The organism is Virgibacillus salexigens, assembly GCF_014905415.1.
Lineage (GTDB): Bacteria > Bacillota > Bacilli > Bacillales > Amphibacillaceae > Virgibacillus > Virgibacillus salexigens.
Genome location: NZ_BNEO01000011.1, coordinates 1 through 43,522, shown reverse-complemented (window position 1 = coordinate 43,522; position 43,522 = coordinate 1). Strand labels below are relative to the sequence as shown.

Sequence of the window (43,522 nt, the reverse complement as noted above, 5' to 3'; positions counted from 1 at the left end):
ACCCATACAAATAATTACACAACTTACAAAAAATTCAATTATAAATATTGAAGCTTCTTTGTGATGCACATTTTTATTATACCATCTTTAATCTAGTATGATTACTTAAAAAGTATTGACTTATATTAGCTGGTATTTCTGGAAGATCATCTATTGAAGTAAACCATCCTTATGTAACTAATACAACTTACTCCGATAAAACTTCAACGGTAAATCCACCTGGAGCTTGAACATAGAAGGTATATCCATGAGATTCAATAGGAGGATCTACAGCATAACCATCATTTCTCAGTCGCTTGTTAGTTCGATCAACTTTATCTCTACTTTCTTGCGGGAAGCCAATATGAAAGGTCTTAGGATACCAAACCTCCTTCCCTTTCATCAATGTTAAAACAAATTGATCGTCATCAAACATAGCAGCAAAACCATTACCACGGCTATTAACACACTTCATACCGAAATAAGTCTCTAAGAAATCTCTAGAAGCAGCTACATCATTCACTGTTAAATTTAAATGATTAAGTTTCATTCTTTCACCTCTTTTAATAATCTTTATTATTAATACAGATGATAAGGTCGTATGGCTTTTAATATTACATACAGACAAATAAGGTATTATAAAGATTTGGTTTTGTAAACGCAAGTATTTTTCAAAATTTCCGTTCTTCCACTATATGGCCCTTTTGTTCGGTAATGGCGCAATCGCTTATTAAACAAATGCGCTCTTTTACGGAATACTACACACTAGATTACTCTGGTAAGTTTAACTGCCAAGATATGCCGAATTGATCATTCAGCCATCCGAACTTTTTGCTAAACCCATAGTTATCTATAGGCATAAGTGCTGTGCCATTTTCCATCATTTTATTATAAAGGTTGTCGATTTCCTCTTCGGTATCACACGTAAGAAAAATAGAAAATGACGGGGTAAACGTAAACTCATGATTAACATGACTGTCAATACACATGAATTCCTGCTCCTTTAACGAGAATACAGCTTGCATAACTGTACCCTCTTCACCGGGGCCTTCAGCTCCGTATCGTATTATGCTTTTAATTTCTGAGTCATCAATAAGTGATGTGTAATAATTCATCGCATCTTCCGCCTTGCCACCTTGAAACATTAAAAACGGTGTAACCTTTTCCATTATAAATCAATCCTTTCGCATGTTTTCCTAAGTTTATCACATATGAAAGCTTAGTTCTCCATTTCGATTGCCCTCTTCTTATACAATATAGTTGTCCTATGAAGCAACAATGGTGATAATTTTTATTAGAGATTCGCACCCGTTTCTGGAACTACACTTATCCTTTCAACTCTGCTAACTCATGACATTCCCGAACGGATCTTTAAACGCTGTGTCTCACCTGCTGGGAAATATTGATTTTCTCCAAAAACCAATTCGACATTGTTTGATTTAAGTTCCTGAATGACTTTCCTCAGATCATTAACCTCAAAAGTGGCTAGGGAATTATTTATCTCTGAAATATTTCTTAACTCCATCTGAAATGGCTTCAGAAATACTATTCTGATATCCTTCTGTTTGAATTATTGATAGGTCATTTGGATTTGTAATAAATCCTAACTCTATTAATGCACTAGGGACTTCACTTTCACGTAAAACAAAATAATTACTTTCTTTAACTCCACGGCTTTCTAGTGACGTATATTGCTCTAATTTAGATTGAAGAGAGCTTGCTAATGCATAGTTTTCTCCTCCTGAATAATAATGAGTTTCTAAACCTTGTATCCCAATCAATGGATGAGCATTATAATGTAAACTAAGAAAAGCGTGTGTGTTATATGAGTTACTTATGTACACCCGATCTTGTAAAGATATAAAATGATCACTATTTCTTGTCATAATAACATTTGCGCCGGATTTACGTAGTCGATCTACTACACTATCAACTATACTCATAATTGTTTCCTTTTCTAAAACGCCATTAATACCAATTGCACCAGAATCTCTCCCCCCATGACCTGGGTCTATTACAATATTGTACCCTTTTAATGAACCATTTTTAGTTGCTTGACCTTTATTATTATCAAAGTTGTTTCTACTGATAGTTTCTGTTTTTTTATTTTGTTCTTTCTTAATACTTTTCTGGGTTGAACTTGCTACTTGTGCTATAGCCTTTGTTTTAGAATCTGGTTGAAATAAGTACTGCGAGGCAACCCATGCCTTTTTACCGCCATAATAAGTTTGTACCCAACCAAAAGATTTTTGAAAAACTCTAACCTGATCACCAATTTGTAGTTTCCCTATTATCGGTGCATCGTGAGAGGGAGAAGACCTTACATTTAAATTGGAAGTCCCAGCTTCGTATATTTTGACTTTTTCTGCGAAAACAGAAGGGGCAAAAGGGGTAAAAAGGAATAACGAAATGATTGCAATAGTTGCACTGGAAAATAAAACTCGCATTGTTGTTACCTCCCTTTTCTAGGTTATTCATTTAGAGAATCTATGAAATAGCTTTGATAAGGAAATATGTTCTTTATTTTTTCGTTCAAACGCTTCTTTTAACTTTACTTTTACTTCCCTTAATTCTAAATTTACTTGCTGCAGCTCTGTTTCTCTCCTTTCTATAGTTGATGTTAAATAACGATTCTCTTCTAACAACTGCTGATTCTTTATTTTTAAAAATATCTCATTAGGATGAGTTAACTTTAAAAAGAAATTATGGTCTGATACCTCACAAAAATTCTTTTTAAAAAAATGCCTTAATCGAATATTATAGGCAGGAGGATCAGATTGTATTTTCCCAAAAATCTCCTCAAATTGATTATAGATTGATAATTTAATTAATGCACGAAAGGCAACTGTTCCATACCCTCTATTCAGATTTCCTTCACTAAGGATATTCTGAACACAAACTCTTTTGCTTCCCTGAACAATAAATTTTAGAATACAAATATTTTCAGCATGAACAATTGGTTCATGTTTCAAATAAATAGTTCCCAAATTATAATCATCATCCCAAAAGGGATAAAGGTATTTACCTTCTTTTCCTACTTCTCGTTCCAATTGATTAATAGTACTCCTCCCCCTTAATTGCTGAAATTTAAAAAGTATTTATCCAAATGATTAAATAAGTACATTTTATATTACTTTTCTTTTCTTATCTACATAAAATGACTGTTTTTTAAACAGATTTTACTATCTTTCATTTTATTTTTAGGTATATAAATAAAAAAGCACTATTCGAGAACTTCGAAAAGTGTTAAAAGTAGTTAAAAATTAAAGTCGTTTAAACTATTCAGTTCCTCCACAATAGCGCCCGTTTGCGACAAACCAGAATAAAGTATCTAGCATTCACAGTCCACACCACTACCCCCGTTGGAAGTTGAGGCCACTTCTGATAATCCTAACGTCGGGAAGTCGAGTGTTTCCCAAGCTGCAAATCCTCCATAGAGCTCCTTTGCATCAAAGCCATTTTCAAGCAACAAGACAGCAGCTTTTGAAGCGAGGGACCAAGTGTCTCAACAATAAAGTACAATGTTTTTTCCTTAGAAAGTTCCGACATTCTGTCTTATAATTCGTTTAAAGGAATAACCGTCGCACCTTCTAATTTCTCTTTCCTGACTGTAACTGGTCCTACTCTGACATCTACCAGCACATAATTCTCAGGATGCTTTTTTTAGCCTTGCGGTATTCCATCGGACTCATATTTGCTTCTAATCTTGCTTTAAAATAATCAAGTCGATTCACCTTTTTCTCCCTTCTGTATGGTTGCCCACACTTTTAATAAAATTGACTTTAAATCTTTCTGCTCCTTATCTGTAAGACTTGAAAGGACATCCAATTCGATTTTTTCAAGATAGTTGCATCCAACTTTTAACTTTTCTCGACCTTGCTCTGTTGTTGTTAATCCAAAGGATCTCCTGTCCTCTGGATTCCTAAATCGTTGAACACATTGAATGTCTTCCAGATAATCAATGTGTGCCACCATGATTGTTCGATCAATTTGTAGCACATTTCCTACCTGTTTCTGTGATGAATTAGGATATTCCTCAAGGTACTGAAGAATCCCAAATTGTCTGGCACTCAGTTTTAAAGGGGAAAGTTTCTCTTTAATTCGTGATTCCATTTCTCTTACTATCTTGAATTACTTGTTCCGTCATGTTTTTGTCACTCCTCAACATTTCACCTACCGTAATACCAAATAAATCACTCAATCCAATGATAATTTCGATACTTGGATAGTTCTTACTAGTTTCCCACTTTGAAACTGATTGACGACTAACATGGATTTTTTCAGCAAGATCACTTTGTGACCAATCTCTTTTTTCTTGTTCCTTTTAGTCGCTCACTAAAAATCATGTTAGTCATCACCTTTCCTTATTTCCAATAGAGGGGGGTGTGTAGATAAAGTAAAGATAGTTATAGGTGCATTAAGATGCAACCTCATGTTGCTCCCTATTTTTTATTGCTATTTGCGATCTGGATCGTTTGCGTATAACCTTATATTACTTTTAGCATAAGAAGCCCCTTTAGACATCCAGAGGGGTAAAATAGTGCAACTTTTTTATAAACAGTACATCTTCTTTTCAAATAGTACGACTTTATTTTAAGCATACAACAAACGGGAACTTACAAATTGTTGGTCTACGGATAACTACACGGTTTTCCGTAGTTGACCATGATCTATACATATTTGAATAAGAAATCTATATCAACAAATCCTATCTAAAAACACATCTTGAGGGAGTGAGAAATTATAAATCCTTGGCTCTTTGTATCAAATGATGTACTAGTAAATATTTATCGGAAATCTATCGGACAAAAGGGAGATAAAGACTTAATTGATTTAGTATTCCAAGAAATCAAAAATAGAAATTTGAGGGTTGATAAACCAAGACACATTAAACGGATAAAATAAAAACCTGCACTTTGGCCGTTTGTCTTCAAACGTTAAGTACTGTTCTAGGTTGTTTATAGGTTTTTTTACTAAAAAGTGTACTAATAAAAAAGCTAATCAATTTAGATTAGCTTTTTATATCAAACGATCCGTAAACCAAGAAAGAAAAGGAAGGAAATATGAAGTTTTTATTACTACTTCATAGCACGTGGCAGCTTCCTTCTTATCCATAATATGATTATAATGGATATTTGCAACTGGCAGGTATCGTTAATGAAGCTGAATATCTAATGATCAACCTTTTTCTTTATTCTTGGTTAACTTTTCACGATCCTTGGTTCCCGGCGGCTGTTCTAGCCAATGGTGTTTAATCATGATATCGGCTCCACTTTTAGCGAGTCGCATTACTTCAACAGATAACCGTTCATAATTCACCATTAAATCACTTCGTTGGCTCGTAGACGCAGCAGTGGAATAGTTCCCGATTCCTGAAGCAATGATCAAATTCATATGAAACATCACTAATTTATCGGAAAAGGTTTGGGTGGTCGAATTACTTACACCTACATCTGGTACATGCGGCGCTTGAACATCACCTTCCAAAAGGGTATCAACAAAGATTTTAATATGTTTTTGTGAAATTTCTTTTCCACGCAACATATAATCTTGAACCTCTTTCGTTGGGGATGATTGAGCAAAAGCGAGGCACAAGTTGACACCCATGGAATTGGTTACGATATTCATATAAAGATTGGAAATTTCAACGGCATTTAATGGCCGCTTATCGTTAAAAGGATTTAAACCCCTTAGATACTTTTTGCTATCTATATAATCGGTTGCTTTTGGAGGTTCAATGTAAGGATGTCTTGCGTTTATCCCTTTAAGAAGAGCAATTTTGAGCGATTGTTTGTAAAGATTATTGGTTTCACTTAATCCTAGTGAAAAGTAATTACAAACATCTTCCCGGTAACTCGCAGAAACAAAACCACTGTATTCTAACATCCCAACCTTAGCCATATGATTCACATAGGTTAAACAAAACTCGTCCGTAAAAAGCCATGGCGCATTCATGTTTACATCTTGTTCCGTAAATCCATTCGGAAGAGCAAACTGTTCCTTTTCAAATAAAGCAGTTAATTGCTCCATGTGATTCGAGGAAATATCATAAGCATATTGAATAACTGGTTTGACCTCCGGGTCTTCAATATGTTGCAGCATAAAACTTAAGATACATTTTGACATACTATCATTCATATACCCCGTCCAAAGCGAAGCAATTTCTCCAGATGTTAAATGCACTTTCTTTTCATTCATTCCAATACCCTCCAAAATCCTTGTATAAAGATAGGGTTATTGTTTACCAAATGTTGTATTTTATGAATACTAGTATCCAGATTATTCTTTGTTTCCGATGATTTTGAAGTAGGTATGATAAAACATAAGCTCATCTTCTTTATGAAAGGGAAATAACCCCGTCTCTTTACCACCAGACAATTCATTCTTTAAATCTTCCACGATTCTTGAACTAGTTTCATCATCAGTTCTCGTTAATGTCAACCAATCCTTAACACTTTTTTCTACCTGTAAAGCTTCACACGCAAGAATTTTTATACCGAATGTTTTATACATATTTATTAATTCTTCCCTAGTAAATGCCTTAACGTGGGAAGGATCTCTGAGAATTTCATATTCATTATAGGATTGGTTTAATTTCTCGTAATCATGTTGCGTAAACCTCATGGTTAATCTTTCTGTTTTTCCTGCCTGTTTTTTCTTGCTAAAGATACCCTGTCCAAGTCACCCATATAATACGTATTGTTTAAGGTGCTCCGTCACTTTCCTGGATTGTAGTCCTTTAATACATAGAACTTCTACAACATCTTTTACTGGCCCTTGTGACATATGATAACCGATAGATGCAGCTCTTTAATTCAACAGAAATTGTCGGTTTAACATCTCTTTTTTTGTCACTTCTAGTTTTTCGTTTTGTTGTCTCATTTTTCTCTCCCCTATTCATTAGATCCCCTCATTTTTTAGAAATTACCCTAGGACAGTGTCAACGTGTCCTAGATTTAATATTATTTATATGGAAGAGAGGTATGTATAATTTTTTCTTTTATTATTCCAACCTTTTGAAAAAGCGTAAAAGGGAGAGATTTCCGTGAAAATGTCAAAAGAAGAGGCTAAAAAAGTAGCAAAAGAAACCATTGAAAATAGTAAGAAATACGGTATCCCATTGAAGAAGAAATAAAACAACCACAGGTATGCTTACAAAATAATCAAGTTAAAAGAGTCCTAGAGTTTGTTCCGTTTTACCCTTTTGGATATGATTTTTCCAAAGGGATTTTATTTTTGGGAAATTTATATGCAATTCATGGTGGGGAGAGTGTATTTGCGATTGTTAAAGCTAGTTCTAAAAAAAATGCCTTTGATGTTTATGCGAGTAATCAAATGGAAGATGATAAGCATATATGGGAATACATCTCTGAATTTAAAATTAATGATTGTCTCTTAGAGGAATATAAGAAGACAGTGAGAATCAATCAATGAGGTCTTTCCATTTCGCTCATGAGCAACCATGAACTAACCACCAAAACAATAATGATTAAATATAACAGAACAGTTTTCAATTTAGGCATGGTCCCACTTTTCAAAACTTGAATTCCTAGTGGAAGAAAAGCCATGCAAAGCCCAGATAAGGAGATTATCGTCGTCATATTTGTTCCTTTTAAAATACCTATAGCTAGTACAAACATCATTCCTAGAGCGATCGAACGGAACAACCCAAAAACGTTAGAAAGATAAGCACCTATAGCTAGTACAATCCAGCCAAATAGAATGGAGAAATTTAGTATATTAACAATATGAAACATACCATAGAAGTCACCGACAAGCTGCGTGGCAACTTCAACATTTGTACTTCTTACAACTTGAAAAGCGAAATGATCTGCCCCAGAGTGGAACGCTCTGGCAAACAAACCAAGGATTACTAATAGGCCTCCCCATAACCCCAATCGCGGCTTCTCCACGCTAATTAACTGAACAAGTGTTAGAACAGCTGGGAATAATAAAATCATACCGATTAAAAAAAAGCTAAAGGACGTTAGCATTAGGTTTGGATTTGTGTCATAGGCTGCTAACTGGTCAGAGAAAAAGAAATTAAATTGTATTCGAAGCATAGAAGATATAACCAACAGAATAGGAGATATAATTAACGAAAGACCACCTAACCATCTACCCGGGAAATTCCCTAAGTTATCTTTTAATGCACTTCTTTCTTGAATCACTATTATCTCTCCTCATTGTATGATGCTTTAATTATAACTTTAAAATATTAAGTAGTAATTTTTCTCAACCGAAGGAGCGAATTACCAAAAAATATATGCGATACATCATGAATTTTTGCATCAATTTTATTGTGATCCAGATATAATTTTTATTTCACTTTTAAGAACCCTCGATTTTTTTGTTACTATAATCATAATATCAAACTCTATTTGTTTATATAGAAATAGCAGTTTACTAGGGTTCTAAATAAACACAAAAGTTCTGAAGTAGAGTACAAATCCTTATTCTAAAGTCGCCTAACAAAATAAGTAAATGAATTAAAATAGCAAGTATGAATTTTTCTGACATTTCGTAAGCCAATTAGGAATATATGGATTAGTCAACGTCCGTCCGTTTTTCCAAGTACTGTAGTGAAGATAAAAAAGCATCGAAAGAATGCTGCTATCGGCCTCCCACCGATTTTCAGGTAATAACAAAGGAATGTATTCCAACACTAACCAATATTCTTCGTTATTAGTATATGCGTCATATAATACCGGATGATTCACTCCAGGCTGTCTAAGAGTATGGGAATTTTCTTTATATAAAAACCATTCCCTTGATTCTCTAGTTTTCTTGACGATCACTAATTGATTTTGAAATGTAACTCGGAAACAACCTTCGTCATGAACAACGCCTCCTATTTTTCTAACTGATAACGACTCTCCAAATGATTTATGTAAGAAACGTTTTACAGTAGAAGGCCACATATCCGGAAAGATAACCTCTCCATACTTACCCTCCTAAAAATTGGTGTGTCAAAAGCTGTTACATCAGATTTTGGGGATTATTTATACTGGTTTTTTAGTTATAATTGTTTCATTTTGTTTATTACTACGAAGTAAATTCCACTCTGTTATATGAGAACATATTAAAATTCATATTTGAATTGCTCCCGATGATTGAATAATTGTTCATATCACAAAGGCTTCTAATGTCTGCATTAAATCTTACTTGAATAAACCTTATGTAGAATATTTGAAGGACATTTTGTGACCCGTTTCGTCTTATTTGTCTCTTAGCTTATTGGATTCTCGGTGCTTATTTACATGAAAGCGGTTGGAGCACCGTTTACTACAGAAACGTTGGAGCCCATTTTTTGAATGATCCACAAATATTTCCTCACAGGGTGCCGAGACGCATACTTTGAGGCGATCTCTCCCGTATTCAACTAACTCCCTTCCTAATGTAAACGAGCATATTGCCAAGATGCTGTTTTTCAAAGTACTGTCTTTCCTGTTCGATTCCTCATAGAAAAAATCAAAATTGCCGTTTTCTTTTATATACAGTTTTGATTTTATAGGAGAATGTGATTCACACTCGGTTAGGAAATCTACTAAATTCGTATCACTTCCTCTGATGATTAGGTTACGTAAGTTGTCACGATAGGTTCGAATAGCCCTTACATCCTTTAGAGTTGGTAATTCATCGAAGAACAATCCATGTTTTTCTGTCAGGTCGCGTAATTGCACCGTACTATTAAGTCGTTCTGGTTCCTTGTAGTAAGGATCGTAAGTGTTTATCACAGCAAGCGTGAATGATAACCACGATTCATTGTAATACTTCATTTTCGTTTGACCCCTTACATATTATGATATATAGTAATACGTAAAGTTTATTTTAAAGATCACGAATAATCAAGTCGAAGTGGCTGTTCACTAGTCTGAAAGGAGTTGTGTTTCATGAAAAAAAGGATTCAGATCATTCATGCCCCAATCAATCTTGGACTTAGTAAATACCCAGATGGTAGAGAGCGAGGATGCGATAAGTTACCAGATGCTCTTGAGAAGCTAGGCTTTCATTCATCGATTGGGGCAGAAATTACAAGGCTTTCTCGACCTGTAAACCCTAAGAAGGCAATTTATGATGATGGGGCTTTGAACGGAAACCAAATAGCATCTTTTTCAACCGAATTGGCAGATGCAGTGGGAGGGGTATTGAACAACTCCGCATTCCCCATAGTTTTAGGTGGTGACTGCAGTGTGTTGGTTGGGAGCTCATTAGCTTTAGCGCGCAGGGGAAAATATGGACTGATTCATATTGATGCCCATCCAGATTATTACCACAAAGGGAACAGAGATCGAGCAGTTGTAGCTGGCATGGATTTGGCCATTGTTACAGGAAAAGGGACTGATATTCTAACAAATCTGGAAAACCGAAAACCCTATATTCGTAGTGACCATTCCCTTACTTTTGGTTTCCGTGAATCCGACCCGGAGCAGGAGATCATTGAAGAATTAAACCGTGATGGCATTACTAGTTTGAGCTCGGATTATTTGATTCGTGAAGGCAAGAAAAAAACAGCTGCGGCAATAGATGACTTTATTAATCGAAATGAGGTCGATGGCTTTTGGTTACATTTGGATGCCGATGTACTCGATGCAGCTATAATGCCTAGTGTGGACTGTTCGGAAACTAATGGTTTACAGTGGAATGAACTTATTTATATCCTCAAAACTTTATTCATGTCTCACAAATTGGCAGGTATGAATGTGACAATACTGGACCCTGATTTAGATCCTTCCCAAAATGTAACAAAATCCTTCGCAGATATGATGATTGAAGTATTACGTCCAGACAAAGGTGATTCCGTCTAGAATTTTAAATGGGGACGCATATTAGGATAGCGTTAGGAAAATACGTATATACAACTTAAAAACCCTTCAATCCTACAAGCCCAATTTCTCAGTATTATACCAGAAATTGGGCTTAATTCTTTACAATCGAACTCCGTTTGTTTAAGATCGTTCAACCAATCCTTTGTTTTTATAATAACCTCTTATTAAGAGGTATCAAAATTCAATGCAATTCACCACCACATCTATTTTTCACTCGAAATACTACCAAAAATCGCAACAAATGCTTATTTAAAAGCTTATTTCTATTACTTCAGGATGTCATTGTTTCCTTATTTAATTTGTGGTATTTTACAGATTTCCCCACCACTGCGATCCATATAAGAAAGAAAAGTAAAACAACCGGTAGCACCACATTAACAATCTGCCCATTGATAATCGTTGACGTGATAGCTCCGATCATAATCAACGCCAATAAAAATGCTGCGTAACGGGAGGTATGCCGTATCGGTAACGCAAACGCACCGACAATTTCCAGGACGCCTATTGCGATACGAAACCACGCAGGATAACCCAACCTGTCGAATATCTCTACCATTACTTGAACACCCATTAGTTTCAGGGCCCCAGCCAGAATAAATATTAACGCCATCAAAATAAGGCCGACCCAACCGGCGTATTTCCGCCACTTATTCATTTTGTACTTCCTCCTTTGAATTTAGTTTTGTATTAAACCAACGATATGCCGAATCAGTGATCCCCCATACTGCCGACTTCAGACTCTACTTTTTCTTCATCCGGATCCGATATTTGTTTTGGTCTTTGAATAAATAAGGCTAACACAGTTCCTACAATAGCCAGCGACATAATAACTAAAAACGTATTTCCAAAAGCTGAAGACCATGCTTTAAGTTCCCTGTCAACTGAAGCTAAATGGTTTGTTAAATTGCTCATTAATATCGTCGCTGAACCGGCTACAGCAAAAGACGTCATCACCTGTTGCATAGCCCCTGTTAGTGCGGAGACCCTACCTGACAAATGCTTTGGAGCACTTTGCAGCAAATGTGTGTTAATCGGCATCATCGATAAACCTACGCCGGCGCCTAGCATAATCAACGCTATTAAAATCATCCATAGTCCGTCTTCAGAAGTTGTCTGCGAAAAAATCAAAGCAGACACAGCCACCGAGCCCATTCCAGCGATTGCAAGAGGCCGCGCCCCGAATTTATCGAAAAATCGGCTGGCAATCGGAATGACCAATGCGGACGTCAACGCTTCTGCCGACATGGTAAGCCCCGTCTCAAAAGCCGTGTATCCCTTGGCATGCTGTAAAAACTGAGGAATGAGAAAAGAGCTGCCATATAAAGCAAGAAAAGCGACCCATTGAACAAGGATACCTCGCGTAAAATTCATAGATCGGAATACCCGAAGTTCAAGCAGTGGATGTTGACGTCGTAATTGGGAAATCACAAACAGTAACAAAGCAAATCCCCCGACAGACAAGCCTATTAATGTTGTGGGTGACCCCCAATCGCTCCCCCCTTCACTAATGCCATAGCAAAGCGCGGAGAAAACAAGCGGGGCAAGAATAATTCCTAACATATCTAGATTACCAACAGATTGGCGTCCCATCTTGGGTAGCTTTCGAATACCGACCAGTATTGTGACGGCGCCTATCGGAATGTTAATGAGAAATACCCAGTGCCATGTAATGTAATCGACCATCCAACCAGACAACACAGGTCCAAGAGCTGGGGCTAGTAACATGGGTGCGGTGACGATTCCCATAACGGCGCCCGTTTTACCTGGAGGAGCTATCCGATATGTAAAGGCAAATGCAATCGGCAATACCATCCCTCCACCGAGTCCTTGGAGAATTCGGAACAGGATCAATTGCTTGATTGAAGTCGATAACGCACATAATAATGATCCGACTGCGAAGATCCCAATACAAATAAGATAAATGCGCTTTGTACCAAATCGCTCGGTCATCCATCCCGCGATCGGAACAACCGCTGCCTGTGCAAGTGTATAAGCCGTTACAGTCCATTGAACTGTATTGTATGAACTATTAAAATCCGAATTTAAACTCGGAAGCATAACATTCAAGGCCGTTGCGTCCAAAACAACCATGAACATCCCAAAAATAATGACCATTAATAGCCCCATAATCGACTTGATGGGATCATTCTCTGACTCCTTGCCGATTCTAGTCATATTGGACATGATCCTTTCTCTCTTTATAATTGAGGCCGATGCCCCTATTGCTATTATAATGAGAAGGGTGTAGTCTTTAAAGAAGGCAATTTATTTATATATTGTTTCACAATATAAATCTGCTTTATATTTTAAAGTATGGGGGTAATGATATGAAAACATCAGCTGAAGAAAAGAATTGCTGGTTTGCGGTTGGTGATGTATTGCAAATTTTAGGGGGTAAATGGGCGTTTCTCGTACTGGCTGAGTTGTATAAAGGTTCACAGCGTTTCAATCAGTTGCGAAGAAACTTAGATGACATCAATACCAAATCGTTAACAGATACGTTGCGTCATTTGGAAAAGAATGAAATCATCCAACGTCAAGTGTTCCCTACAGTTCCTGTTACAGTGGAATACTCATTAACAGAAAAGGGAGAAGACTTTCAAAGCGTATTGATCGAAATGCGCAATTGGAGACAGAAATGGGAAATAACGCACGATGCGAATCAAGCCAGCCATTCCCCTGAATAGGCTCAAAACCAGATAAGGCCGGTTAACCCGCAAAATTGCTGGCTTACGTAAAATGGAAAATTGCTTACCTCTAACAATGAGAGCCACATTCTTCTATTGGGAATGTGGCTCTTTCTTAACAATCGTGCCCTTATATACAGTATGTTTTTTGACCGTATTTAACGTAAATAACGAAACAAAAACAGCTAATTTCTAACTTTGTTTCCCATGAATAAGTGGTTATCTATTGCTTAAATATCTATAAAACGTTGCTCTACTAATTCCAGTTGCATCCAGGATTTCTTTAATACTGTAGTCCTTACTATCGTACATCTTAAAAGCCATATCCAACTTTGACTGATCCTTTCGTGGTCTTCCTCCTTTTCGCCCCCGAGCCCGAGCGCTTTCTAAGCCCGATCTTGTCCGTTCTGATATAATGTCTCGTTCAAATTGAGCAAGTCCACTAAAGATCGTAAAGACTAACTTTCCCATTGCTGTAGTGGTATCAATATTTTCATTAATAGACAAAAAGTTAATACCCTTATCTTGAAAATCATTAATCAGGTCAACTAAATGTTTTGTACTTCGCCCTATTCGATCCAATTTGTAGACTACAACGGTATCTCCTTCTCGGAGATATTTTAACATCTCTGTAAAGTTTGGTCGGTCTTTTTTTGTACCAGTTATTTTTTCTGAGAATATATTTTCTTCCTTAACACCATAATTTTTCAAAGCATCAAATTGCATATGTAAATTTTGATCTTTTGTACTGCCCTCGCATAACCAAATAACATAAAATGTCATCTCCCATTTTAAAATTTCTCACTCTATGTTATCAAAAACGATAGTCTAGGTACATATTGTTATTTTGATTTTGATACGTCTTTTGAAGTTGAGTTATTGACCAAAATCTAGGATTTTTAAAACTTTAAAACGGTAGAAATTCGTTATCAAAAAACGGTCGTTTTAGGTACTTAATTTAGTACTAGGCTCTAAAATTAATTATAAAGATTAAACCTCCAAACTTGATTGAATAATACAAAAATATTGAAAGAATAGTATGATATGTTTTTTTTAAGAAAAAATCTTTATGCTTATATCTTAGCATTATCCTTCTTATTGTTGGGAATTCTGGGTCCTTTGCTTATGTAAAGATAAATATTCTTACTCTTCTTATTCTCGACGATTGAGAATTATTAAAAAAGATGTAGCTAATTGTATATGGTTGACTACATCTTTTTCTGATTAGCTTATCAATCAATCGGAAGAAAATAAACAAAATTTTAATATCCATATCAAGATTAGGTTTAACCTTTAATTTTGGGTTCTATGTTATAAAAATGGGAGAATAAATTTGCTCCTTTTCCCTTGTTGATTTATTTGACAAAATTACACACCAACTAGTTTAAAAAAGTTCGTTTGCTAAAATTAATAGCAAGGATTGTTTTGTTTGAAAGGGAAATCTTTATGGTAACCAAAATACACTTATTCACTGTCATTTGCTTTATCTTTACGTACCGAACCAACAGATTCAACTTCCGCATTTGTAGATACATTTATGATACTTTGTGAAAAGGAATTTCCCCCTCTGAGCCAATCATCTTTTATCTCATTCCAAAAGTCGTAGTGCCTTTGATAAAGAATGTTATTAATCCCCAATATATCTACTTTTAAATCCTTTTGGGCTTTTTCAATTGTCTTTTCAGCTACTTCTTTAACCCTTTTTTCAGTAGCTTTTTCTACTTTTTGCAAATAAGTTGAATTCAACACGTTTTCTGCCTCCCCAAATCGTTCACCAACCTTCCCTTCCACATTAATTGTTACTTCAATCCTAATATTTTCTTTATTTTTTTCCTTAACTTGGATAGATTGATTAATATTTGATATTTCAATGGTTAGCTTTTGACCATCTACTTCTATTTCAATTACCCCCCCTGCACCCTTTTCCGTTATAAACTCTAGTCCTACTGTTTCTTCTTCTGTAAGAGAATCAATCATTTCATTACTAATCCCCCGAAATACTGCTGCCCCCTTATACTGAAGAAATTTATTATCAGAAATGTGTAGTTCTGGAATAACATAACTTCTTTCACTTAATAAAAACTCCTGAATATCCCCTATGTGGATAGGTTTTAATGACCCGAAGTTTTTATAATTGTTATCCATCAATGATTCCAAATATAAAGAGGGTATTTTTTCGTTTTCAGGTTTTATATTAAAGGCTTGTCTTGCTTCTCCTTCTACGATTACCATTCTCATACTTCGACGCATTTCATGATCACGAAGATGGACGTCCATGATGTCCGCAAATAAACGTGGTTCTTTTACAACATCTTCTGAGACAATAAGCACCTTCATGTGCTGAAAAAATAGGGATTGGCTTGTTAATGAAGACATTTCTCGAGTAATATCAAACAGGCTACCTCCAGTAGCTGAGATATTCATATAAGCTTTTTGATCCCCTTTACTTTCCATTGGTGTTCCTATCCCAGAAGGAACAACTACTTGGTTAGTGAGCATAAGTTCATATGTCCCATCTGATTTCTTATCTACTAAATCTATGGCAGAGCCAACAACAAAGCCTCGATCTTCAATTTCTACACGATCCCAGCATCCTGTTAAGAATAGAAATATAATAAAGATAAAAAGAAGTTCAAAGTAGTGGTATTTCCTCATTTTCTTTAGCTAACTCCTCAGTGATAATTACTATAGCATCTTATATACCAGAAATATACAAGTTACTATCTCACCTTAGAGATTCCCAAAAATGGAAGAAATATAATTATTTAAGCGAAGGAGATGAAAACCGGAAACCGTTATAAAGAATAAATGACTTAAATAGGGTTACGGTTATCGAGTGTGAATCCTTTTTGTACCATTCCTCGGATTTGAAAAGCTATAATCTTCTTTCTATTAGATGGCAAAGCTGCAGATAAGTGGAAAAAGAGGAAGAAGAAAGAGAAAATCGGATATCAATCCATAATTAATTATTGGTAGAATTGGTATCGTCAGAACGATATTCTTATGACCTGAGATTTCAGTTAAGATAATAAGAAGTTTTCTTGTACAAAGAGGAGAATGCATTAATTTTAGTGGTCAAAGCGTACTGACAGTATAGTTTTTGGTTCTTACATTTAGAAGTGCAGTTCTATTTTTTACAAACTGCAATACCAAGTGGGTAAGATTTGTCTGACTTAAAGCTTCCGGGTACGATTAATGCTCCCTTTTGGAAAAAGTAATCAACGGATTTATACTTGAATGCATTGAAAAGATCTCTAAATTCATCAACATTAGTTGATGAACATGAAATGGGACCCACACGGTTTATCTCTTCCCTTGCCAAAAGGAGTAGATAGAACCAATGTTCCCCCTTGGTTTAACAATCTATAAACATTTGATAGAAATTCTTTCTCTTTATGTACATGCTCGATTGTTTCAAAACTAAGAATACAGTCAAATGTACCTAACTAACCTCTCAGGTAAAGAATCATCTGTTACATCTCCTATTACATAACTAGAAAGTGGATGATAATATGTTTTTTTGCATACTCTATAACTTGTTTGTCATTGTCTAAACCAACTATTTTATTTATCTGATTCTTACATAGCTTGGCAATAATGTGACTTCCATAACCACTGCCACAAGCAAAATCAAGCACATTACCATTAGCATGATTGGATGCAAAATGATATCTTGCAATATGCTCGATTAGTAGACCATTTGTAATTTTCATTCTCTCTGGTATTACTCTATTGCCTAAATCATTTATAAAAATTCTTCACCGCTTATTATAATTTTATATAATAATTATACCATTTAATGTTTATATTAACTAAATTATATATGGTTATAATAAATTATGAACTATTAAGAAGTAAAAAAGATATGGAATTAATTCCATATCTTTATTTAACTATAAGAACCGGACATTCCACACGTTTTGCAACCTTATGACTTACACTCCCCAATATAAAGGACTGTAAATCATTCAACCCTCGGCTTCCGATTACTACACAGTCATAAGATCTTTCATTTGCAAACTCAACTATTACTGGCCCTGGATCACCATGAAGGACATTTGTTTTGTAATCCATTGTTGATTTATCTAATAAGTCTATTATTGGTTTTAGTTTTTCTTCTCTTTTCTGTTCGATTTCTAATTTATTTGTTGAATGTAAAACATCTTCCTTTGCAGTTTTTCCATCAACCACATATATGACGTCGATTGCTCCTTCAAATTGTCTAGTAAGCCCTATTGCATATTTAGCGGATCGTATAGAGTGCTCCGACCCATCTACAGCTAATAATATTCGCTTAAACAAACACTTTCACTCCTTATCGTTATAATATACTTAATGGCCAGCAGCATTAGAAATGCTCCCGATGCGGCTTTTCAATTGCTTACTTTCCTCATTCAAACCGATATAATTTAGTTTAATATTATTCTGAGCAAACTTTGCTTCAATTTTATCCAATGCCCCAATGGCGGAGTCGTCCCAAAGGTGGGCTTTTGTTAAGTCTATTTCCACTTCTGTTATAGGTTCCCCAAAATTGAATTTGCCTGGGAGATCACTTACAGATGCAAAGAACAATTGTCCTTCAACACGATAGATCTTTTTCTGCCCATGTAATACTAATTCTTCGCTTACCTTAACTTTAGAAATCTTTGCTGCAAAGAAAATTGCACTTAATAATACTCCAGCTAATACTCCAAGAGCTAGATTGTGTGTTGCTAACACAATTATTACGGTAGTTAGCATTACAGCTGAATCTGTCTTTGGAAGTTTGACAAGATTTTTAATAGAAGACCAATCAAAAGTACTAATAGAAACCATAATCATAACTCCGGCTAAGGCAGCCATTGGAATTTGAACGACAACTTTTCCAAGTATAATGATCATAGACATTAAAACTAAACCTGCTACAAGTGAAGATAACCTACTATTTCCTCCAGATTTCACATTTATAACTGATTGACCGATCATTGCACATCCGGCCATTCCACCGAAGAAACCTGTAACTATGTTGGCAATACCTTGTCCACGACTTTCTTTATTTTTATTACTTTCTGTATCGGTCATATCATCAACTATATTAGTTGTTAATAATGATTCTACTAAGCCAACTATTGCTAGTGAAAAAGAATATGGAAGAATGATCATTAGTGTTTCCAATGTTAACGGAATATCCGGAATTAAAAATACCGGTAGTTGTTGTGTTATTGTTCCCATATCACCTACTGTCCCAACATTTATATTTCCCATAATGACAATCGCCGTAACAACAACAATCGCTACTAAAGTAGATGGAATAGCTTTTGTAAATCGAGGTAATAAATAAATAAATAATGGCCAATGTTAATGCAACAAGTGCATACATCACCCAAGTCTCACCAACAAAATGCTGTAACTGTGAGGTGAAAATCATAATAGCTAATGCATTTACAAATCCTATCATTACAGATCGTGGTACGAATTTCATCATTTTAGCCAATTTAAATACACCAAATAATATTTGAATAATCCCTGTTAGTATAGTCGCAGCTAACAAATACTGTAATCCATGTTCTGCAACTAAATTAACCATGAGTAGTGCCATTGCTCCTGTAGCTCCTGATATCATCCCGGGCCTTCCGCCAACAAAAGCGATTACTACTGCTATAGAGAAGGATGCGTATAAGCCAACCATAGGATCGACACCAGCAATAATAGAAAAAGCAATTGCCTCAGGAATTAAAGCTAAAGCGACAACAATTCCAGATAAAATATCTCCTTTTATATTTCCAAACCAACCTTGCTGTATTTTTAAAGTATTCATCTTTCAGCTCCTCTTTGTTGTTTTATATAATTTATATTAATAGAGTTATAGTTCTTCTTTGCTTACATAACAGAACGAATCATATCACATATAATCTAAACGTCAAAACGCGAGGAAAGCGCGTCCATTTCAGCAATCCTTTAAATTTCTTCGATTTCCTTTAGATAACATAGTGGGTTTTAAAAGATATAAATGAGATATATTTAATATAACTAAATATAATTATATATAATTATATATAATTATTTAAGTCGTTTTTAAAAAGAGGAACTGAATATGGTATGATAGGTTATATGCAAAAAGTTTGGAGGCATTGTAATGACTCATGAAATTATGACCGTTGCACAAGTTGCAGAATATCTTCAATTAAGTGAGATGACAACATATAAATTAGTTCAAGAAGGAAAGATCCCCGGCTTTAAAATCGGGAGACATTGGAGAGTAAAAAAGGAAGACTTGAATGAGTTTATCGAAAGATTGAAAAATGGGGAACGACTTTAATATACAAAGGACCCTAAAGACCTTAATTGATCTTTAGGGGCTTTTATTTTTCATTCAACCTTCATATGCAGATGTTTATTTCTAATAAAGATCAAGATATTTATTTAATAAGTAAATAAAGTATATTTCAAATGAGTGATTAGGATACTAATACTTCTATTCATCTAGCATCTGTATATAATAGGTTAGGTTGTGCATTCAGATATTAGCTAATTGAGATTTCTCTGGTTTTTTGGCAATTAAAGCACAGAATACCCCAAGGGGAATAGTAAGGTAGCTAACAATACAGGGGTGTAGCTATGGAAGATATCAAAGCCTACGCCAAAAGGTAAAGGTCCAAAGGCAGAACCCAATACCCCCATTGTTACACCTATCCCATTGATACTACCAATATATTTACGTCCAAAGTAATTTGGCCAAATGACATTTAATCCAATTCTTTCTAATCCATTGGCTATGCCCCATAAGATACCAAATGCAAAAGCCATATAGATATTCGTCGTTATTAACAACATCAACAGCAATATAAATTCAATTAAAAAGATAACTAATAATAAATAATTGGTTTTTACTTTTTCTGTTACATATCCAGAAATAAGGGACATAGGTATACCAACGACTGCCATTAAACTTAACACGATTGCTGCAGCTTCTGCAGATAAGTTATTGGTATCAAATATGGAAATAATATGAAAGGTAATACCAGTATTAACCATTGCTGGAATCCCAACACAAATGAGAATTGCCCAAAAAGCTTTTGTTTTCATTGCTTCTTTTAATGTCCAATCTTCCGTAGCTTCCATAATTGGTGTGCCCATTACTTGTTGTGCTTGGTTTCCGACGTCTCCGTTTATTCCATCTGGTAATAGCCCGACTTCCTCCGGTTTATTACGAACTCCAATAAGAGCAATGGGAACAAAAATGAATAGAAGTAGTACACCCCAAAATCTCCAAGCAAATTGCCAGTTCCATGTATCAATTAGCCATGTATTAACAATCGGGAAAATCATAGCACTTGCAAAGCTACCTAATGTCATAATACTAAATGCAATTCCCCTCTTTTTAATAAACCATTGCGCAACTAACGTATTAGGAATTAGCGACATACTCCCTTGGCCCAATAACCGAATAAGAAAAAAACCAATTGCGAGCATCCATACTAGAAACAATACTGTTAAAAAAGCAAGCGATACTAAATAGCGTGCCAACGGTAACCATCATCGCCCGTTGCCCAAACTTATCTATAAATCTTCCTATTACCATCATTGCCAAGCCTGCTATTAAGGTAGCTATTGAATATAAGCCAGACACCTGTGACCTTGACCATCCAAAATCATTGATGTATTCATCAATAAATGCAGAATTGGAATACGTCTGTCCAGGACCTGAAAAAAATACTCCCAATCCAGCAATAAAGACAATTACCCAACCATAAAAAAATGTTTGAAAAAATCTTGATTTCTTCATATACATGCACCACCTAGTTGATTTTTTATCTTATGTTATAAGTGAGTTCACCTTATGACGTTTAAATAAGAGTGGGGTTATATTTAAAATGTATGCATACAAAAATGTATCACTAATTTTGAAATTAGCAAATTATATATGATTGAATAAGATCATTTATAATGATATAAAATTATAATCAGTGATATTCAGTTATAATCATTTCTTTCTTCATTTATGTTAAAATTGTACATACAAGACGAAAGAGTGGAATCGAGGGTACATAATGAAGGAAGTTTATAATAAAAAAAACATAGCTATTTTTGCTTTAGGTGGATTAGATGAAATCGGAAAAAATATGTATGTTATACAATATCAGGATGAACTGATTATCATCGATGCAGGCATTAAGTTCCCTGGCGATGATCTGTTTGGAATAGATTATGTTATTCCAGATTTCACCTACCTTATTGATAATAAAGAGAAAATAAGGGGACTATTCATTACACACGGTCATGAAGATCATATTGGTGGGATCCCTTATTTATTAAAGGAATTAAGCATTCCGATTTATGCTGGAAGGCTTGCAACAGCATTCATTAAGGAAAAACTTAAGGAACACAATATAGTAAATCAGACAACACTCCATGAAATAACAGAAGATGATCAAGTATACTTTGACCAATTAAATATTCGGTTTTTCAGAACAAACCATAGTATTCCTGACTCGTTTGGGATTGTAATTAACACACCATATGGAAATATTGTTCATACTGGTGATTTTAAATTTGACTTAACCTCAATTGGTCCTTCTGCAAACAAAGCAAAGATTGCAAGCATAGGCAATGAAGGTGTCCTATGTTTACTGTCGGATAGTACAAACAGTGAAATTCCTGGGTTTTCTTTGTCTGAAAAGGTCATAGGTGAGACAATACATGAAATTTTTGAACAATTATCTGGGAGAGTAATCTTTGCCACATTTGCATCCAATATCTACCGAATTGGTCAAGCTATTGAAGCTTCACTAAAAGCAAACAGAAAGATTGTTATATTAGGTAGGAGTCTAGAGAGAGCAGTAAGAATTGCTAAGGAACTAAAGTATATACATATTCCTGATGATGAAATTATTCGTCCATCAATGATCAACTATTATCATGATCATCAAGTATCTGTGATATGTACAGGGAGCCAAGGAGAGCCATTTGCTGCATTATCAAGAATTGCAAATGGAAGTCACCGCCACATTACAATCCATGCTAACGATACAGTTATTTTTTCATCAAGCCCTATTCCTGGGAATGCCATTAGCATCAATAAGATTATAGATCAACTTAATCGTAGAGGGGCTGATGTGATACACCATAAGATCAAAGCTATTCATACTTCTGGTCACGGTGCCCAAGAAGAACTAAAATTAATGATTCGGCTACTAAAACCAATGTTTTTTGTCCCTATCCACGGGGAATATCGGATGTTAAAAAAACATACACAATTAGCAAGTGAATGTGATATACCTTACGACCGATCTTTTATTCTTGATAACGGATACGTACTAGAAGTGAATAGAACGTTAGCTCAAGTCACAACTTCTGTCCCAGCTAGTCCAGTCTATATAGATGGTGAAGGAATTGGTGATATTGGAACGGTTGTTTTACGAGACAGGCGCATACTTTCTGAAGCAGGGATACTATTAATAACGACTTGTATCGATGTTGAAAAATCACATGTTGTTTCTGGGCCTGAAATGATAACGCGTGGTTTCGTTTACGTAAAAGGTTCGCAGCAAATAATAGAACAGGTATGCCAACGTGCAAAATTCACCATTCAAAACACGATTCAAGAAGATGGAATACAATTAAAAAGTTTAAAAAGGAAAATCGTGAAAAATGTCCAGTCATACTTATATAAAGAAATCAAAAGAAGACCATTAATCATACCAATTATTATTAAAGTATAGATTTCTCGCATTATGCTTAGTTAATTGTTAAAGGGATAGAAATGTATATCCCCCTTATTGACCGAAATATACTTCTAAAATAAAAAATAGAAAGGGATTCTTATGAGTTTACATGATGAAGTTAATAGGCGAAAAACATTTGCCATTATATCCCATCCTGACGCCGGAAAGACCACCTTAACTGAACGATTACTTCTATTTGGCAATCAAATTCGTTCGGCTGGAACAGTAAAAGGGAAGAAATCTGGAAAATTCGCTACTTCCGATTGGATGGAAATAGAAAAACAACGAGGAATTTCAGTGACATCAAGCGTTATGAATTTTCCGTATCAAGGACATCAAATTAATATTTTAGATACCCCAGGACATGAGGACTTTAGCGAAGATACGTATCGAACATTGACTGCAGTAGATAGTGTAGTAATGGTAATTGACTCCACCAAAGGAATTGAAGCACAGACGCTTAAATTATTTAAGGTATGTCGAATGAGGGGTATTCCGATATTTACTTTTATTAATAAAATGGACCGTGAAGGAAAAGAACCTCTTGAATTACTAGCAGAAATTGAAGAGGTATTGGGATTAGAAACATACCCAATGAATTGGCCAGCAGGTGCAGGCAAGCGATTCCTTGGGATTTTTGATCGTCATGGTAAGAAGTTTATTAAATACAGTGGTAATGAAGATGAGACTTCCATTCCTTACGAACAATTGTATAATCAGGAAAATCAAGATTTAAAATGCCAGCCAACCTTTAAGACGGCAAAGGATGAATTAGCTTTATTAGATGAAGCTGGAGAGAGTTTCTCGATAGAGACCGTTTTAGAGGGAAATCAGACACCTGTTTTTTTCGGGAGCGCGCTTGCCCCATTTGGCGTAAAGACTTTCTTTGATTCCTTCACTTCGATGGCACCTTCACCGAAACCGCGAAAGTCAAATGAAGGACTAATTCAACCTGATAATCCTGAGTTCTCTGGGTTTATCTTTAAGATTCAAGCAAATATGAATCCAGCACATAGAGACCGAATAGCCTTTTTACGTGTTTGTTCGGGAAGATTTGAAAGAGGTATGAATGTGACATTAGCTAGAACAAATAAAGAAATTAAGCTTTCGCAATCGCAACAATTTGTTGCTTCTTCAAGAGGCACAGTACAAGAAGCTTTTGCTGGTGATATCATAGGTATCTATGATCCTAATGCCTATAGAATTGGTGATACATTAATCAAAGGGAAAAGCCAATTTGAGTTTGATGAATTACCGCAATTTCCACCAGAGCTTTTTAAAAAAGTAACGATAAAAAATGTGATGAAATCGAAACAGTTTAAAAAAGGAATTGAACAACTTGTTCAAGAAGGTGCTATTCAATTATATAAAAGCCACCAGAATGAAGCAAATATATTAGGTGCAGTTGGTGAACTGCAGTATGATGTTTTTAAATATAGAATGAAAAATGAGTACAATACGGAAGTAATATTAGAATCGATGGGGGAACGAATTCCTCGTAAATTAAAAGAAGAGCAAGTAGATAAGTCACTTTTTGATGAAAGAAATTTACTTGTTACGGACCGCGAAGGAGATTATATTGTTTTATTCAAAAATGATTTCTCACTAAATTGGTTTAAAGAGAAGTATCCTGAAATTGAATTAATTGATTTATTTGAGGTCAATGACTATAAACAAAAATCATAAATAAACGCGTTGTTAATATTTCTACGAAAGATAGACAAAGTAAAAGGCAATTTAAGGCGCTACAAATAAACTTCAAATATATTTTGAAGTTTATTTGACATTTGTTGATCTATAAGACTGCCTTTATGCATGCACCCAAAGTAATTGTTGGTTTATGGGCTATAAGGAGGAAAAAATCGCCTATATTTTGCAAAAAAATTAGATGGGAAAAAGTACTCCATTCGCTAACACTTTGGCTAGTTCAATACCTTCACGTATAATCCCCTCTTGGGCTACTTAACATAGAGGGGATTTGGACAAGTGGGAACTATTAAATGTCACAGTATTTATTATAGCTCAATAAAATTTAAATATACTTTAATTATGTATGCTCTCCACAAAGGGAGAGCAATAGGTGTTTATTTAACGGAGAAAGCAATATAAAGAATACTCGTTAATGTATGATATATATAAGTGTGCATACTAGATGTAAAATTAAGCCCTCTCTTGGACCGAGAGGGATAGGGATAAGAATTACAATGTTCTAGAAAAGAATAATGAAATAATCATTTCAATATTAATTATATGTTATTGTCATTTTATTGGTGATCTATATTGTCTAAATTGAGCAAATGGCCCTTCAATAAGAAGGGGTAGTATGAGTAGCTCAATTGAAATATCATCATTCTACATATTTATGTTTAGCTATCTATACTGTAAATAGCGATTGCCTATAAATTGATAACCTTAATTTAATTTTTTTGCATTATATGGATAGCAGTAGCACATAATACAAACGGAATTTAAATTTTAAGGAGGAAATAGCTATGCCACAACAACAAGCCCAACAATCACTTCAACAAATTGCTCAAATTGCTCAACAATTAGAGCAACAAGAGCAGCAGAATGCTCAGCAACTTCAACAAGGACAATAACAGCAAGGTACACAGCAGTCAATGGCGCAACGTGAAACAAACGCGGCTCAACAATTGCAACAAATTCAACAACTTGTACAACAGTGTCAACAGCAAATGAATCAATAGTGAAGTGTTCCCTATAAAATACCCTATCATTTGATAGGGTATTTTTTATTTTTGTATAGTTAAGTACCCAATTTCCCCTTAAATCATACAATAGCTGTGAATATGAAAAAAAAGGGATATGTGTTATGCCTCACTATCTACAAACACTTGCAATTCATGAATTAGTTGCATTTCTAATCAATTGGTTTAATTTAAAAAAAGGAGGGGATCAATGATAATAAGCTAAATAATATTTATCTTCAGACCATCGAGGAGTTAGAAATGAATTTAAGGGAACTTTTAAAATTTTATCCGTATTCACCTCTTCCAGGAGAATCAAGTGAATATCGAATAGATGATAGTTTCTTGGCAGGGGATTTGTTAGGCCTTGCAAAAGCAGCTGTTCGAAACTACGGGGTTGCCATTACAGAAACGGCTACACCTACACTAAGGAAAGTTTTTAAGAGGCAATTAAATAAAACGGTAAGCTGTCATGACGTATTTTCGAATACATGTATAATAATGGCCTTTCTTACGATTTAAATAAACTTCTACAAAACGATATGAAGCTTGCCCGAAAGGCTTTGTCAATGTAGAACTATATATTGGATTTTTTATGCATTAAAAAGTTCTCACTCACTGGAGGTTTTTCGTGTATTACCAATGGAAGGAAATTTCCCCTCTTCAAAGGAAGAGGGGGATGTTTGGGTGAAAATAAAATGAAGTATAATCGTAATATATAGTACTATATTGCAACAGCCTTTGCCTAAGGACGAATTATATTATTAATTTTTTTCTGGTAACCAATTTACGCTTTTTAGGTAACAAATTTTTTTGCATAAATTTATTCTGAACATCTTTATAATATCTATCACGGATTCCTTGTCTCTCTTTATCTTTACAAAATCCTTATAACACATAAACCCTTACCCAAAATTTTTCCTCATAATAACCTTTAAAAATAATGTACAAGTTATTATTGTTGGTATCGGATTCACACCAATCCATAGGAGTTTTGCGTTATGCTATCAAGTTTAAGTAAGGGAGTTATTTTTTTATATATTATTTATTGCATAGAAATATCAACAAAACCTTTCTCTTGAAGTTGATCTGCAATCGCACAAAGATCGTCCACCAAAACGTTTAGATTAAAAAGAAAACCACTAATACTTCTCTATCTAATAAAAATGCAACTAAAAAACCCACATAATTGCGGGTTTTTTAGTTTAACTATTCATATCCTGTTCCTCATAGGCAGAAGATTCGATTTGTGGAGGAGTAGGCTTACTTGGATCGGGACTATTATGAATATAAGCTGGCGCTTGGGATAGCTGTGGTACTTGTCCCATCGCTTTGGGTTCTGCAATATATTCAAAATTACCTTGTTTGTCCATTGTCTTACCACTTGCCCATCTTCCTTGTGCACTATCTTCCCCGTTTGAGAAATTCATAAATGAATAAGATACTTCTTGTTTTTCCAAACTTTGTGGAAATGTACTTGGAACAATTGCTTTCTGGTTTTGTTCTAGCTCTTCAATTGCTGCCATCCACTGATTTTGGTGCATTGTATCTCTTGCTATTAAGAAGGATAACATATCCCTTACTCCTGGATCCGTCGTTGACTCATAAAGTCGTACAACTTGTAGACGGCCCTGAGATTCAGCATTTAAATTCGCTCTAAAATCAGCCAACAAGTTTCCACTGGAAATTGTATATCTCGAATTCCATGGATATCCTGCACTATCGGTTGGAGTTGCCCCTAATCCTGAAACAATAACATGTTGCGGATTCATTCCACCAAGAACTGCCTCAACTGCGGGGTTTTTTGCTGCCTCATCTTGATCCCTAGCTGGAGCCCCATCTAATAATTGAGCGATCATCGTAGAGATCATTTCAACATGTGCTATTTCTTCTGTTCCAATATCCAATATCATATCCTTATATTTTTGCTCTGCTCGACAGTTCCATCCTTGAAAAAGGTACTGCATCATTACTGTTATTTCACCAAATTGACCTCCGAGGATTTCCTGAAGCTTTTTGGCGTAAACGGGGTCTGGCTTGCTTGGTTTGGCATTATATTGTAACTCTTTTATATGTCTAAACATAAAAAGTCCTCCTTTTACTTGCATCAAAATTATTCTTTTTATACTCCTTTGTAGCTTCTCTCCTAATAGCTAATTTATGTATAGGGTATACCGACAATTAAACCTGCAACGGGTTTAAATTGGAAATATTAAAAAGGGTGTTTTCTGCCATACTATAGTTGCGTTGAATTCTAAGTAAAAGGAGGGATCTTGTGACTGTAGTAAGTGATGTTAAACAAACTTTAGCAGGACTAAAAAGTGCACAAGCTAGTTTCGAGACTTTTGCACTGGGTACTGAAAACCAACAGGCAAAACAACTTTATCAAGATGCTGCTGAAAAAACACAAGCAATTGTTGATAGCATTTCTCCAAGGGTTCAACAAATTGAGCAAGAAGAGCCACAGTATAAACAACAATAACTCACGTAGAGCCAAAAGGATGACCTAACCATTTTGGCTCTACTGTATAAAGCGTAAGAAAAGAAAGAAGGTTAACAGGAAAAGGTCCATAAATAGGGAAGTTATTCTATAAACACTTTTATGATGATTATTAATTAGTTAAAGTAAAAGAACAGACGGAAGACGTCTGTCCCTACAGTTTGCTTACTACCAGAATCCTCCGCCATAGCCACCGCTATAGCCGCCACCATATCCTGCTCCACCAGCAAAACCACCAGCACCTACAATAATTAATAAGATAAATAAAACAACAACCAGAGCAAAACCTGAACCGTATCCTCCAGCGCTCATTAAAAACACCACCTTTAATTATATATAATACTTTATGAAAACTGAGTTAGTATGATTGGACTTTTACGAGTTGATTTCACTTTTGCTAACTCTTATATTGGTGGAAATATTATGTTTTTAAAGTTGTTGTCTTAGTTTGTTTAGACATAAATTCGAATTAGTTGTGCAAGCTATATAAAAGGGAGGTAATTTTATGATTGCTTTAATAATTAAATTAATTGTATGCCCAACAATGGTAGTGTTTTCAGATTTAATTTTCCCTAATGTTAACTATTCTGCTTTCCATCAACCAATTATTGTAGGTATCACACTTGCTGTAATAGGCCATGCTATGGAAGCTTTATTATTAACTAAAAATACATTTTGGCTCAGTCTTGTTTTAGACTTTATTGCAGCTATACTTATTGTTTACTTTGTTTCACTTTTCTTCCAAAACACCATTGTTACATTTTTTGGCGCTTTTCTTACTGCACTTGTCTTAGGAGTAACTGAAATCGTACATCATAGATGGCTGCTACAAAGTGATAGAATCCAAAAATCTCCTGCGTAGATCTTCCTTATAAGGGGAGCGCAAACCTTAATAAGTACTGCACACTCTTTCAGGATAGGTTAAGTAAGATAATAAAATAGGGACTAACTATAACTAAGTAGTTCCGAAAACGTGGAAAAAACCCAAAATTATAACATGGAAATTAAAAACAAAAATATCCATGTAAACTGCACACAAAAAAGCTTGAGGTAAAAAACCCAAGCTTTTTGATTTGTATAGCTTATTAATGACACGTTAGTTGAAGAACAGGCAACAACTGTCGACAAGCTTTCTTTAATACCTATAAGCACTTTCGCATGTATTAGCCTGTGGCTCATAATAACAATGTTGTTTATATTGTCCTGCAAATGGTTGATTATACCATGAAGGTGGGCACGAACCGTACGGATTAAAATACCAAAGAGCATACTTAGAAGGATGTTGCCTCCAATACTTTACTACTTGTCGTGCCAATCTTCTCTCTATATCTCTAGCTGGACTATAAAATAAACTACCTTTTTGTACTGCTTCGAAAGAGTAATTTCCACCTTGAACATGAAAAATTACATCCCGAATGGTTCTTAAATCCTTAAAATCTAAACAATCAACTACTGCTCGATTTACAATAACGTTCCCAACCATCAGCATCCCTAGTCGCCCTTCACCCACAGCCTCTGCTCGCATCATCCGTGCAATTAAATCAATGTCACTATCTCTATATTTTACTCTCGTCACTTTTCATCACCTCTACCAAGATTTGTATTAAAAACAGCCTGCAAAAATGTCAAGTAGTTACATTACATCTTTAAAGCTAAATCTCATTACGTAGTAATATCCAATATAATATATATCTGTGTAGTAACAGAGATTATTATTAGTAAACGGATAAAGGTTGACAGAAATTCACTGATTTCATCTTCAGTATAAGATTAAACTAAGTCCTCGGGGTTCTGTGCATACCATTCAGCAAAACCACTACTAGAACATAAGAAGAGGTTAATACGAGGTTTTTTGTTTTTTAACAGCTGTACTCCTTGTAAGTTTGGGTTTAAAAAGTAAAAAAAGAACCCCTTTATGCAACAATACATAAAGAAATTCTTCTTAATGATGTGACGTCCTATATCAATAATCCAATGACTGTTTTTTAACTTAATAAAAATGCTGTCATACCGGTAGCTGTTAAAACGACTACACCGAAGGAACGGCATTAGAATCCCCCAGCTAAAAATATTACAGTATTTTTAACACCGCCAAGTTTTATATAAAATAAAAAATTTATTAAATAAAATGTCAGTTTATCCACTAATTCCAAAGTAATACTTTTTTGAATCATCAATAAAAGCGCCCGATCGTATTAGATGGTCAGCCAGTCATTTGAACAGACCCCTGTCAAGTAGACAATGAAAATAATAAAAATGACTTAAGCGGCTTTCGTTCTATATTCGATAGGGTTAAGGCCATTAGTCGTTGTTGATATCGTTCATGATTATAAAATCGAATGTAATCATCGATCGCAAAGGATAGATCTTCAAACGTCTTAAACTTATGTAGATAATACTTCTCACATTTAAGCGTTCCCCAAAAAGATTCCATAGGCCCATTATCTATACGTGACATACTGTGTGTCATCCCTGCGGTATCTATCCTTCGTCTAAAAGCTTCCGAGGTGTATTGATACCCACGATCACTATGAATCAGGGAGAATCTCCATGCGAAAGAGTTAAAGCCTTATCAAAATAAAAATTGACAATCAGTGGATAGAAAACTATAATATATAATAATGTTAATATTTAATTATATCATATTTTTTATTGTTTGTCAACAAGAAGAATTTTTTGGAAGGATGGAATGCATATGTTTTTACCTCGTTTGTTGGGTTCGATCGATTCCTTTATGCTGGAAAAATATACAGACGAACTATTGAATATAAATCAAAAGACAAAAGAGTATGGTCTAGAACTAACTCGCGATGAAATTAAAGAGATGGTGACCGTCAGAGAACGGGTATTACAAAGCTATGGTCGTGTGGAATTAGGGGTTGAAGTGTTTAAAGAATTATCGGAGGTTTTTTGCACTTCTCCTTATATTGAGAATGAAAATTTTGCATTAACATTAAATGAACTACTAGAGGTATTTCATTATCTAAAAAATGAGACTGACGACATGATAGGGGATTCCCTGCTGATTAGTATTATCAAGAATTACTATGATGGTACTTGCAAAGGATCTATGGAATTTTTGAAAAGCAAACTTGAAGAGTTTGCGGAACAGTTCAGAAGGGATGTCAATTTTAGAATACATTTGCTTGAAAGGGATGAACATTAATGCAATCAGAAAAGCCCAATCATACTAAACCGTTAGTGTCACTTGAAAATGTTAAAAAAAGTCATTTATCACAAAACCAGTATACGATATCACTTTTGAATGATGCATTACAAATAGGTATGCTAACTGACAAAGAGGTATACAACATACAAAACCAATTAATGCTTATTCTGAAAGATTTGATTGGACGTTATACCCAAGGGGAAAGTTCCTCCGTGAGCTCTGATACCGCAGAAAGTATCTTTGCTTCTATTTTGTATGCCATAGATGCTTATACGTTTCAGTTTGATGATCCTAAAAAGGCAATTACGTATTTAAAAACGGTAAAAGTGAGAAGAGTTTATGAAAAAGGAGTAGGGCTGGTTCGGCAGTGTTTCAAGGAAACAGAACAACTTTACAAAGAAATCAACAATAATAAATTGGATGTGGCAGTAGAAGCCTATAACGTGTCCATCGAAGAATCCGTACCCGTGTTTCTAAGGAAATACGACATTATATTTGACGCTCATAATACTATGGCAAGCATTGATTATCCTTTAGCGGTCGATGATATGAGTATTCAGGGGGTTTTTTATCTAAAGCAATATTTAACACGTTTGAAAATGGAAACAGAATTATGCCATTTATTCAATCAAGAGGATCTTCAAAAAATTTTAATTAACTATGGAAAAATATGCAGGTTTGATTACCGTATAGAACTCTTCAATATATTTAGGTTAACATTCAATAATGCGGTTTTTTCTATTCTATCAGGAGGGAATGCTAATCAATTGATAATCTCCGCAAATCAATACAAGCAACTATATCTTCTGTTCACTGAAACGAATGATTCTCAGATTCATTCCATTATTCACAAAGCAATTGACCAATTAGATTATGACTTAAATATAAACGAACCTAAAATGAAAAATTATTTGAAACATTGTGGGGCTGATCTGATACAAACGATTATAAACGCTGTCAATCATGATAAATTACAAACGCTGATTATCATGGAAAAAGAATTGAAACCAAAATCCATTGTAACTACATTCAAAGCCTCTGATAGAATGAGTGATAATCACTTTCGATTATTAATTGAAAAAGTCATGGGTTATGACAAAATAACGGATAAAGTTGAAATAATTCGGAAAAATTTCCATTCCCTTTATGATTATATCGATATGCTGAATGCCGATTGTTTGTTGGCCATTGAATATGAAGCACTTTTTAGTACTTTTGGCGATATTGAACTGGCAATTTTAGCAAAAAAGGTGTTCTATGAGGAACTACGGAATGAAACAGTCGATTTATCATCCGCACTTGTAAAGGAAAAGGAGGTTGAAATGGAATGGCAGATGCAATTTATTAAATTTATAACAAACATGGACACTGAAAGAAAGATTACCATTGAGAAATATATTTATGATATCGATTATGAAGAATCAATTTTTACTAAACAGTCACAATAGTAAGTCATTGTTAATAATTACTTAACTAATATGCTCCCAAATACACTTTAGTTTTTAATTTTAGCTCCTCAGATGCCCCAAACTGTATCGATGTTCGTATATGTAGAGACTTTAATATCAGTATTAACATATACCTTTCGTCCTGTCGTCCTGTCTCCCAGTTGTCTTTTATGCTGTTCCAATAATCATAGTGTTTTTGGTATAAGAGACCTCCCCACTCCTATTACATCAACTTCTAAGTCTTTTTGTATTTTTTCGATTACATTCTGGACTAATTTTTTTACTTTCCTTGAAGTAGCTTTCTAGATACTATTTATATAAGTAGTATCAAAGACGCTAGGCTCCTTCAAACCTTTCCCCAATTTTACCGCTCATTATCATATCATTTAATGTATCAATTCGTAAATCATGACCATGAAAAATAGCAGCACCCTTATACTGAAGTATATCATCATTTTTAACTTGTATTTCGGGTATAAACTATCGTTTAGTAAATATTCTTGAAGTTTACCAATATGAACAGGTTCGAAGGCTCCTATATTTTTGTGACTATTTTCCATTAAAATACCTAAATGGCATTGGTTAGAACAACCATCAGGAACAAAAGGTCGTGAAAAACTTGCAAAGAACAAAGAGAAAAGCTGATCAACTGATCAGCTTTTCAAAGACTCTTTTTTAATAATGAACCTACTATTAAACCTGGTAGGATACTATACTTATCATCGGAAGTTAAAAAAGTCCTAAAAAATTTGGCGAAAGGATAGTTCCTAACGTAACAAAATAAGCTGTAATACGAATGTAAATAGAAGAATGGCTCCTTACTTCCACCTGCATCATTACAGGCATCCCATATGGAAAATAAATATACACATGGATAAAACATTAACCTTTCTGGGAGGGATTCCATCATAGAAATTAAAGTAACTGACAGTAATCTAAGTCACTTGTTTATTGAATACTCCCATAATTGATTAGATCTACATTAACATTGAAATCAACTGTTGTTTCAGGGAATTTCTTACGCCATTCTTTTGATGTTAATTGTCCGTCAGTTGTGTTACTCCTAAAAATATTACCAAGCCCAAGTGGATCTGAATTTGCCTCTTGCAAGTTAATTAGAAGTTCCTCATATTGACGTTTGATTTCCTTTTCCACTTCCTTTTCCAATATTTTTGATACCTTCTCACTTTCAATTTTAAATGACTCTGAAGTCTCGTACAAATTCACCTTCAGCTTCACATCTGTCTCGAAATGGAGTTGGTTTACATCCGTTATCTTTGTTTTACTTTTTCCATCGATAACCAATAAGTCAATATCAAAGTTTTCCTTTTCTTCTTGCGGATTATTAATATATTTTACAAGAGGATCTCTTGGTATGGTAAGGTGAAAGGGCTTATCCCTTATTCTTTTTTGAAACAGATTAACTAAAAATCCATCACTCAGCGGTAATTCACCTACGTATTTCCCGTCTTGTAATAGAGCCATACCTTTTAAAGCTGGTTTATCTCCAGTTAATCCAATTAAAGGCAGGAATGGATCCTTACCTGTATCTTCGTATGTATGCGTTAATTTGTGTAGCGAAGGATCCGGGATACTATCTTCCGTAATTTCCTTTTCAATTAATTCCTGAATATATTGACCAACATTAATACCGGTGACTTCTTGTTTCGTTAAAAGCACCTCTTTTGCAGTTTTTGTGCTAATGGCAGAATACATCATATCTGATGTACGGGCATCACGGACTAATGTGTTTAAATATGGTGTAATTCCATTCTCGGCTACTTCCTTACCATACAAGATCAAACGGATTTGTCCAGGTAAAAAGTTATAAATTGCCTTTGTTTCAGCATCTTGGCGAGCATCTCTAACTGTGCTTCCTGTCCCAGTAATTGTTTCAGTTAAATTTGATTGGTTATTGAATAGAAAAGCAATGATTGTTGAATCGATTTGCCCTTCACCATTCTTCGCTACATCTATGCCGTAAGAATTGATAATCGCATGTCTTTCTATCACCTTAGATTGCATACAACCAACTAGAAAAATAAATGATACAAGTAAGAGGAATAGCTTAATTTGATAAATGACGGCCATCTCCCTTCCGTTTCTTCCATCTTTTTTTTATTAACACAATTGGCAAAAGCAATAGTGGATAGACATATACCAACCAAAAACTAGTCTTGGCTATATTATCAATTACTTTTTGAATAAGAAAATGCTGATCAATAAAAACGCAAAAAATTAAAAGTAAAAATGCAACTGCGTATAAGGACGTTCTCTGCTTAATTTTGTATAGCCGTTTCATTCCATAAATAATCCCCCACATTAATAAGATCATATTGGGCAGTACAACCATCATCCATTCGGTTACAACAATATAATCAAATCGTTCAATAAACGGAAGAGATTGAATCTTAAACATATTTAACAACGCCCATTCCCTTCTCTCCAACTGATCTGGACTAAAAAATCCGATAGATACGACGGTTACTAAGAGTACAATGAGAGATGACCAGAAAATACCTATATAAACGGGCATGCTGGCCTTTTGCTTATTTTGAATAAATGGGTATACCAATAAAAGTAATTCAAAACCTATAAATGTATAAGATGTAATCTTGGCACCTTTTAATAACTCTGTAAAGGAAGTCTGGAATGCTGGCTGGAAATGAGTAAGGTCCATTAGATATGCAGGCTCAATCAGAAGGAAAAGAACCCAATGAGAAAGAAGAAAAAAAATGAAACAAACTCCCACGATAATCTTAAGTCCTCCCAGAATAGAATAAACAATTAAACTAATCAGTAATAAGCCCATCACAAAATTACTTATCCCCGGAGCAATGAAGACTTGTACAACCTCGATGTAGGTTACGAGTACCGATAACAATGTAATCGCAAAGTGGATAATATAGACAGTGCCTAAAAGTTTTCCTACCCACTTTCCAAAAATATCAATCTGAATTCCTAAGATATCTGCATTATCGTATTGTTTTAAAATAATCAACATAGCTAGTACAACAATAAGCATATAAAAAAAGGCAAAGATTATGGAAATCCATGCATCTTGGTGTGATTCCATAAAAATGAGTCTGGGGACTCCCATAATACCGACACCTAACTGAATGGAAGATATGATGAAAAATAGATAAAAAGCCCGAATGCGTAGATTTGGTTTTACTTTTACATTAATATCCATAGTTTCACCTACTCATCGATATCTTTCTTTTGAACTGCCTTTCTTTTTCTGTAACGAATTAAATCCTTTGGCTTATATGAAGCGAAACGCTTATTTTGATAAGCATTAGGTAAACGGAATAACGCCTTATTAAGATCTTCCCATCTGAATGGGTAAATAGGGGAGAGATACGGCCGCCCTAATGATTTTAGTTTTAATAAATGGATAATCAAGAAACATATCCCGAACATTATTCCGATCATACCTAGTACGCCAGCCAGTATAATCATTGGAAAACGAATAATACGTATAGAGGTACTCATAAGGTAGTTTGGTATCGTAAAGGAAGCTAGTGCGCTTAACGCAACAAGTATGATCAAAAAGTTACTTGTAATGCCTGCCTGAACAGCTGCAGTTCCGATAACAATCCCTCCAACGATACCGATTGTCTGTCCAATCTTCGTTGGTAACCTCGCTCCTGCTTCCCGTAACAATTCAATGATAAATTCCAGGAGCAAGGTTTCAATGATGGGGGGAAACGGTACAACAGACCTGGACTCACCAATTGTAATTAGTTCTTGTGTCGGAATGAGCTCATAGTGAAAAGTAGTTGCAGCAACATAGGCAGGTGTCAATAATATTGAAATGATAATAGCAATAAAGCGAAGATACCTTAAAAATGAACCAGCATTCCAACGCATATACAAATCTTCTGTTGACTCAAAAAAACTAAAAAAAGAAGTAGGAGCTAGAATTGCAGTCGGACTGTTTTCAACCATGACACCGATCTTTCCCTTGTCTATGGCGTAAGTGAATCGGTCCGGGAGTTCCGTTCCATAAAACTGTGGAAAAATGGTCGTTGAAGAATCCTCGATATATTGCATTAAAACAGAGCTGTCTTCAATTTGATCAACCTCTAATTCTTGTAATCTTTGGCGCATTGTATTGACATCCGTATCATTTGCAATAGAATTTACATAAATCAAGCGCACTTCACGCGGGAATCTTTTACCAATTATTAGCTTTTCTAATACGAGGTCCGTGGAACGGATGCTCCAGCGAACGATATTCATATTTGTTACGATAGATTCCGTAAAGGCCACTTTCGGACCTAAAACGAGTGATTCGGTCTCTGCTTGTGCTAAATTTCTTTTTTCTTTTTTCGCTAAAAGGTAAGAAACAGCTGAATCTTCGCCTTCTACATAAATAAATACTTCTCCTATTAATATTTTTTGAAGAATTTCTTCTAATCTTTCCTTCTTGTCGCTATTACCTAATGGAATTTCATTTCGTATAGATTTATTTGACCATTTTTCACTACTATTTAACAAAGGCCTTAGTAAATAATTTTCTACCATTTCAGCTTCCACCATGTAGCCAATATAGAAAACTGCTATTCTCCTTTTTGGCTGTTCATAGATGGAAAACGTTAAATCTGGATTATTTTCAAATTTATTCTGCATCAGTTGCTGCAGTTCCTCGATTTTTATTGGGAACAGACTACTAGATTTTGGGTTTTTCCTCATATATACCACCTACGAATGTATTTTTGCACTTTCTTTTTATAAAAATAGAATGGTTTAGAATTTAATGATTAATATGCTTGAAAATCATTTTGCCCAAGTAGTAGGTGGAATATACAAAAAATTATGTAAATCGATTGTAACAGAAGTAAGTGGGAATTATATGTTAACTTCTGATCTTAATAGAGATTACCATCCATTTAAGTTACTATCCTGGAGCTTTATAAAAAATGATATTAAACAACACAGTATCTTAAATCTAGCTAATTCCTTGTAATTATCTTGTAATGCGTTATATACTTGATCTCCTTTTTATAATAATAAGACACCTTGTTACATGTCTTTACTGAATTACTCCAAATATTAGCTACTATTTCCAAAGATAATAGAGATCCGCCAATAATTACAACTATTGCTAAAACCCTTTTTAGTATTAGATTAATAACAATGAAGAATACAATTCCTAAAACAGATGGATCTGTTAGGCAAATAATGGTAGAGGAAGCAGTTATAAAATGTTAAAAGAAGTAGTTTTAACAAGCATAAAATGCAATATCGAACTCTCATTGAAGGTTTTCACGACAACGATTTTGTTTTTGCTTGCCCCAATGGTTTTATTCGTGGGGTGCAGAAATTAATATATACGAAAGGAATGATCAAATGGAATTAAAATGTGGTAGCTGCGGCAATTCGTTCAATAAATTCTGTCTAGACAGAATTTATTCCATAATCCATTAATCATGCAGTCTTAGTTTTAACTATAAAGAAGCTGGTACATATCAAGAAATCATTAATAAGTATGATTTCTTTAAAAATCTGAGATAAAATTTTATCTCTTATTAGACTAACGGGCCATATTGCAGAAGAATCAAATTAGAGGTAAAGCTGAATTTGGCTATTAAAGTGGATGGAAAACACGATATGGGAGTAAAGATAAGTCCCCCAAGTTTAAAGGAAGTTATCTAATTCAAGGGGACTTTCCGTTTTTATTTAATTTTTCTGGAGAGGAACCTGTATTCAATGCCAATAATAAAGTCATCCCAATAATACAAGCTATACCCCCATTGAAAAAATCCAAAAGGCTCGTTTAACCAAAAGACCGTTGTTAAAACAGCAGATAGAGGTTCTAAGTTACCTAACAGGCTTGTTTCTTTAGGTGAAAGGCTTTGTAAACTTTCAATATAGAACCAAAAGGCAATCATCGTACCGAAAATGATTACAAACACAAGGTAAGAATAGATTAGCCAAAAAAGACTCTCCTCCATCTAGCTCACCCTATCTAGGTGGAGGGCAATCTTTTTCATGTTTTGACAGGCAGCCGTCATCAGCGCCTGTTCTTTGACTTTCTCTTTTCCACGCAAGCGACAATAACGCAGCCCATGCAGTTCTTTTGAATCTGCGAAGCTACGCTCAACTTTTTCTTTTCTCATGCGATAAATCCACTTCCCTTCATTGGAAAGTCGGTTCAGACGAACCTGCTCTTTATCCCCCCATACATGGCGTGTAATGGTTTTCTGGTGCTTTTGATTCTGCGGCACTGCCCAAGAAGAGGACAGGTCACACTGCTTGGCATCTGATTTATAATGACGATATCCATCACGGTCCGTTGTGCCATACCTTAGCTCTTCACCTTGAGGACAAACATAGACATCGCGTTTTTTATCATAGTTGTAGTAATAACATATAAGTTTAAAACTTTTCGTTTATTCTAGAATCGGGATAATATTTTACTGGAATCGCTGTCTAAAAAAGGATTGCCTTGATGGCAATCCTTTTAAATGCAAATAATATTCAATTCTTTACACTAACTATTAAACTTTTTATAACTATTGAACAGTGATAAAAATTGTTCGAAGTTAATGTTCTTTAAATCCTTTATTTTTGCATATTTTAATGCTTGATTAAACTGGTTTTTGGTAAAGAGTTTTCTGTATTCTTTGTTGACCCATAGCCTTACAAAATAGTTATATTTTTTTCTATCCTTTGATGATATTTTTGATGGATGCCTTTTTAATACGATTAACGAACTATTGATATTAGGCTTAGGATGAAAGTATTCTCTAGGAATCATACTTAATATAGAGATATCAACTTTTGTCATCAAAAGCAATGCCAATGAACGATTTGTATTTAATAGCCTTTTAGCGAATCCATCCTCGACTATTAAGTAACTAACTGTAGCTTCACTTTCAAAGACAATTTTTCGTACTATATCCGTACTTATATAATAAGGTATATTACCATATATTTTATATGCCTTGTTATTTGGGAACTTAAACTGTAATATATCCTTATTTATAACTTGAAAATTATCGTAATTCGCAAGTTTGTTTTTTGTTTGAATACATAATTTAGAATCTATCTCAATAGCTGTTACATAATTACATTTTTGAATCAATTCTAGTGTGAAATGGCCTTTACCTGACCCAATTTCAAAGATATTATCATTTGCATTTAATTCTATATTACTCATTATTTTATTTATATGATGTTTAGAAGTAATGAAATTTTGACTGTATTTTATATTTTTCTTGTTCATTATAACCCACTCCTATGTGGTTATAATGAATTTTCTAGAATTTTCTATATTAACAATTCATTATAACCAATTATTTTTCGTTTGGTTGATAATGAACTGTATTTATTACAAAAATGCTAAAAATACCCACGTGCTAATTCTCCTTCCGTTATTAATCGTTAAAACTTAGACAAAAGGGGGAGTCAATTACAAATATTGAATAATTGCCCATTAAAATTCCTCCTAGCAAATAATATTTATTATAGCACACATTGTTAATATTACAGTTAACATTTTTCGACGAACGGGCGCGATTGTTGAATTCAAAGGTTTGATAAAAACTAAATCACTGCATATAATAAGAACGAATGTTCTTTGAGGTGATTCAATGAATGAAGAATTGAAACAACTTGCACAAGATTTCATCATTCTTCCTTTTGCAGTGAAGATATTTGAACAGGATAAAATATTTTTAAGAAGTCTAAACAAAGTATTGTTTATCAAAGCATGATTGATGCTGTCATAGAAAGAATACAAAACGATTATACAGCTGTAAAACAAAAGCTGTACACTCGATTCACATAGATATAAAGCGAAACGGAAACACTTTATCGCTGGAATAGCAAAGGAAATAGTGGTCTGATTGAATATTCTTCTGAGGATTTAAAGGAAATGACTAGTCGAACGATGAATCGGTATTTGAAAGATATAGATTTTGAGGTTAAACATTATTAAATAGGCAAATGCTGTTACCGTTTAATCATTGTTACGTAGTATGTATTACGATTGTACTTCCATATTACTTGCCCCTCTTAAGTTAAGTTTACAAAAGATGTCAATACTGTTTTTAGGTTCGCATCCGAACCATGCATAATAAGCCCCTCCTCTCGCTAAAGATAAGGGGCTTAATTTTATTACAATTGCTTAAGCATATAAAATTGTGGTTAGCCTAGCCATTGTTTAGTGTTGCACACACTAGAACCCCCCCTCATATATGAGGGGTTAATTTGTATATATAGCTTTCTTCCGAACTGGTCCTGCTGAGTTTAAAGCTTCTTCTAGGATAAGGATATAATAAGAGAATTTCTTAGAACTTAAAACAATTTCAGTTAATGTATGCGTCTTGATGAATCCTGTGTATCAGAAAATCTATAAAAGTCAAGCCTTGAAAAAGAACATGCGTTCCCTTATATTTGTTTCTAGAAAGCTTATAAATGAATTAAATTCTTTTGAAAGTAGGTAGGTATACAGTGAAGATTGACACACCCAAAATCCCTGAAGATGTAACGGAGAGAAGATTCACAGATATTTTTTACGAAGAAGATCCGGAATTTGAAATGTGTATGGTTACCGATTCAGAATTTGCCGACGAAACACTTGAGCGAGTCCGACTATATAAAACAGTGATTAGGAATTGTAATTTCACAAATACGGATTTTAACCGAATTGATCTTACCGACGTACGCTTTGAGAATTGTGATTTATCCAATGCTAATTTGGGTAATGCATCGATGAATCGAGTTGAATTTCTTAATTGTAAGTTGCTAGGCAGCAACTTAACAGAGTCTTATATCGGTAATACAACATTTGAGGGATCGATTCTTAATATGGTTATGTTCGGTAACTCAAAACTTGAAAAGGTGATTTTTGATGATGCAGCTTTAGAAAGTGCTGACCTTTTTGACTGTAAGCTTAAAAAAGTAGAATTTCTTTCATGCAATCTTAATGGCGCGAGCTTTGAAGAGACACCATTAAAAGGAATTGATATAAGCTCATCCAATTTTGATTCTTTAACTGTTTCAATAGAGAACTTAAAAGGATGTATAGTATCAACGTCTCAAGCGATACAATTTGCTTCATTATTAGGTCTAAAAATTCGATAGTATTGATACCTATTCTCTTTAACTTCGTGTTTTGATTTTAAGTGGCTTAAAATGACTTATAAAGGCCTTATGCTGTAACCGGTAAAACAGCGTTAAAATACTATCTTATCAACAATGTAGTGAAATTATAATAATTGAATAAATTAAATGAAAGGTTGAAACAGATGGCAACTTATCAAGTCATTGATTTAGAAAGTTTTCCAAGGAAAAACTATTATGATTATTTTATGGCGACAGACACAACGTTTGAAATGACAGTAAAAATTGATGTTACCTCAAGCAGTTAAAAAATGCAAGACGAATCTATAAGTTTTTATGCTTACTCTATATTTAATTTGACTAGATCGGTTAACAAGATTCCGAATTTGAGGTATGCCCACATAGATAAGCAATTAGTAGAATGGCAAGAATTAGTACCAACGTTTACGAACTTTAATCAAGAAACAGAATTATTTTATAGTCTATGGTTGGAAGGATTAACAGATTATAAATCAGTTGACCGTGAGTACAAAAAGCTTATAAAAGAGTATGCAAACAAAACAGGTATCGCACCAATGGGAGTTGTTCCACCCAACGTGGTGAATATTTCATCAATCCCTTGGATGCATTTTGAACATTTTTCATCTCAATCAGGAGCTAACAAAAATAATTTAACACCATTGATTACCAGTGGAAAGTACGAAAAAGTTGGTTCACAGTTGCAGATGCCAGTGAATATTAAGATTCATCATGCAACAGTAGATGCCTATCATGTGACGTTATTTTTTAAAATACTGCAACGGTTTGTTTTTTCAGTGTTAATTTCTTCTTACTGGTGGCATATCACCACCTCCTATGTATTCTTGCACAATAAAGAGACACCTCATTGAGATGTCTTTGTTCGCATTATTGTTTCAATAAATGTATTTCTGAATCGTATACTCCTCGAATTAAATAGTTTCCACTAAAACTAAAACCACTTTCCAAATCATCATGCTCATGGAACACTATATTCGTTATTACTTCTCTGTTTCTAAGTATACGTTTAAAAGCTTTCTCTACTTCACTATCAAAGTCGGTAATTAATAACCCTTTCGCTATACCATTGCTTGGCTTTCCCAATATCACTTACACCAAGACAAACAGTGTCAACTCTTTCAAACAAACCCATTTATTACACCCTCCCAATAAATTCTGCTATTTACTTCGACAAAAATCCACCATTACCTTGTATTCCACATAATGGCCCTATTGTCCAACATTGATGATAATTCTTATTCAGGAAATGCGCCCGATTGCTTAAATACCAGATATTTGAATTATTTTATCAGCAATCATTTCTGGTGAATTACCATTTGTATAAATAATCTGTTTAGCCAATAACTTATTGGATTTGTGTTTAACAAAATGCTCGTTAAGTTTA

General features: G+C 34.5%; 41 protein-coding genes and 9 pseudogenes. 17 read left to right on the top strand and 33 right to left on the bottom strand.

Going from position 1 to position 43,522, the window contains the following annotated elements:
- Window positions 1–187: 187 nt before the first annotated feature.
- The 6 genes and pseudogenes from JKP73_RS21600 to JKP73_RS21575 form a co-directional block, all read right to left on the bottom strand.
- On the bottom strand, window positions 188–529 hold the full coding sequence (locus JKP73_RS21600) for a VOC family protein (protein ID WP_200411904.1): 342 nt from the start codon (window positions 527–529) through the stop codon (window positions 188–190).
- 220 nt (window positions 530–749) lie between these two features.
- Window positions 750–1,148 carry a VOC family protein gene (locus JKP73_RS21595; protein ID WP_021292528.1) on the bottom strand — a complete coding sequence of 133 codons (399 nt, stop codon included), beginning with the start codon at window positions 1,146–1,148 and terminating at the stop codon, window positions 750–752.
- Window positions 1,149–1,472: 324 nt separating this feature from the next.
- Window positions 1,473–2,426 (bottom strand): N-acetylmuramoyl-L-alanine amidase family protein, encoded by a 954-nt coding sequence (locus JKP73_RS21590; RefSeq protein ID WP_200411903.1) that lies wholly within the window; start codon window positions 2,424–2,426, stop codon window positions 1,473–1,475.
- A gap of 27 nt (window positions 2,427–2,453) precedes the next feature.
- A complete protein-coding gene (locus JKP73_RS21585; protein ID WP_200411902.1) occupies window positions 2,454–3,029 on the bottom strand; it encodes a hypothetical protein in 576 nt (191 codons plus the stop codon).
- A 670-nt stretch (window positions 3,030–3,699) separates the two neighbouring features.
- On the bottom strand, window positions 3,700–4,092 hold the full coding sequence (locus JKP73_RS21580) for a MarR family winged helix-turn-helix transcriptional regulator (RefSeq protein WP_200411901.1): 393 nt from the start codon (window positions 4,090–4,092) through the stop codon (window positions 3,700–3,702).
- A 1-nt stretch (window position 4,093) separates the two neighbouring features.
- Window positions 4,094–4,325 (bottom strand): annotated as a pseudogene (locus tag JKP73_RS21575) (helix-turn-helix transcriptional regulator); the annotation flags it as partial.
- 394 nt (window positions 4,326–4,719) lie between these two features.
- On the opposite strand from JKP73_RS21575, the gene sda reads away from it, so the two are divergent.
- A complete protein-coding gene (gene sda, locus JKP73_RS23675; protein WP_200411907.1) occupies window positions 4,720–4,884 on the top strand; it encodes a sporulation histidine kinase inhibitor Sda in 165 nt (54 codons plus the stop codon).
- Window positions 4,885–5,157: 273 nt separating this feature from the next.
- Here sda and JKP73_RS21565 read toward each other — a convergent pair whose 3' ends face one another.
- Entirely contained in the window at window positions 5,158–6,177 is a 1,020-nt protein-coding gene (locus tag JKP73_RS21565) for a DUF3231 family protein (RefSeq protein ID WP_200411900.1), read from the bottom strand.
- 81 nt (window positions 6,178–6,258) lie between these two features.
- Window positions 6,259–6,603: a hypothetical protein gene (locus tag JKP73_RS21560; protein WP_200411899.1), complete on the bottom strand. Its 345-nt coding sequence runs from the start codon at window positions 6,601–6,603 to the stop codon at window positions 6,259–6,261.
- 612 nt (window positions 6,604–7,215) lie between these two features.
- Here JKP73_RS21560 and JKP73_RS21555 point away from each other — a divergent pair.
- Entirely contained in the window at window positions 7,216–7,413 is a 198-nt protein-coding gene (locus JKP73_RS21555; protein ID WP_200411898.1) for a hypothetical protein, read from the top strand.
- On the opposite strand, the gene JKP73_RS21550 is transcribed toward JKP73_RS21555, so the two are convergent.
- Together JKP73_RS21550 and JKP73_RS21545 are read right to left on the bottom strand one after the other, a co-directional pair.
- Window positions 7,407–8,150: a hypothetical protein gene (locus tag JKP73_RS21550; protein ID WP_200411897.1), complete on the bottom strand. Its 744-nt coding sequence runs from the start codon at window positions 8,148–8,150 to the stop codon at window positions 7,407–7,409. The two genes, JKP73_RS21555 and JKP73_RS21550, sit on opposite strands and share 7 nt — an antisense overlap.
- A gap of 1,047 nt (window positions 8,151–9,197) precedes the next feature.
- Window positions 9,198–9,758 carry a CGNR zinc finger domain-containing protein gene (locus JKP73_RS21545; protein WP_200411896.1) on the bottom strand — a complete coding sequence of 187 codons (561 nt, stop codon included), beginning with the start codon at window positions 9,756–9,758 and terminating at the stop codon, window positions 9,198–9,200.
- Between the two features lie 114 nt (window positions 9,759–9,872).
- Here JKP73_RS21545 and JKP73_RS21540 point away from each other — a divergent pair, with 114 nt between their 5' ends.
- On the top strand, window positions 9,873–10,787 hold the full coding sequence (locus JKP73_RS21540; RefSeq protein ID WP_200411895.1) for an arginase family protein: 915 nt from the start codon (window positions 9,873–9,875) through the stop codon (window positions 10,785–10,787).
- A 292-nt stretch (window positions 10,788–11,079) separates the two neighbouring features.
- Here JKP73_RS21540 and JKP73_RS21535 read toward each other — a convergent pair whose 3' ends face one another.
- Together JKP73_RS21535 and JKP73_RS21530 are read right to left on the bottom strand one after the other, a co-directional pair.
- Window positions 11,080–11,463, bottom strand: coding sequence for a DoxX family protein (locus tag JKP73_RS21535; RefSeq protein ID WP_200411894.1), 384 nt, complete (start codon window positions 11,461–11,463; stop codon window positions 11,080–11,082).
- 53 nt (window positions 11,464–11,516) lie between these two features.
- Complete coding sequence (locus JKP73_RS21530; RefSeq protein WP_234447164.1) at window positions 11,517–12,992, bottom strand: DHA2 family efflux MFS transporter permease subunit; 1,476 nt, start codon at window positions 12,990–12,992, stop codon at window positions 11,517–11,519.
- Between the two features lie 143 nt (window positions 12,993–13,135).
- Between JKP73_RS21530 and JKP73_RS21525 the strand changes: the two genes are divergently transcribed.
- Window positions 13,136–13,495, top strand: a complete 360-nt coding sequence (locus JKP73_RS21525) for a winged helix-turn-helix transcriptional regulator (RefSeq protein ID WP_200411893.1) — start codon at window positions 13,136–13,138, stop codon at window positions 13,493–13,495.
- A gap of 219 nt (window positions 13,496–13,714) precedes the next feature.
- On the opposite strand, the pseudogene JKP73_RS21520 reads toward JKP73_RS21525, so the two are convergent.
- From JKP73_RS21520 to JKP73_RS21500, 6 genes and pseudogenes are all read right to left on the bottom strand, one after another.
- A pseudogene (locus JKP73_RS21520) lies at window positions 13,715–14,268 on the bottom strand (recombinase family protein).
- 691 nt (window positions 14,269–14,959) lie between these two features.
- Window positions 14,960–16,150 (bottom strand): Ger(x)C family spore germination protein, encoded by a 1,191-nt coding sequence (locus JKP73_RS21515; protein ID WP_200411892.1) that lies wholly within the window; start codon window positions 16,148–16,150, stop codon window positions 14,960–14,962.
- A 614-nt stretch (window positions 16,151–16,764) separates the two neighbouring features.
- Complete coding sequence (locus JKP73_RS23585; RefSeq protein ID WP_308436521.1) at window positions 16,765–16,905, bottom strand: class I SAM-dependent methyltransferase; 141 nt, start codon at window positions 16,903–16,905, stop codon at window positions 16,765–16,767.
- A 75-nt stretch (window positions 16,906–16,980) separates the two neighbouring features.
- A complete protein-coding gene (locus JKP73_RS23580; protein WP_308436519.1) occupies window positions 16,981–17,208 on the bottom strand; it encodes a class I SAM-dependent methyltransferase in 228 nt (75 codons plus the stop codon).
- A 172-nt stretch (window positions 17,209–17,380) separates the two neighbouring features.
- A complete protein-coding gene (locus tag JKP73_RS21505) occupies window positions 17,381–17,797 on the bottom strand; it encodes a universal stress protein (RefSeq protein WP_200411891.1) in 417 nt (138 codons plus the stop codon).
- Window positions 17,798–17,827: 30 nt separating this feature from the next.
- Window positions 17,828–19,292 (bottom strand): annotated as a pseudogene (locus JKP73_RS21500) (SulP family inorganic anion transporter).
- Between the two features lie 318 nt (window positions 19,293–19,610).
- Here JKP73_RS21500 and JKP73_RS21495 point away from each other — a divergent pair.
- A complete protein-coding gene (locus JKP73_RS21495; protein ID WP_200411890.1) occupies window positions 19,611–19,793 on the top strand; it encodes a helix-turn-helix domain-containing protein in 183 nt (60 codons plus the stop codon).
- A 198-nt stretch (window positions 19,794–19,991) separates the two neighbouring features.
- On the opposite strand, the pseudogene JKP73_RS21490 reads toward JKP73_RS21495, so the two are convergent.
- Window positions 19,992–21,260 (bottom strand): annotated as a pseudogene (locus JKP73_RS21490) (MFS transporter).
- A gap of 265 nt (window positions 21,261–21,525) precedes the next feature.
- Here JKP73_RS21490 and rnjA point away from each other — a divergent pair.
- Window positions 21,526–23,196: a ribonuclease J1 gene (rnjA, locus tag JKP73_RS21485; RefSeq protein ID WP_200411889.1), complete on the top strand. Its 1,671-nt coding sequence runs from the start codon at window positions 21,526–21,528 to the stop codon at window positions 23,194–23,196.
- A 102-nt stretch (window positions 23,197–23,298) separates the two neighbouring features.
- A complete protein-coding gene (locus tag JKP73_RS21480) occupies window positions 23,299–24,885 on the top strand; it encodes a peptide chain release factor 3 (RefSeq protein ID WP_200411888.1) in 1,587 nt (528 codons plus the stop codon).
- Between the two features lie 804 nt (window positions 24,886–25,689).
- On the opposite strand, the gene JKP73_RS21475 is transcribed toward JKP73_RS21480, so the two are convergent.
- On the bottom strand, window positions 25,690–25,998 hold the full coding sequence (locus tag JKP73_RS21475) for a hypothetical protein (protein WP_200411887.1): 309 nt from the start codon (window positions 25,996–25,998) through the stop codon (window positions 25,690–25,692).
- 170 nt (window positions 25,999–26,168) lie between these two features.
- Between JKP73_RS21475 and JKP73_RS23740 the strand changes: the two genes are divergently transcribed.
- Window positions 26,169–26,429, top strand: coding sequence for a spore coat protein (locus JKP73_RS23740; protein ID WP_438874674.1), 261 nt, complete (start codon window positions 26,169–26,171; stop codon window positions 26,427–26,429).
- A 683-nt stretch (window positions 26,430–27,112) separates the two neighbouring features.
- On the opposite strand, the gene JKP73_RS21465 is transcribed toward JKP73_RS23740, so the two are convergent.
- Window positions 27,113–27,991, bottom strand: a complete 879-nt coding sequence (locus tag JKP73_RS21465; RefSeq protein ID WP_200411886.1) for a manganese catalase — start codon at window positions 27,989–27,991, stop codon at window positions 27,113–27,115.
- Between the two features lie 191 nt (window positions 27,992–28,182).
- Here JKP73_RS21465 and JKP73_RS21460 point away from each other — a divergent pair, with 191 nt between their 5' ends.
- Window positions 28,183–28,389 carry a DUF1657 domain-containing protein gene (locus JKP73_RS21460; RefSeq protein ID WP_200411885.1) on the top strand — a complete coding sequence of 69 codons (207 nt, stop codon included), beginning with the start codon at window positions 28,183–28,185 and terminating at the stop codon, window positions 28,387–28,389.
- A 255-nt stretch (window positions 28,390–28,644) separates the two neighbouring features.
- Here JKP73_RS21460 and JKP73_RS23280 read toward each other — a convergent pair.
- Window positions 28,645–28,719: pseudogene (locus tag JKP73_RS23280) on the bottom strand (YjcZ family sporulation protein); the annotation flags it as partial.
- Between the two features lie 193 nt (window positions 28,720–28,912).
- Between JKP73_RS23280 and JKP73_RS21450 the strand changes: the two are divergent.
- Complete coding sequence (locus JKP73_RS21450) at window positions 28,913–29,269, top strand: DUF2512 family protein (protein WP_200411883.1); 357 nt, start codon at window positions 28,913–28,915, stop codon at window positions 29,267–29,269.
- Between the two features lie 273 nt (window positions 29,270–29,542).
- Here JKP73_RS21450 and JKP73_RS21445 read toward each other — a convergent pair whose 3' ends face one another.
- Together JKP73_RS21445 and JKP73_RS21440 are read right to left on the bottom strand one after the other, a co-directional pair.
- Window positions 29,543–29,983, bottom strand: coding sequence for a cell wall hydrolase (locus tag JKP73_RS21445; RefSeq protein ID WP_200411882.1), 441 nt, complete (start codon window positions 29,981–29,983; stop codon window positions 29,543–29,545).
- Between the two features lie 685 nt (window positions 29,984–30,668).
- Window positions 30,669–30,946 (bottom strand): annotated as a pseudogene (locus tag JKP73_RS21440) (transposase); the annotation flags it as partial.
- A gap of 156 nt (window positions 30,947–31,102) precedes the next feature.
- On the opposite strand from JKP73_RS21440, the gene JKP73_RS21435 reads away from it, so the two are divergent.
- Together JKP73_RS21435 and JKP73_RS21430 are read left to right on the top strand one after the other, a co-directional pair.
- Window positions 31,103–31,573, top strand: a complete 471-nt coding sequence (locus JKP73_RS21435) for a DUF6323 family protein (RefSeq protein ID WP_200411881.1) — start codon at window positions 31,103–31,105, stop codon at window positions 31,571–31,573.
- The gene (locus JKP73_RS21430) at window positions 31,573–33,024 is read left to right on the top strand and encodes a DUF6179 domain-containing protein (protein ID WP_200411880.1); all 1,452 of its coding nucleotides are present in this window, start codon (window positions 31,573–31,575) and stop codon (window positions 33,022–33,024) included. Before JKP73_RS21435 ends, JKP73_RS21430 begins: the two co-directional genes overlap by 1 nt.
- 185 nt (window positions 33,025–33,209) lie before the next feature.
- Here JKP73_RS21430 and JKP73_RS23775 read toward each other — a convergent pair.
- From JKP73_RS23775 to JKP73_RS21415, 4 genes and pseudogenes are all read right to left on the bottom strand, one after another.
- Window positions 33,210–33,314 (bottom strand): annotated as a pseudogene (locus JKP73_RS23775) (hypothetical protein); the annotation flags it as partial.
- A gap of 658 nt (window positions 33,315–33,972) precedes the next feature.
- On the bottom strand, window positions 33,973–35,115 hold the full coding sequence (locus JKP73_RS21425; protein ID WP_200411879.1) for a Ger(x)C family spore germination protein: 1,143 nt from the start codon (window positions 35,113–35,115) through the stop codon (window positions 33,973–33,975).
- Window positions 35,093–36,217 (bottom strand): GerAB/ArcD/ProY family transporter, encoded by a 1,125-nt coding sequence (locus JKP73_RS21420; RefSeq protein WP_021292535.1) that lies wholly within the window; start codon window positions 36,215–36,217, stop codon window positions 35,093–35,095. Before JKP73_RS21420 ends, JKP73_RS21425 begins: the two co-directional genes overlap by 23 nt.
- Before the next feature lie 8 nt (window positions 36,218–36,225).
- Window positions 36,226–37,722: a spore germination protein gene (locus JKP73_RS21415; RefSeq protein WP_188944301.1), complete on the bottom strand. Its 1,497-nt coding sequence runs from the start codon at window positions 37,720–37,722 to the stop codon at window positions 36,226–36,228.
- Between the two features lie 64 nt (window positions 37,723–37,786).
- Here JKP73_RS21415 and JKP73_RS21410 point away from each other — a divergent pair, with 64 nt between their 5' ends.
- Window positions 37,787–37,996, top strand: a complete 210-nt coding sequence (locus JKP73_RS21410; RefSeq protein WP_200411878.1) for a hypothetical protein — start codon at window positions 37,787–37,789, stop codon at window positions 37,994–37,996.
- A gap of 690 nt (window positions 37,997–38,686) precedes the next feature.
- On the opposite strand, the pseudogene JKP73_RS21405 reads toward JKP73_RS21410, so the two are convergent.
- The 4 genes and pseudogenes from JKP73_RS21405 to ermCL form a co-directional block, all read right to left on the bottom strand.
- Window positions 38,687–38,957, bottom strand: a pseudogene (locus JKP73_RS21405) (EamA family transporter); the annotation flags it as partial.
- 27 nt (window positions 38,958–38,984) lie between these two features.
- Window positions 38,985–39,392, bottom strand: a pseudogene (locus tag JKP73_RS21400) (transposase); the annotation flags it as partial.
- A 131-nt stretch (window positions 39,393–39,523) separates the two neighbouring features.
- Entirely contained in the window at window positions 39,524–40,258 is a 735-nt protein-coding gene (gene erm, locus JKP73_RS21395) for a 23S ribosomal RNA methyltransferase Erm (protein ID WP_200411877.1), read from the bottom strand.
- A 70-nt stretch (window positions 40,259–40,328) separates the two neighbouring features.
- Window positions 40,329–40,388: a 23S rRNA methylase leader peptide ErmCL gene (gene ermCL, locus JKP73_RS21390; RefSeq protein WP_123317386.1), complete on the bottom strand. Its 60-nt coding sequence runs from the start codon at window positions 40,386–40,388 to the stop codon at window positions 40,329–40,331.
- Window positions 40,389–40,625: 237 nt separating this feature from the next.
- On the opposite strand from ermCL, the gene JKP73_RS23445 reads away from it, so the two are divergent.
- The 4 genes from JKP73_RS23445 to JKP73_RS21375 all read left to right on the top strand — a co-directional run bounded on the left by JKP73_RS23445 (window position 40,626) and on the right by JKP73_RS21375 (window position 42,989).
- A complete protein-coding gene (locus JKP73_RS23445) occupies window positions 40,626–40,748 on the top strand; it encodes a hypothetical protein (RefSeq protein ID WP_021292540.1) in 123 nt (40 codons plus the stop codon).
- Between the two features lie 739 nt (window positions 40,749–41,487).
- Complete coding sequence (locus JKP73_RS21385) at window positions 41,488–42,120, top strand: pentapeptide repeat-containing protein (protein ID WP_188944305.1); 633 nt, start codon at window positions 41,488–41,490, stop codon at window positions 42,118–42,120.
- 164 nt (window positions 42,121–42,284) lie between these two features.
- A complete protein-coding gene (locus JKP73_RS23735; protein WP_188944307.1) occupies window positions 42,285–42,407 on the top strand; it encodes a CatA-like O-acetyltransferase in 123 nt (40 codons plus the stop codon).
- Window positions 42,408–42,410: 3 nt separating this feature from the next.
- Complete coding sequence (locus tag JKP73_RS21375) at window positions 42,411–42,989, top strand: CatA-like O-acetyltransferase (protein WP_200411876.1); 579 nt, start codon at window positions 42,411–42,413, stop codon at window positions 42,987–42,989.
- A gap of 16 nt (window positions 42,990–43,005) precedes the next feature.
- On the opposite strand, the gene JKP73_RS21370 is transcribed toward JKP73_RS21375, so the two are convergent.
- The gene (locus JKP73_RS21370; RefSeq protein ID WP_200411875.1) at window positions 43,006–43,221 is read right to left on the bottom strand and encodes a hypothetical protein; all 216 of its coding nucleotides are present in this window, start codon (window positions 43,219–43,221) and stop codon (window positions 43,006–43,008) included.
- Between the last annotated feature and the right edge of the window lie 301 nt (window positions 43,222–43,522).

What these genes read in the sequence shown, in the direction of transcription:
- JKP73_RS21430 (WP_200411880.1), top strand. Translation starts at nt 31,573, where the DNA reads ATGCAATCAGAAAAGCCCAATCATACTAAACCGTTAGTGTCACTTGAA.
- JKP73_RS21590 (WP_200411903.1), bottom strand. Translation starts at nt 2,426, where the DNA reads ATGCGAGTTTTATTTTCCAGTGCAACTATTGCAATCATTTCGTTATTC.
- JKP73_RS23580 (WP_308436519.1), bottom strand. Translation starts at nt 17,208, where the DNA reads ATGAAAATTACAAATGGTCTACTAATCGAGCATATTGCAAGATATCAT.
- JKP73_RS21565 (WP_200411900.1), bottom strand. Translation starts at nt 6,177, where the DNA reads ATGAATGAAAAGAAAGTGCATTTAACATCTGGAGAAATTGCTTCGCTT.
- JKP73_RS21465 (WP_200411886.1), bottom strand. Translation starts at nt 27,991, where the DNA reads ATGTTTAGACATATAAAAGAGTTACAATATAATGCCAAACCAAGCAAG.
- JKP73_RS21545 (WP_200411896.1), bottom strand. Translation starts at nt 9,758, where the DNA reads ATGAAGTATTACAATGAATCGTGGTTATCATTCACGCTTGCTGTGATA.
- JKP73_RS21540 (WP_200411895.1), top strand. Translation starts at nt 9,873, where the DNA reads ATGAAAAAAAGGATTCAGATCATTCATGCCCCAATCAATCTTGGACTT.
- JKP73_RS21495 (WP_200411890.1), top strand. Translation starts at nt 19,611, where the DNA reads ATGACTCATGAAATTATGACCGTTGCACAAGTTGCAGAATATCTTCAA.
- JKP73_RS21600 (WP_200411904.1), bottom strand. Translation starts at nt 529, where the DNA reads ATGAAACTTAATCATTTAAATTTAACAGTGAATGATGTAGCTGCTTCT.
- JKP73_RS21420 (WP_021292535.1), bottom strand. Translation starts at nt 36,217, where the DNA reads ATGGATATTAATGTAAAAGTAAAACCAAATCTACGCATTCGGGCTTTT.
- JKP73_RS21515 (WP_200411892.1), bottom strand. Translation starts at nt 16,150, where the DNA reads ATGAGGAAATACCACTACTTTGAACTTCTTTTTATCTTTATTATATTT.
- JKP73_RS21560 (WP_200411899.1), bottom strand. Translation starts at nt 6,603, where the DNA reads ATGAGGTTTACGCAACATGATTACGAGAAATTAAACCAATCCTATAAT.
- JKP73_RS21435 (WP_200411881.1), top strand. Translation starts at nt 31,103, where the DNA reads ATGTTTTTACCTCGTTTGTTGGGTTCGATCGATTCCTTTATGCTGGAA.
- erm (WP_200411877.1), bottom strand. Translation starts at nt 40,258, where the DNA reads ATGAACAAGAAAAATATAAAATACAGTCAAAATTTCATTACTTCTAAA.
- JKP73_RS21480 (WP_200411888.1), top strand. Translation starts at nt 23,299, where the DNA reads ATGAGTTTACATGATGAAGTTAATAGGCGAAAAACATTTGCCATTATA.
- rnjA (WP_200411889.1), top strand. Translation starts at nt 21,526, where the DNA reads ATGAAGGAAGTTTATAATAAAAAAAACATAGCTATTTTTGCTTTAGGT.
- JKP73_RS21450 (WP_200411883.1), top strand. Translation starts at nt 28,913, where the DNA reads ATGATTGCTTTAATAATTAAATTAATTGTATGCCCAACAATGGTAGTG.
- JKP73_RS21580 (WP_200411901.1), bottom strand. Translation starts at nt 4,092, where the DNA reads ATGGAATCACGAATTAAAGAGAAACTTTCCCCTTTAAAACTGAGTGCC.
- JKP73_RS23740 (WP_438874674.1), top strand. Translation starts at nt 26,169, where the DNA reads ATGAATTTAAGGGAACTTTTAAAATTTTATCCGTATTCACCTCTTCCA.
- JKP73_RS21375 (WP_200411876.1), top strand. Translation starts at nt 42,411, where the DNA reads ATGCAAGACGAATCTATAAGTTTTTATGCTTACTCTATATTTAATTTG.
- JKP73_RS21410 (WP_200411878.1), top strand. Translation starts at nt 37,787, where the DNA reads ATGATTAATATGCTTGAAAATCATTTTGCCCAAGTAGTAGGTGGAATA.
- JKP73_RS21415 (WP_188944301.1), bottom strand. Translation starts at nt 37,722, where the DNA reads ATGAGGAAAAACCCAAAATCTAGTAGTCTGTTCCCAATAAAAATCGAG.
- JKP73_RS21535 (WP_200411894.1), bottom strand. Translation starts at nt 11,463, where the DNA reads ATGAATAAGTGGCGGAAATACGCCGGTTGGGTCGGCCTTATTTTGATG.
- JKP73_RS23735 (WP_188944307.1), top strand. Translation starts at nt 42,285, where the DNA reads ATGGCAACTTATCAAGTCATTGATTTAGAAAGTTTTCCAAGGAAAAAC.
- JKP73_RS21595 (WP_021292528.1), bottom strand. Translation starts at nt 1,148, where the DNA reads ATGGAAAAGGTTACACCGTTTTTAATGTTTCAAGGTGGCAAGGCGGAA.
- JKP73_RS21530 (WP_234447164.1), bottom strand. Translation starts at nt 12,992, where the DNA reads ATGTCCAATATGACTAGAATCGGCAAGGAGTCAGAGAATGATCCCATC.
- JKP73_RS23445 (WP_021292540.1), top strand. Translation starts at nt 40,626, where the DNA reads ATGAATGAAGAATTGAAACAACTTGCACAAGATTTCATCATTCTTCCT.
- JKP73_RS21525 (WP_200411893.1), top strand. Translation starts at nt 13,136, where the DNA reads ATGAAAACATCAGCTGAAGAAAAGAATTGCTGGTTTGCGGTTGGTGAT.
- JKP73_RS21425 (WP_200411879.1), bottom strand. Translation starts at nt 35,115, where the DNA reads ATGGCCGTCATTTATCAAATTAAGCTATTCCTCTTACTTGTATCATTT.